Here is a 49720-nt window from a genome sequence, read left to right on the forward strand (position 1 = left end):
TGTTTTTGTCATGTACTAAAAGCATTTTTATATAATTCCGCGCTCTTGCTTTCTTTTTTCAAATTGTATTCTGGAGAATACCACGCATCACTCAATTTTATATCTAATTCTTTTATGGGTTGAATTCTCAAATTATTTTCAGGGTAAGTCGTCGTTATGCCATCATCTGCAACTTCAATCTGTTCGTTTGGGAAATTAAAATATTGTGAGAATTTATGTTCGCCATGGGTTGAAAAGCTATCAAAAACCAACCAAACATTCGGTTTTAAGAACAACAGTCTTCTTTTTATAGCTACAGGATCTTCTAAGCGTTGATAAGCGGTGTTTTCGGCTTCGGCATAATCAAAATCGGTAGTAAGGTTTGTGTAAATCCCTTCTGACCGTGCTTCAAAGGTATTCATCCAAGAATCTTTGTACATCGAATTGGGCAAATCATCAACGCCTAAAGTATTATGACTTTTATTGCCTTTAAATAGTTCTCGCCAGTCATTATCCACATAAGAGTAGCGTCCACTATCCACCAAATAATCTCTGTTATTTGCAAAAATTGAAAAATGCAATAAATTGTCATGGCCGTGTCCCCCTCCTAAACGTTTCATATGAAAGCTTGAGTAAGTGGCATCTTGTTCCCAAGACGTTCTCATATAAACATCTCCTGAACTTTCTTGAAAAACAGATAAAAATTCAGGTGTTTTGCTCTTTAAATTTTTATAGTTTGCAGCATTTTGACTTCCTAACAAAAAGAAAGTTTCATAGTCCAACTCAGGAAAAGCTCGCGATTTTAACGTAGGATCTGAAAACAGATGCGCAGCTAGCGTCAGTATTCCACGTAAATCAGTATCATCACTATCACCTAAAAGTGGCTGATGAAAATTGGGTTTTTGCCACTCGACATTAGCATAAGCCATGTCTTTTGTTTTCTGTACAATGGTTTCAGGCAATTCGATACCCTTTTGTTGCGCTAACAAATTCACGTTCATATAACAATGAAACACCTCATTATGATACATGGGAGACTGCTCCCATTGGGTGCCGTCAGGCAAGATTTGTAAATCAATACAAGTAGTTAAATTAGCTAAAGCATCATCCTGCCATTTCTGAGCATCTTTAAATTCGGTTAAAAACTGAGAGGCATTAAAAACGCCCTGAAACTCTAAAACTCCCCAATTGCTGGTTTTTGAAAAATTATTAAAATCGCTATTGATGTAAGTGGCGTGCTCGTGTAAACTATTTAAATATTTAGCCAAAAACTCTGGTGTCACGTGTTTTGAATGCTTAATAAACTCAAAAGCTTTTATCCAATTTTCAATCCGAATCCCCGCTTCTATGCGTCGCCATGACAATCTTTTAAGCTCCTCTTTTATCGGATTATTATCAATCCAATGGGTGGCCTGATCTACAAAACCTTTGGCATATTTTTCTTTTCCTGTTAGCATGTATGCTTTACCTAAATCGACCCAATAGCGGTGCCTGTTCAGCATATAACACCATTCTTCATCACCGTTTGGGATTGCCTTCCAATCGATTTCGCCCTTAAATTGATGCGGAATATTGGTTTTTTCCATATCCCAATCATATCGAAATAAAAAATACTTATCCAACACTTGATCTGCAACTTCTATGGTGGTGGCGACATCTTTTGGATAGGTACTTTTAATGAATGCCACGTCATCTTTATCCACTTGCAAATAGAGATTTTCTTTGGCTCTATAAATTTTTAATAACTCCTTTAAAGCAGCATTCTTAGAGTTAGATGCCGTTAAGCTTTCAATAGTTTTTAATTCCGATTGTTGATAGTCGAGTTTATCGAAAAGATTGAGCGCGGTATTTTGCGCTGTAATTGTACAGAAGGAAATAAGAAAAAGGAGATAAATTGTGTTCTGTTTTAAGATTCTTGTTGACATAAATTATATTGTTTTATTCACTTTAATTGCTCTGCTACTTATTAAAAAGGCCTGTATCACCTTTATTCAATAAAGGCACTAATTTTTGTACGATTTCTGGATGATCATTAGCAATATTTTGAGTTTCAGGAGCGTCGGAAGTATGATCATACAACTCATACTCCTGTGTTTTGTCTGCCCTAAAATATGTTGTAAGACGATACTTTTCAGTTCGTAAGGACATCCCATCGTTAAAATAACTATAAGCAACCGATTCTGTTAGTGGCATTGGGTCGCCGTGCAATAGTGGTACAAAACTTTTGCCATCTGTTTTATGTGGCATATTCACATTACAAAGCTCCATTAAGGTCGGATAGATATCTACAGTTTCAACAATGGTCGATGATTTCTTATTTTTGATTCTTGTACCAGGGACTTTAATAATCAGCGCACTTTTTAAAGCATTTTCGAATAGTGTATGTTTGCCCCAAACTTTTTGATCACCTAAATGCCAGCCGTGGTCACCCCAAACCACCACAATGGTATTTTCCTCCAAATCCAGTGCTTTTAGTTCGCTTAAAATCATCCCAATTTGATGGTCAATATAGCTTACACTAGCATAATACGCATGTCTTAATTTTTTAGCATATGCATCTGACACCCGATTTTCACGATTAGGTATCTCATCGGTACGTGTGTATTGATTAAATTCATTGCTATCATGTAGACTTTCGCGATTGCTATTTTGTGGAATTTCAGGATATGGAGAGATTGAAATAGCGTCATTTTGGTATAAATCCCAATATTTTTCTGGTGAATTAAAAGGTAAATGCGGTTTAAAAAATCCGACACCGAGAAAAAATGGCTTGTTCTGATTCTTAAGTTCTTTTAATTTAGAAATAGCCAATTGTGTCGTTAAGCCATCTGGATATCCCAAATCATCAACTTTTCCTGCTTCATAAGGTTTTACTTTGTTATGTAAACTCTGTCTGTTTTCTCCATTTGCGTAACCGAAAAAAGCATTCCAGCCCGTACCCCATTTGCCACTATCAAATAATAATTCGCTCCAGCTGTACGGCAGCTCTCTTTTATCAGATGGTTTTTCATTATAGTCAGATAGAAGCCCGTCGGCAGAATGACTTATTTTACCAATACCCACGGTATGGTACCCATTTCGTTTTAAGTGATGAATGAAGGATTCAGGATTGGCACGCTCTGGTTGATTGGAGATTTCGTTGTAAATAACTTCATTACTGAGTTGCGCTTTGGTTTTTGGACGCATTCCAGTCAAAAGATTATATCGTGATGCCCCACAGGTTGGTACTTGAACAAAATGATTTGTAAAGGTAACCCCTTCCGAAGCTAATTTATCTATATGTGGCGATTGTACAATTGTATTGCCATAACACCCTAGATCCGGGCGTAAATCATCAACGGCTATAAACAAAATATTTGGATGTGAAGTGTTTTCCTTTTTTTCCTGACCACATCCACTAAAGTTTAACATGAGAAAGGAATACATGATGGCTATAAATCGCATAAAGATTGAAGAGATTATTTGAAAGACTAAAATGATGTATACTTATTTTGAAAAACAAAAAAGATCGTGGATATTTAAATTAGAGATATAGATTACTCAATTGTAACCCCTTATGATTTTTGTACTCGACTAATGTACAATAGAAATGGAGATTGTTACAACTATTACCTATAAAAAAAAGGCTATCTTCCTATTCTCAATTTATTATATATGAAAATCATGATAGGTCCATAGCATGCGTCGCACACAATTGCAAGCCAACTGATTGTCTGGATTTACTGATTGATACCTTATGTAAAGTTTGTTTTTTTCTGAAAGCACATCATACAAAAGCAAGTATCTTTAATGTAATTCGCAGCACATTGGCCTTTGCTAAATGCTAAGTCGTATGTCAATAATTATTTGCACACACCTAAATCTAAGTATTTAACTTTCAAAACTTGGAGCTAGTTCCAAAATGTTTATAATTTATCTGTTACAGGAATTAGATAAAAAAGAACAGAATACCCCCCTTCTTAAATATTAGACCACCTATAGATGGAGAAAATTTAATTGAAATTGCAGTTTAATTCACATTAAGCCTTAATTAAAATTTTCACAACACTATTAATCTTAAAATATGAAACTATTTAAAATTATTATGCTATTACAAGTATTTACTCTTTTCTATACTTGTTCTCCTGCCCGTCTAAAAAACAAGGAAAACTTTACAGAGCAACAGTTGAGTAATGCCAATAAACAAATTTCACTATTACTGAATGCTGCAATGGAAGCAAACAGAATTCCGAGAACCATTGACGAAAATGGTAATCTGCAATTCACTAATTTGGGTTTCGATTGGACTGAAGGGTTTTTTCCAGGAACATGTTGGTATTTGTATGGAGTTACCAAAGATGAGAAATGGAAGCTTGCAGCTGAAAAATTTCAAGCACAATATGAAAATCATAAGTATAGAACAATATCCCATGATTTAGGTTTTATATTTAACAACTCCTACGGGAATGGATATAAATTAACTAAAAACGAAGACTTCAAGAAAGTTTTGACAACTGCTGGAGATTCATTAATTACTAGGTTTAATCCCATTGTTGGTAGCCTGCTAAGTTGGAATGTTGATAATGGATGGCAGTCTAAAAGAGGCTGGAAATTTCCTGTGATCATTGATAACATGATGAATTTGGAAATGCTTTTTGAACTGTCTGAATTGACAGGTGATGACAAATACAAGAAAGTGGCAATTGCTCATGCAAATACGACATTAAAAAATCATTTTAGAGAAGATAATAGTTCATATCATGTAGTTGATTACGATCCAGAAACGGGAGACGTTAGAAGTAAACAAACAGCACAAGGATTTTCAGATGAAAGCGCATGGGCACGTGGACAAGCTTGGGGGGTTTACGGTTATACAATGTGTTATCGTTTTACTAAAGATGAAAAATATTTAGAGCAAGCTCAAAAAATTGCTGACTATATTATACATTATAAAGGTACTCCAGAAGATGGCATACCATATTGGGATTACAACGATGCCAAAATTCCAAACAGCCATCGCGATGCTTCTGCTGCGGCAATAACAGTTTCAGCTCTAATTGAATTAAATGACTATACTAATGGAAAATATGAAACGGCTGTTGATAAAATTTTAGGCTCATTGGCTTCAAAAGAATACACTGCAAAATTAGGAGAAAATAAAAATTTCATATTAAAGCATAGTGTTGGCAGTATTCCTCATAATAATGAAATTGATGTACCTCTAAACTATGCCGATTATTACTACCTTGAAGCATTAATTAGATATAAAAAATACACATCTAAATAGTTAGTCAGGCTATACTGTAATTAATTAATGGTCCTGTCCTATACATTAACTCTGTATTCTTGGGTAATCCTTATAAAAACGATTTACAGTCCACATCCATTTAAGTTAAGGTCTTTAAAATACGTATCGTTACTATAGGTTAAGTAAGGTTGGTTAGGATTAATTCTAAACACTTTGAAATATGCGAAAAACACCTTAAAATATCTACTTTAAGAGGGTTATAAAAATCAAGAACCTCGGGGCAAGCCCCCGAGGTATGAACAAGAAAATACTTTGAAAAATTTGAGGCAAGCCTCGGGGAATTAAACCCTCAATGAGGGATTTAATTTTAAAAATCCCCTGAAAGTTATTGAATGATTCACAAATTTTCCGCTGTAATTGCATTCAAAGATTTTCCCTAAACAAAACAATGAAAGCCGCAAGATTGACTTCATAAATTAAAGGTCGTGCAGCATAAATTACCTCGGAGTATGTGGCTGTTCTGTTAGATAAAACACAATTATATATTCCTATGGATGGCTCAATTATCCACAAACCATCCATTACCACAACTGTTCTTTTTTCAATAGAATTGCAGAATAAGCGAAAAACGGAATGTCATAACTATTTCACATTGAGAAATAGTTATCTTTGCGCAAAATTTCGACAAATCACCATATGGTGATTGAAAATCACGATTCTTTAGCCTTCAGCAATATGGAACAATTTTTTTATGATACTTTCGGAGTCAGTGAAAACGTTTTGAACTATCTCATCATTCCTTTATTGATATTTTTTGCAAGGATTTGTGACGTGTCAATTTCTACCATCCGAATCATTTTTGTGATGAGCGGCAAAAGAAACATTGCGCCTTTCTTAGGATTTTTTGAAGCCTTAATTTGGTTATTGGCCATTGGTCAAATTATCAGTAATATCGATAACACCTTATCTTATTTTGCCTATGCCAGTGGTTTTGCTGTTGGAACCTATGTGGGCATGTATATAGAAGAAAAACTTGCCATTGGCCGTGTTGTTTTAAGATTGATCACCAAAGAACCCGTGCATGAATTGCTTACTTTTTTAACTGATAATGATTATCGGTATTCCATTTTGGATGCCGAAGGAAAAACAGGTAAAGTGAATGTCGTCTTTTTAGTTTTAAAAAGAGAAAACCTAAATCATTTGACCGATGCTATCAACACCTATCATCCAACTGCATTTTACACCATAGAAGGCGTGAAAATGGTAAAAGAAGCAAATCTTACCGATAAAACTCCTAGACAGATAGGTTTTTGGGGGTTACAATTAAAACGAAAATAAAGAGTGATTAAGGATAATTGCACTATGAAATCTCCTAGATCTATAAAGTTCTATATTTTTCTGACTTCAAAACTCTCGATTTTCATGTGATTGTTTACCGTTCTAAATCCAAAATATCCCTGTGCATAAGGTTCAGCATCTTCAACTTTATAGATGACTTCGCCATCTCTAGAATAACTTGTAAAATTATCTTTTACAATAATTTCGATATGCATTTTTTTATTGGCAGTAATCATAAATTGCTTATCAGACAAATCATGTTCGGGTAATAACGGCCGATCTACATTACCATTATACCGTCTAAATCTTGTTTTTGAATTATGATGCCCACCATAACCTACGTAGTAGCCAGTAAAATGATGGTAATTAGGAAAATGCCCCGCTCTTTCAACTGAGCCTTTGAAAAAATCATCAGGGTGTTTTGGATCATTAGACATCCAAAGACAATTCATATCTGAAACTCTGTCGTAAGCACCACCGTCATCAATAATTGTAATATCGTAAGCTATTTTTACAGGGGCTTCTAACGCATTTTTAAACCAAATGGTACAGCCTTTGGCATCAATTACTTCTATGCCTTGTTCGGTAAAAAGTGTCTGCCCATTTGGCTGCTGTTCTATCACCCAGTTATTTACATCCTTTAGGACGTTTTTATAGAGTAACCCTTGGGTTTTACAACCGCAAAATACTAAAAGAAAAATAATGAAAGTTGCGTTTTTAAACATACACTCTATAAATATGAAGCGTTAATTTGTGACTTGGTTCTTAGGACATTTTCAATCTTTTAAGGCTGCACTGGATCTTAATTCAAATTAACTTCATGCTGATTTGTAAACCCGTCCTTTTTTAGGTTAGCAAGTTTTTCTCTGTAATCTGATACTCTTTCAGGAAATTTTGAAGCCAGATTTTCGGTTTCATTCGGATCATTTTTTAAGTGATATAATTGAGGCTCTTTTTGGAAACCAGTTTCTATTTCTGTGCCCCAAGGCACGAGTTTTGGTCCATCCTTAGGCTCAATATATTTCCATTCGCCTTCAAGATAAGATAATGGCCCCATAAAACTTTCTTGAACTAACGAGGTTCTTCCGGTTGCATTATCCCCTAAAAATACATCCAATCTGTTTTGACTATCAATGACATCGTCTTCAACATTCTCAACACCGGTTAACTGCGCGAAAGAACGCAAAAAATCCACTTGACTCACCAAAGCCTTAGAAACTGTTCCTTTTCCTTTGCCATCTGGCCATCTGATAATTAAGGGTATTTTGCTACCACCCTCATAAGCACTATATTTTCCACCTCGTAAGCCTCCTGTCGGATTATGATTTCCTAACAATTCCTTAGCTTGATCTTGGTAACCATCATCTACAACCGGGCCATTATCACTCGAAAAAACAATAACTGTAGTGTCGTATAAATTCTGCTCTTTTAGTGTTTTTATAATTTCATTAACCGTCCAATCTAATTGCAGAATCACATCACCTCTTGGTCCCATCCCACTTTTACCTTGAAACATGGTATTGGCAATTCTTGGTACATGGATATCATGTGTAGAAAGCAATAAGAAAAATGGTTGATTCTTGTTAGTAGTGATAAACTTTTTAGACTTATCGACCAACTCCATCGGGATGGTTTCATCATCCCACAACGCCGCTTTTCCACCAGTCATATAACCAATTCTGCTCACGCCGTTTACAATGGTATGGTTATGACCTTGCGACGGTTTCATGGTTAATAACTCTGGATTTTCTTTACCTGTTGGCCAATCTCCAACTTTCTCTTTATAGTTGACTGTGATAGGATCATTAGGATCTAAATTAACAATATGATGATTTTCAACAAAAACACACGGCACTCTATCGCCTGTTGCCGGAATTAAATAGGAATAATCAAACCCAATTTCTAACGGTCCTGGACTAATTTTCCCATTCCAATCGGGGCCATTCCCATCGCCCAAACCCAAGTGCCATTTACCAACAATTCCAGTTTTATAACCTGCCGATTGCAAAACGCCTGGCAAGGTTGTTCTGTTGGTATCAATTAGCAGTGATTCATCTCCTGTTGCAACACCTGTCCCCTTTTTACGCCAAGCATAATCGCCCGTTAATAAAGAATATCGTGAAGGTGTGCAGGTTGCAGCCGTAGCGTAGGCATTCTGAAATAAAATTCCTTCGTCCGCTAAGGCATCAATTGCAGGTGTACTGATTTCTGTTGCGCCATAAGCACTAATATCACCATACCCCAAATCGTCGGTATAAATAAAAACAATATTTGGCTTTTGAGATTCTTGAGTTGTGTTGTCTGAACTAATTTCAGTTTCTGCAGTTTTGTTTTTACAACTTACTGCCATAAAGGCGAGTAATATATAGACAAAAAAGGAGTGGTTTTTAAACGTCATAATAATGATTATTTATTTAATAAGGTTTGTCAAACAAAAGGCTTGAAGACATTGTTGTTGTAGATGGTAAAATTGCACGTTTTAAAAATTGTGTGTCATTAGTTTTCTGACACCAAGTTATCAATTTTTGTCGGTATGAGTCCATAAGTTCAAAATGATCTTGAGCATTCGCAAGATTATTCATTTCAAAAGGATCCGCTGCGAGATCAAAAAATTGCTCTCTATGTTTACCCCAAGAGTACAGGACATATTTATACTGTTTATCAATCACTGCTCGTCCTAAAGTGCCGTATCCATTTTTACTGTCAAATTTTGTTTCGGTGACTACAAAATCATGATTTTCACGATCGTTTCCTAAAGAAATCATTGGCCGTATGCTTTTCCCCAACAGGGTATCAGAAGTTGAGATTCCTGCATAATCTAGAACCGTAGAATATAGATCTAGACCCGTGGAAACCAAGTTTTTTTTGGTTGTCTTTTGAGCTATTTGAACAGTTTTATCGCTGATAATAAGCGGCACATTAATACTTTCTTGAAATAAGGCCGTCTTTTGATTCCACCCGTGAGAGGCATTTCCATCGCCATGATCACTGGTAAAAATAATAATTGTGTTATCTCTTAATCCCAAAGCATCAATCGCATCAATGATCTTACCAATTTCATGATCAACCTTTTCTATTAAACGGTAATAGGTATAGCGGTATTGGCGCCAGTCTGCTTCAGTATAATGTTTAGTAGGGTAAGATAAAACATCTGCTGCTTGCTCATATTGAAGCGCTTCCGGGAAAGTTGCAGATTTCTTAAAATTGATAGGTAAGGTTGGCGTTTCTTCCAATGGTACGGGCTTAATATTCCCATATGGTAATGGTTGATTTCTTGCCCATTCGCATATAGTATGCGGATTATCAAAAGAGGCCACTAAAAAGAAAGGTGTTTTACTAGCCGCTTTAGATTTTAGAAAAGCGATGCTATTTTCAGCTAAATTGAGATCTCCAAATTCGGATATTTTATCAAAACCACTATTGTCTTCAATTTCCACTTCTGGTGCGTGCCATTTCCCGCCATAGGCACAGTCATAGCCATTACTTTTTAAAACCTGAGCTAAACTCGTGTTGGCAACGTTTTTTTGCAATGCGGTATCAGCGTTTGAATTGACTCCAAGTTGATGCGGCAGTTGACCTGTAAACATGCTGGATCGCGACGGACTGCATAGTGGAAAGGTGACATAGGCATTTTCAAAACGTACGCCAGAAGTTGCTAATTTATCTAAGTTGGGCGTTTTTAAATTAAGATTTCCCGCAATGCTTAAGGCTTCAGCTTGATGCTGATCAGTCATTATTAAAACAATATTCGGCCGGTCTTGATTGGAAATATCTTCTGGTTCATCGCTGTTCTTATCAACAGTTTCTTTACATGATAGCACAAAAATAGTTGTAAGCGAAAACATCAATAGCCGTACTATCCTAGGATTAGCATATATTCTGTTTGATGACAACGTTTTTTTCATGATGTTTTAAAAATTATTTGCGATGACATGTATTCCTCTCGAAAACCACCCATTCAAAAGTGTTCAATCCGAAGAAAAAAGCATTATATAATGCTAATCGACTTCATTAAGTTCAATTTGATATCCGGTGATAGGGATTTCATTTTCAGAATACTGAGGCAATTTGATATTAAGACCGTCAGTGGTTTGGGTCCAGGTCACTTTCTGCTCCGTACCTAACATTTTTACAGCTTTGATTTTAAATTGTTTTTCAAGTGCAAATGCTTTAATCATCACATTCGGTTCCGTAGCGCTGGCAACATAAGCGTACACATAACCATCTTTAGTAGTAAAACTTACTTCTGGAAAGATAAGTTTTGAGGTAGCATCGTTTTCAGCATCTTTCATGGTATTCTCTTTATCCGACTTTTTATCATCAGAATTCTGAGTCATTTCAGATAACAACTCATTTGAAATTTTCCACGGTGACGCGCCATATATTCCTTCCGAGTTTTTGCTCATCCAATTCCCCATCTGTGCCAATCGATCACTTGCAGGTTGAGTTATTTCACCTTCCGGCGTTGGACCATTATTCAGAAGAAGATTCCCGCCTTTACTCACGATTTCTAGAAGTTGCCTAGTCATTAATTCGCTAGATTTATAAATGGTATCGTATTCAACATAACCCCAATTTCTGCTCATAGTAATACAAGCTTCCCATGGTTTATCTAAGGTTTTCTTTACAATCTCTTGTTCAGTGACCAGGTAATCGCCTTCATTATTTCCGATCCTACTGTTGATTATGCAATTTGGCTGAAAATCGAGAATCAGCGATCGTAATTCTTTACTTTCTGCAACACTTATGAGTTCAGGGGTATCAAACCACATGATATCAATGTCACCGTACTGGGTAAGGAGTTCCTTAATTTGAGGCTTTACTTTTCTTTCGAAATAGTTATTGAAAACTTTGCCATCTTCATCAGGAAAATCCCAGGTATTACTTCGTCCTGCTTTTTCTGGCCAGTTTGTTGGCACGTCAGGATCTTGCCAATCCCGACCCAAAGAATAATAAAAACCGAATTTTATATCGTACTTGCGGCATGCTGCTACAAGTGCTTTCATCGGATCTTTGCCATACGGCGTGCGTTCTACAATATTATAATCGCTTGAAGGCGAGTTAAACATTGCAAAACCCTCGTGATGCTTGGCAGTGATAATAATGTATTTCATTCCAGCATCCTTAGCCGTTAACACCCATTTTTCTGCATCAAAATTTACCGGATTAAAATCGTCCGCAATTTTAGCATATTCTTTCCACGGAATGCGTTCATGAAGCATAAAATGTTCTTTCCCCTTAGCCTTGCGTCCATCCCAATACCCAGCAGTTTGAGAATATAATCCCCAATGCATAAACATACCAAACTTGGCATCTTCCCACCAAGTCATTTTGTCTGGAACCTCTTGTGTTTGCGCATGACCGTTTAATGTTAATAAACAATATGAAATGCTTAGTAGGTGTAAAACTGTCTTTTTGAATTTAGTCATTATTATAAACTTTTAATTTTGACGTTATAGTAACTTTTATCGTTCGTCATTAATTTTTTAAATATTTGTTTTTATGCGGCGTAAATCCGTGGAATCTGCGGGACAAATTTCACATTCGCATATTTTTATTTCCCGCTGATTTGCTTCGCCAGTTCGCTACCGCTCGAGTCGCAGATGTTCGCAGATTTTTTTACTTATTTGACAACAAAAGGATATACAATTTATTCCTTTATCAATTCAATCCGTTCCAATCCCAATCCTTCCGTCCATTTATCAGCACCTACTTTAAAACCTTTCAGTTGCAACGTGTAAGTTCCTGCTTTTAAAAATTCAATCTCACCCACATAACTTCCTATTTCTTTATAGAAAAATAAGGTAGGATTTATCATTTCAGTATCTCTCTTTAAATGTGCCGGAATAATTTTTCCTGCAACCTGAACACTTCCTTTTTGTTCCGATCCTGTCCAAACTGGCTTATGGTGATTTCCTTTTTCGTTAGAAACAATATTAATTTTAAACGTCCCAGGTGTATGCACTTTAAAGGTCCAAGAAGACATGGCTATATCTTTTAGATACGTGCTGGTAATTCTGTCTAAACGGATATTATTCTCCGCGTTTTGGGAGATACCATCATCTATTTTTAATTTGGTATCTTTATATTCCACAACTAATGGTGTTGCAAATTCTTTTCTTTCAACGCCAGTCAAATCGATGGTTAAAAAACGTCCCTCTTGCTTAAATTTGACTTGTTTAGTTGATCCCAACAGATGAATCTTATCCACTTTTGTAAGCAATCCGTTTAAATCAATCTGATTGTTTTTAGGCCATGTAAAGACATTTAAGAAAATTTTATTTGGCTTTTCAGTAACATAACCCCAATCATAATTCCATGGAAATGGCGATGGTGTTGTACCGTAAACGGAAGCCCCGTTTTCTTTTAACCATGCACCGGCAATTTTTAAATTTTTAACAGGTTCCGCGGGCATTAATCCATTAGCCATTGGTCCGATATTCAATAAATAGTTACCATTTCTACTCGCTGATGCAATCAAGGCATTTAACATAAATAACGGTTTACGCCACTCCGTATCATCTTTTCTATACCCCCAAGAACCATTAGTTGTTCCTGCCATTTCAAAAGGAATCGCTAAATCATCGCCTGTAAAATAATTATCAGATGGCGTGAAAAAATCAAAATATAAATCTTTATTAAGACTCGTTGGCCCCACTTCATCTCCAATTCTTGAACTGATGATAATATTTGGTTGTAACTCTCTAGTAATTTTTACAAACTCACGTATTTCCTCATTATCCAATCCTTTACCCATATCAAACCAGATGATATCAATGGTTCCATAATTGGTTAAGATTTCTCTTAGTTGAGGAAAGGATTTCTCCTTTAAGTAAGTGGCACGATCCATTGTGCTAGGATCAAAATCCACCAAATTCATACGGTCTTGCAACTGGCCTTCACCAATATAGGCGTTTGGACTATCCCAGTCAATGGCATGCGAATAGTACAATCCGAATTTAATCCCTTGCTTATCACATGCTTCTTTTAGCTCCTTGATGATATCACGCTTAAAAGGGGTGCTCATCACATCATACTCAGAAACTTTTGAATTGAACAAGGCAAATCCGTCATGATGTTTTGAAGTAATGACCATATACTTCATACCAGCTTCCTTGGCAACACTCACCCATTCATCAGCATCAAATTCGGTAGGATTAAATTGGTCCACAAGTTTTTTATATTCGCTTGCAGGAATTTTTAAGGTGTTCTGTATCCACTCCGCAATTTTCGGAGTGACTTCACCATTATACTCACCACCTAAAATAGAATATAAGCCCCAGTGGATAAACATCCCGTATTTTGCATCCTTCCACCACTGCATCCGTGCTTGATACTCCTCTTCAGTTTCATAAGGGATTTCAACTTTTGAAGGCGTATGGCTTTTAAAATAAGCATCAAAATTGGTTTGGTAACCAGGCTGCTTTAGCTCTTCTATATATGGGTTTTCTTCATTGATTTCTGAAGTGGTGACTTCTACAATTTTTGGCGGTGCTACTGGTGCTTCCTGCTGTTTTACTTTACAGGACATAAAAGAAAGTACCACGCTTAAAATGAAAAGTTTCTGAAGATATTTTGAATTCATATATGCCTTTTTTAGATTCTGTTTTATTTTTTAGTGGACAGCTTTATCATTTTCTTGATACGCCATTTCCATTTCTTTCCAATCAGCCAAGATTTCCGAAAGCCATTCGGGAGTTTTTTTCAATCGGTATTGTAGCTGTGCTTCATATAAAGATCCTGGTAAAACGGCTTTCCCTAAGCTTTCAAGATAACCAACATTTTCTTCATTAAATGTGGTTAATGATCCGTGTAAACCTATAATATTAGGATTAACCACAGAAAACCCCCAATACATGTCATTTTTATATTTCCCTGACATTTTCCAAAAATCATAATTAGTAATGGTATCTCCATTACGTTTATAATTCCATAAGGTCAACCCTTTTAAATGATGTGGTTCGTTTTTGTGAAACCCGCCGTGATTGGTCATTTTAGAACCTTCATAAAGATCTACCAAGTTGTTGATTGGAAATTCCGCGTGCGAATCCCAGCCCTGTTTCGGGTTTTTAACCCTCCAAATTACCGAGCCCGAAGTGCGGTGAGACATAGACGCTCCATGAAATTGTCCTGAACTGGAGACATCATTAATTAAACCCGTTAGGATTCTTGTAGACTGCGCAACGTTAGTTAATTTATGCCCGCTGTTACCTTCAAAAATAAGCATTACAATAGAAGACGCATAGCTATTACCAAGCGAAACACCGCCTGTAACATTGGCGAATTTGCAACGTCTTACCCATGAATTTGCCACTCTAGCCATCGCAACCATAGACCAAGCATTGTCATGTAAAAAATCTTTATGATGCACAAATTCATCAGTGAAATTGGCTTTAAAAAAGATGTCTTCTACTCCTACATTTTCAAGCGGATAAAACGATTTTGCCACCCAGTTATGTGTTGCATTTATAGCATGGGTTAAAGGATCTTTCAAAAAGATGGTGTTACCAGAAATACGTTCTATTTCATGATACCCAACATACGTAACGCCCGTTTCAATGATGCGCTCCCAATGCGGGCGTGTCAGCTTTCCTTGCAGCGCACTATCTACGGCATCCACATTAGGCGCCATTTCTAATTGTATAAATTTTGAATTTTTGAAGGATTCTCCATCTTCAACTTCGATGCTGAAGGCGCCTTCATTGGCATTTTTTGTAATTGAAATCGGTTGTCCTTCCCCCTTTTTAGAAAAGAATTTATACATATAATTCACCTGCCATTCCGGTTGATCAGGGAAGCTTTGCAGCATATGATTTACCATGTTTATGGTGGTGCCGTTTTTACCCCAACCGCTGCCTTTTAAAATGATATTAGAACTTGTAATCTCAATCGGATTTGATTCGGTAGGCTTGACGTTTACCAGAAATTCTCCCGGTGGAAAAAATACGATGCCGCCATTATTTAATTGGGCAGCATTTATCGCGGCTTGTATAGCATTTTGATCCGATAGTGTGTCATTAGGGATAGCGCCAAAGTCCAACACATTAAATGTTTTAAGCGCATCAAATGTTTTAGGAACGCCTACTTCTCCACGTTTATATCCTGCATAAGAATAGTCAAAAAGTTTAGGAATGTCTGGAGTATCTATTTCCCCTATGTACTTTTGCCACACCAATGCCTCGTTGGATTGGTTGTTAGTATTATCTGTTGTCTGAGCTTGTGTTTCAGTCTTTTTAGTAGAAGACGCACAGGCGGTAATCAGCAGCATTAAAAGCAACCATGACCCATAAAATGGGATGTGAGAATTACGTCTATTTGATAAAAGCTGCTTCATTAGTATCATTCATTTATTTATAAAAGCAATTCACATAACAGATTGCTTCTCCCGAAAAATATCGGGATCGCAATGACCGTCGACTATACTCTAAATCTTGTTCAATCTAAATTCGCCTGGCAGGCCATTTACTAAGTTCAACTTAATAATTGTTTTTCCATCAGCGTGAACTGTTGATTTTACAAAGTCTTTAGCATAAGGGCTCCAATTTCCATTTAGGGTAATTTCGAGCGCTACTGGATGGCTATAGTTGATAAATTTACCTCGTTCATTTTTAGAGAAGTTTAAATCAGGTTGCACGGCGCTAATGGTGATATTATTTTCTGAATGCTCTTTCAGCATAATTAATGCTGGCTCGGAAACAGAATTCAAAATTCCGTTATCCAAAGATTTGTTCGCTTCAAAAATAACATAACCTGTCATATTGGTCGGCTTATCATGTACAATGTGCGCAATAGCATCTGCTCTTTTAATGGTATAGGAATCATCTTTCTCGGCCATTTTACCGAAGTTCTTTTGATCTTTAGCATCAAGGAAAGGATAAATCACATATTGGTAAGCACCATTATCTGGAGCCATCCCATGGTCAATCCACGCGGTTGCATAATCTCCTTCGGTCTTTTTCACACCTTTTGCAGCATTATCAATTTGTCCAGTACTTAAGGAATATTTATTATGATAGGAATGCTGATGTTTCTTCTTCACATGCAGGGCATCATTAGACAACACATAATATCCTGATCCATAAGGATCAACAATCCAGTTTTTTTGTTTTCCAGTAGCTTTTAATACTGCATCGCTAGGGAATTTTATGACCTCATCTTCAGAAGTGATTAATGCTTGCTTTGGGTTTTTTAGAAACGATTGGAACAAGTTGGTTTGTGTTGGATTCTTTGTGTCGATACTTGAAATATTAGTGCCAATAGTAATCAATTTTCCATCGAAAGAAAACACCGATTTTTTAGCCTTTAATTTTCCTGCAAATCCTAAATTTACTTGTTTGTCGCCGTCGGCGTTAGAGCCTTTTTCTTCATTAAGAATCATTCCAAAAATACCATTGCCATCCAAAGTGGTCGTGCCTGCAAAACTCTCGTTAGAGCGGAACATGATCAACGGTGTTTTAGGTTCTAATTCTTCAAAAGGCATATTAATAACTGTGGCTCCAGGATATACGTTCCAATCCCAACCTTCTTGTTTAAAGCCACTAGCTTCTTCGCCTTCAGCATTTAATAATTGAATTGTACCGTTGGCTTGATATCTTCCGTATCTATTGGCAGTAACATATATTTCAGAGGCCCAAACATATTTACTGTAGCCTTTTATCAAAGCTGCCCAGTTTTTGCGTCTATGGACAGCAGTAGCAGCATAAGGGAACGTATAATACCCAGATAAATTTTCTTTTGAGATGTCGTTTACTTGGGTAAATAGCGCTGTATTCATCACATCATCTTTACCCCATAATCTTAGATACGCCCCTGCAACATCTTTATCTATTTTACTGGTACCTTCAGGATTTCCCGAATGTGCCATTTCTAAAAATTGACTTTGTAATGACTGTATCCCGTTGCCTTCTAACGGATGACGCCCTGCGTTACCAAAACCCCAGTTGAAGGATTGACTGTATATACGGGTGGCTAAAAAGGCCTTTTTAAAATTATTATGGCCTTCAGTACCAATACGAAAACGGGTTCCTGACAAAGTTTTAATAATTTTAGGTACGGATTGGAAAGCGCCAAGACCGTAAGCTGGATAATGTCCATTATGATGCCATGCTGTACCATCTACTTTAAAGCCCCATTCTTCATTTTGTTGGGCCAAAGTAATGGATATATAGTTGGAATACGCCATTAACATCGCCGCTTGCATTTCTTGATCTTCGAATAAGAAAATCAGCATTAAATGGTAATAAGACTGTGTGTTTAAATAATCAATATTGACATGAAAATTGCTTGGCTCATCTAAAATTATTCCTAAATTAAATAACCAATGCAAACTCGCTCCAACCTCCTTTAAAAGTCCATTATCATATAGTAATTGGCGCTGAATAAAAAAAGCTTCCGCAATCTGTCTTACATTGTATCCGATATGATGTCTGGTGCCACCATTTGAACCCGCTACCCAACCTTGATCAAGAAAATATTTTGTACCAGTTAAGAACATCGCTTTCATTTCCGCTTGTTCTGTTGGGTTTCCTTTATCGTAAAAAGATGCTATTTTTTTTAATACTTTTCCTAGTTCTTGTATGTCATTAAATTTTCTTGGCCCTAATTCTGTATCGTCGTAAAAGTCTTGGTGTTCCTTAAAGGTTAAGGGCGGTCCTAATACAGTCTCACCATTGTCAGTTAAACCTAATTTTTCAAAATCCTCACGTACGGAAGCAATATATAACTTGTACTTTTTCTGAATTTCTAAATTTTGATCTATAAGCGACTCAAATTGTTTCAAATCGGCTCTTATAGCCATAGATACCGGATCAGGATTTAAATTTTTAATTCGGTCATAATTGCTAATTAACGGCAACCAATGATCTTCACTCAAAACTTTATCAGCTTTAATAAAAGGGACAATCTCATCAGGATATTGATGTCTATCATCCTGATATTGGGAATAGATAATATCGTCAAAAAATAGTTTTCCACTTTTTGCGGTGGTGCTTATTCTAAAATAATCATAATCTACCTGCGCTGATTTTTTTGGAGCGTTACCCTTCATTTCATAGAAAGGCACCCATATGGTTCTCCAGCCTGTGAAAGATAATGACACATCAAAATACACCTGTTTAACGCCGTTTTTTTCAAAAGAAATCGTGATTGTTCCATCTTGAGCGGTCTCATTATAAAGAGCCATTTGTAACGTGGGACTCGCTGGAAAAAAATCGCCATAATCCAACGGACTTTCTTCTTGAGATAATATTTTAAACTGTGAGGTTCCTATGGTGCTTTCTCCATTCCATTCCCATTGTAAGGATGACGTACCATATTTTCTATGCGCGTCACTTATCGCTAATGTGCCATTAGTTACTTCATAGGCTTTTGAGCTATTTACAGACTCGAAAGATTCAACGGCAGGTTGGTAAGTATTTTGAGCAAATCCACACATTGACATCACCAATAGTAATAGAAATGTATAAATCTTTTTATTAGTATTTAGGAAAGAAGCATCTGTCATTTTCAGTGTATTTATCGTTTAATTTTGTGTGATTGCACATTTCATTCCCGAAATGAACTATCAGCCTTTTTTATGATGAAGCTTTTCAAATCGCTTCAACCAAGGATCTTTTTTAGATTTTAATTGGCTTAACAGATCTTGGTGCAGTTCTCTTTTAAGCGTTAAAGCTATCTTGGCAATATTTTTTAATTGGTAAGGGTCTTCTTGATTATCATACAAAAATTCGCGCTTCACATCATCAGCATCTAAAGTAATCACATAGGTGTAGCGTTTGGTTCTCAAACCTCTATGCCCTGAAGCCGGTTGACCGCCTTCAATAAAGTAGTACATGACGGATTGTGGCTCTGTACCCTTATTATCAAGGATAAGACTAGAAAGATCTTTACCATCTAAATTATCTGGTATGCCATCAGCTGCGCCTAACATATTTAAAATAGTCGGCATAATATCCGTTGGGCTGATCAATAAATCTGACTTTTGTCCTGCTTTTAAGCGTTCTGGCCATCTGATGATGAACGGCACGTTAATAGATTCTTCATACCATACATTTTTCGACATGAGTCCGTGGCTACCCATCATTTCGCCATGATCAGAAGTGATTACCACAATGGTGTTATCATAAAGTCCTTCTTCCTTCAAGGTGTTTAATACCCGTCCAATTTGTTCATCAACGCCAGTAACCATAGCAAAATACTCCGCTACATGCGCTTTTGCCAAATGCGTTCGGCCTCTTGTGGCGCTTTTATGGAAGGCCAATTCATTCGCATCTGTTTTTAAGTCGACATTAGGACGCAGTAACAATTGGTCTAGAGATTTATTCTTATAATTTTTCAAATATTTTTCTGGAACATATTGATATGGTGGATGCGGTGGATTTACCGACCAAAATAGGGCGAATGGCTTGTCTTTACTGCGTGTTGTTGCTGACGGATTTTTTAAATAATCAATAATCACATCCGCTTCATGTTTTGCAGACCATTCGTTGATATAGGTTAGCTCATCTTCTTTAGCATCATTAACCCAATAATGCGGATTGTTGTGCTGGTCAAAAGTGCCATAAGCATACCAGAAATTAAAACCATGACGTAATTCTTTAGGTTGGTAGGCATCCCAAATAACCGAATCTTTACCTTCAATTGGCGGAGGAGACATGAGATGTAATTTCCCAACATAACCAGCATCATATCCATTTTTTACTAAAACATCAGAAAAACTGATATCATCCTTTTGCCACGAGTTATCATACTGATGCCTTAACGAATTACTGTTGGTAAGCACCTTATTATTATATGGTAACAACCCCGTCATTAACATGCCACGATACGGGCTGCATAACGGATAACTACTAATGGCATTGGACACCACCATGCCCTCACCAGCCAATTGATCAAGATTTGGCGTATGTACAGGATCCTGATCATTGATACCAATTGCTGCATTACGGAATTGATCCGGAAAAATGAAGAGCAAATTTGGTTGTGATTGCTTTTTGTCATCTTTAACTGCTAAAGCACCTTGATCCTTACAATTAAGAAGGAAGAAGGCACTCAGCAGAAGAAGGGGAATAATAGATTTTGGCTTCGTCATAGGATTGATTTACTATTATTTTTGCATTTTTTTTAAACGTGATAAGGCTTCTATATAGTAATAATCAGCATAAATTAAAGCCACATCAATTTCATGTCCTAAAGACTTCGCTCCTGTAGAATGTAATAAAAACGAATCTGCTTTACCTACTGCTGAATACTTAGGAGACGCTAAAGAGTTTAACATTTTAATGGCAGCGTTGTAATAACGCTCTTGATCTTCTTTTGATTCTACCATCGTACTTAAATCCAATAATGCACTAGCAACAATGGCGGCGGCAGAAGCATCTTTTTCTTCCTTTGGATCTTGCTGCACGTCAAAATCCCATGCAGGCACCATATCTTCTGGTAATAACTGCAAATATTTATCGGTAATTTTTTGAGCAAAATCTAAGAATTTTTTATCTTTTGTTTCTTTATACACCATGGTATAGCCATAAACACCCCACGCTAAACCTCTTGACCAACGGCTGTCATCACTAAAACCTTGCTTGGTATGTCTGTTAAGAATATCGCCATTAATAGAGTCATATTCTATAACATGCCATGAGGTTAAATCTGGTCTGAAGTGGTTTTTCATTGTGGTTTCAGCATGTGTTACAGCAATATCATACAATTTTTTGTCGCCACCATTTTTAGCCGCCCAAAACAACAATTCTATGTTGAGCATATTATCAATAATGGTAATATGTTGTTGCCAACGTGGATGCATTTTATTTGACCATGATCTGATGGTTCCCACTTTAGGATTGAAACGTGAGGCCAGTGAGTTGGCAGAGGTCAACAAAATGTCCTTATATTCTTCTTTGCCACCAATTTCGTAACCATTGCCATAGGCAGGAAACATCATAAATCCAATGTCGTGATGCTCTGTAATGGTTTTAAAATCTTCAAAAACCTCCGTACGTTTAATGGCTTCTTCTTTCCATTTATCTTTTCCGGTCACATCATAAGCATACCACAAAATACCAGGATAAAAACCAGAGGTCCAAACTAATCTGCCATTAGGCACTTCTTTCCATTCGGTAGAATCAGTGCCAATAAGTCTTGGATGCTTGGTAAGATCCGTTAGTTTAGGAACAGCAATTTCCAATTGAGAATTACAAGCATCAATTGCGCTTTGCAAATCAAAAGTGAGATCTTGTTTGGATTCTGTAGCTATTGCTATATCTTCTTTTTCTTTCGTTTCATTTTTACAATTGGTGACCAATAGTGAAACGCACAATAATGCGGTTAGAGATGTGCGCTTTGTGAATTGAGAGGAATTGAAAAATTTATGTTCCATTAGTTTAAGTTTAAATTGATGTCTATTTATCAATATGAGATGTTGATCAAAGAAAAGATCTTTTAGGGTAAAAGGAGCGGGATAGGTGGTCATTATGGGGGCATCTTTTGATCAAAAGACCTACTTCTACCGCTCTTCTTATATTTATATGATTGAATTTCAATAGCTTACTAAATAGGCCTTTTGATATTTTCAGGATACAAGCTTTACATTATATAATATTTTTACGAATCGATTACTTCAATCAAAATGCTTGTAGATCTCTTTTTTTAGTGTCTAAATCGGATAAAATACCTGATTGCACGTTGTAGTTCTGGACAATTCTATTGTTTCTAACCTAAGTTCCAAATTGGTTCGTAATCATATAAAAAAATCCCCGAACCAAGTACGTTTAATTGTATAGGTCGGGGATTATAGTGCTAATAATCAAAGGGTTATTTCAACTGATACAGCTAATTTTACTCTGAAACAGTGATTGTGTATTCTTTAATACTTCCTTTTTGCCCATAAATAGTTTCATTACTTCCCACGAACGTTACAGTATACGTACCAGGTTGTGCAAAGGTGTATTGAAACGATTTTAGTCGGTCAGAAAATGTTTTTAAAGGCTCTCCTCTATCAGGATCAACAGCTCCAGCTAAATTTACTGGATTGGTAATTAACCAATCATCATTGGTGTATTCTGCCTGGTCTGCACTCAACTCGTAATAACTTCCTCTATTTCTCCAATAGTCTTTAGTGGAGTTGGTTGGGTGTACACCTTCAACGTTAACGGAGTTAAAGCCAGGATTAGTGAAATTAGTAATGTCTAGTGAATAGTTTTCATTGGCCACCGCTAAAGCGATGTCAAAACTATGTACACGAAACACCCCTTGTCTATTGCCATCTTCCTTTTTCCCTTCAGCATAAGCTCTGATTGCAAAATAGGTAGGTAAATCGCTGGCAAATTCAGTAATATTTACAGAGCCAGAATTTGTTAGATTGTATGATCTGGCCGTAGCAAATGTAAAACGGTCAGAGATATCCGTCCAAGTGGCTACCTTCACATCTTCAATAGTACCAGACCCTGTATAATCAGTAGATACTAAAAAACTCCAGGCTTCATCATTTTTACTTGCACCGTCAAAATAATTTCTGGCGGTATCAAAGTTCAAGAAAAATTCACCATCTGCCTTATAGCGCTCACTGTTTTTAAATTCATGACCATATTCGCCCGAATAAAAGTTTAAAAAATTAGGAGCATCCGTGATTGTAAATTCGACAGGCTCACCCACTTTGGCGGTCGTATTAAAAACGACACTAAAATCTGGTGTATCCACTGCTTCTAAATCCTCACAACTCTGAAACACTAGTGTTACGAGAAGCAACATTGTCCATATATAAACTACTTTTTTCATTTTGTCTATTTTTTTAAAATTATTAGTACTTATTACCACCCTGAGTTTTGTTTTAAATTCGTGTTTACACCCAACTCTTGTGCTGGAATAGGTAGTATGTAATTTTTACTTGGCTCAAAGTCGTCGTAGCCATCATAATAGTTGAAATTACCACTCATCGTATTTCTTCTTGGTGTTGTATTTAATGAATCTCTAGTGATTATTGGAAGATCATTAGAATCTAATGAAAATGTACCAAATGTGACCCAGTCGTCATTCATAAAATTTGGATCAGCCTCTAAGGTTTTCATTCTAGATTCTGTTTCATTTACTTTTTGCTCTAAAATTCCCCATCTTACTAAATCAAATTTACGATGTCCTTCAAAAGCTAATTCTAACAAATACTCTTCTTGTATGACCTCATCATTAACCTCTTCTACAGGTGTAGCATTAGCTCTATTTCTTACCATATTAATGGCATCAATAGCTTCTGTAGAACCTGGAGCTATAGCATTTTGCGCCTCAGCATAAATTAAATACATTTCTGATAAGCGTAATACTGGCCAGTGGTGAGATCCATAACTGGTATTTGTAGGATCAGTTTCTAAATATCTTCTGTATTTTGATGATGCATAGCTAAACTGAGAGCCTTCTAGTTTTAATTGACAATCTTCATTTCTAGCATTAAAGAATGGCAAGGTATTCCATAAACCTCTTTCGTCCGTAGGATCATTTCTATATTTCAAGACTAAGGTAACGGTAGCATAAGTTTGTGCATAAGATTTACCTTTTAAACGCGCCCCTTTTAAAGCACAAGACTCGTCGTCAAATTTCATTCCAAAACCAGAACCTAACTTAGATTGTTGTTGCGCTACATCTTCAGAAAAACCGATTTGAAATAGGGTTTCTTTAGTTTCGTAATTTCCTCTTGCCAATTCATTAAATATGTCTGCATAAATTGGATTTAAAACGTGGTATGGGTCGTCTATAACTTTCTTACTCCATTCTTTTGCTTTTTCATAAGCTCCTGCCTCATTAAAAGGTTTGGTCGCCATAAAAATGTAAGCTCTAGCTAACAAGCCTCTGGCCGCACTTTTGTTACCTCTACCACCTGTTGCCAGCGCAGCACTAGGTAAATGTTGTTCTGCAAATTCTAAATCTGAAATGATTTGTTTATAGACATCAATCCCTTTAGTTCTCGGTAACAATGCCTTATTTAAATAGTCATCTTCTAATGGCATCGGAATACCTTCAATACCTCCAAATGCTTTTTCTAAATCAAAAAATAAGAATGCTCTTAAAAAACGAGCTTCCGCTTCAAATTCCAATTTTACATCTTCCTCTAAAGGAGACCCTTCAAGTCCAATCAATAAAGAGTTTGCGGCGGCAATGCCTGAATAATAATCACTCCATATATTTCCTAATGTAGGATCTGATGCGGTAAAGTTATTTTTAAGGATGTTTTGAAGTCCTTTTCTATTATAGAACCCTTCATCTGTCCAGTCCGTTGGATACTGCGCATTGATGATAGCATCTCTATATACCTGAACTACTCTACTGTAAGCACCGGCCAATCCTGCTAAAGCACCAGCCTTAGTGTTGTACAAGTTTTCTGCCGTAATATTATCCTTTTGTTCTATTTCTAATTGGTCGTCACAGCCCTGCAATAAGAAGGCTGAAAATACGACTGCTAATACGAATTTTATTTTCATGTGATTTTTTTTTTAAAATGAAACATTTAAACCAAAACTGAATGTTCTTGACTTCGGATACGCCGAATAATCAATTCCTGGAGTGATTAATGAGTTTTCTACAGACACCTCTGGATCGAAACCAGAATAGTTGGTCCATGTAATTAAATTTTGTCCAGATAGGTAGATCTCTAAATTGCTTAATTTAAATTTTTCAAGAACATCTTTAGGGAAATTATATGAAAGGTTAACTGTTTTTAGTCTTAAAAAAGAACCATCCTCTACCACTCGAGAAGACACATCTTCAAATCCTTGTCCACCTGCTCTATGCATGATCGTATTTTGGTTTTCTGGTGTCCATCTATTAAGCGTCGTAGCGAGTTGGTTTGAACCTGCACTTTCCATGTTCTCAAACACTAATCGGTTTGCGTTTAAGATATCATTACCGTAAGACCATTGTAAAAATGTGCTTAACTGAACATTTTTATAAGCAAATGTATTCCCAAAACCTCCAAAATGTTTAGGTAAGGCATTCCCGATAATGGTTTTATCTCCACCATTAATTTTGCCATCGCCATTAACATCTCTAAATTTCTCGTCTCCCGCTTGGTGGCTCGCCTTATAACTTGGTTGACCTGGAAGCAACGTATGTGACGCTGATCCAAAATCATAGTTCACAAAATCTTCTGGTTGATAAACCCCATCAGAAATGTAGCCAAACATATTTCCTATAGATTTTCCTTCTTCAACAATAAATTGTTGGGTTCTTAATCTTTGGTAATAATTAGGCTGGCCAAAAATTGGTTTTCCTTCAGGAATGGAGACGACCATATTCTGGTTGAAAGAGATATTAAAATCTGAAGTCCACGAAAAGTTTTTAGATTTGAAATTTACAGTGTTTACACTAAGTTCAAAACCTGTATTTCTAACATGGCCTGTATTTTCCCAAATGGAAGTAAATCCTTGGGATGGTGCAGAATCTGCATTCAGAAGTAAATCCTTGGTATCTTTTTGATACACTTCAACTAACAATGACAAACGATCATCAAAGAAGCCCATATCTAAACCAGCATTATACTGCTCCGTAGTTTCCCAAAACAGATTTGGATTGGCACCTCTTCCTGGAGGACGTTGTCCTAAAGAAGTTCCGCCGCCAAAAAAGTAATTAGATAAATTATCAGTCAATAATTCAAAACGGGCATCACCAGGAATTCTATCATTACCAGTTTTACCATATCCTGCTTTAAACTTTAATTGAGAAAACACATTTAAGTTTTTAATAAAATCTTCTCTATCAGCATTCCAAGACACCGCTGCGGATGGGAAATAACCTATTCTATTCTTTTCTGGGAAAGTTGATGATCCGTCACGTCTTATAGACGCTGTAAATAAATATTTTCCTTTATAACCATAATTAACACGCGCTAATAAAGAGAAAATTCGAGACTCATCTGAACCATATTGATCATTTTCATCTTTTAAAAGCCCACCGTCAATAGAATTGATTCCTAAGTCTTCTAAATATTGTGGAATCTCTTTAGCTGAAACTCTAGAATATTCATTTTTTCTGATATTTAAAGTGACGCCCGCTAATGCATCTAAGGAATGGTCTCCAAATTTCTTTTTATAATCTAAGGTATTTACTGAAGAAAAATTATTCCATTTCTGTTGACTTATAGAACCATTTATACCTTCTATTTTATTTATTAAACGTCCATATACTGTTTGGCTGTTCATAAAACTTCCACTAGTTCTGTTCTGGCGATTGAAACTTACTTTGGTTTCTAAATTTAAATCTGAGTTGATTTTATATTTTAAACCTAAGTTGGCTATAAATTGATCGGTCTCATTTTTTCTATATTCATTTTTCAATGATACTATTGGGTGCCAAACAACAGCATTAACAGCGTCTAATGATTCACTTACCTGATCCAATGGATCAAAACCAGCTGGATAGTCTAAATACTGATTAGCAACATTGTTATACGTTAACAAACTTCTCATAAATGAATATTGTCCTGTTCCATTAACACCAATTCCTTCTTGTGCATATTGTGTATAAATCACATCGATAGTCGTCTCTAGCTTTTCGCTAATTTTATGATTTACGGTCATCCTTCCGTTCAATCTGTTATATTCTGACTTTAATAATGTGCCTTGATCATCAACAGCATTAATGGACGCATTTAACCTTGTTTTTTCACTACCGCTTGCAATATTTAATTTATGCGTTTTTGTATAGGCTGTTCTAAAAGCTTCGTCTTGCCAGTTTTTACCTTTGTAAAATCTATAATCTTCAGCACTTCCCACTATAACATTCCCAGAGGTACCATCAGTAGCCGGAATAGAATAATAGCGAGAAGCCGTGCTGTTATAATTTATTTCTTCAGAAAGCTTGAGAAATTGATAAGGATCTAACACGTCCAATGTTTTTGAAGCATTGGCCACATCCAATCGTGTGGAATAGGTGACTTTTGTTGCGCCTACTTTGGCACGTTTTGTATTAATGATAATGACCCCATTAGCACCACGAACACCATATATGGCGGTTGCTGATGCATCTTTTAAAACGGTCATACTTTCAATATCTGATGGATCTACTAGTCCTGGGTTGAAATTATCAACGATAAACCCATCAACCACATATAAAGGAGAGTTATCACCATTAATTGTGTTTCCACCTCTAATAACAATGGTAGCACTTGCTCCCGGCTCGCCACTATCAGTGCTTACCTGAACCCCAGAAACGCGACCTGCCAAGGCTTGATCAAAATTAACTACTGGTGCTTCGGTTAGTTTGTCCATATTAACTGTGGCCACTGAACCTGTAAGATCTCTTTTCTGTACAGATCCGTAACCTATAATAACAATATCATCCAATTGCTGTAAGTCTGGCTCCATGTTAATGTTAATAGTAGACTGTGACCCTACCGTTAACACTTGGGTTTTGTAACCTATATAGGTTACCGTTATTGTGCCACCTCTATTAACCTGAAGAGAATACACGCCATCAAAATTTGAGGTTACCCCGTTTTTTGTTCCTGTTTCCATGATGTTGGCACCTGGTAGAGGCATTCCTATTTCATCTAAAACTGTTCCCGTTACCATTTGTGTCTGTGAAAATGCAGACATGCTAAATAAGGTACTACATAAAAGAATTAGAAAAATGACTTTACCATTAATCGATGGTCTACTCGAATGGATTTGTAATTGCTTTTTCATTTGCATCTTAGTTTATACTTTAAATAAATATTAAGGTAAAATTAAGACGATGTTAACAATTATAGAGGGGGTGTTTTGTTTTTTGAAACGGGGGCAGCTGTTCTTTACTGGATATTAAAGGTTGATTATCAATAAAATAAGAATTATTTACGAAAATCAGGCAGTATATTGACCTATTTATTCTATTCCTTTTTATTATAAACGAAAGATGTCAAAACATCATTATTATTAGCTACTAGAATTATCTGGCCGCGAGTTGTTGTCATAAGCTTTACATCTCTTACATCTGTGTCTGCAAAAAAGCCATGTTTGGGATTTGGGACATATACAAACATTCCCTTTCCGTTGCCCTTCAAATAAGTTCCGATGCCTGCATCTGCCCTTGTGGTTTCAATTTCCGATTGGTAATTGTTTCCTGCCAGTAATAAATCAGGAACACCATCAGCATCAAAATCTTCAAATAGTATGCTGTTGATTAGCGACTGCTGCACTCTATTTTCAAAAGGCGCAAAATTAAAGGCATCTTGTTCTTGATAAAAAATCCCCGACTTGAATTCCACAGCGGTAAGATGTAAGGCTTTATTTAAATCTTCGCCTACAATCTCAATAAGGCTTTTATTGGCAAAGTCGTTATAAGTTGGCACAATAGCATTTAATGCTGGTATTTGTTGAGAGGTGCATTGTTTACCGCGTACCAACACTTGTTTGTCTTTATAATATTTGGCCAACATAATATCCGCAACGCCATTACTATCAAAATCTGACGTATATACATGTAACGGTTTTTCTGTGGAAGCATGGAATTTATAATTCAATCCTAAGTTTCCAGCTACGATATCCATATCACCATCATTATCAATATCTGCTACCAATAGGGTATTCCACCACCCTTTGGCGTTATCTAGTTTGGCATACTTTTTAGATTTTGCTAATTTTCCGTGGGTGTTTTCAAAAACGGAAATGCCCATCCATTCGCCTGTGACAATTAAATCTAAATCGCCATCAGCATCCAAATCACTCCAAACGGCGGCGGTGACCATCCCAACTTTTTCTAATTCTGGGGCTAACGTGATGGTTTCAATACTAAATTTGCCCTTGTTATTTACTAACAGGTAACTTATTGGTGCGTATGGGTATAATCCCGGAATTACCCGACTGCCCACAAACAAATCTATATCCCCATCACCATCAAAATCGGCTGGCACAACCACAGAGCCTGAAGAATTTATGAGTGGCAAGGCATCTATAGCTTTTGCAAATTGCCCCGACCCGTTATTAATGTACAGCCGGTCCTGTAAATCTGGGCTGTCAATATCAAACTCATAGCTCCCACTGACCACGTACAAATCAAGATCGCCATCAGCATCAGCATCAAAAAAAGCAGCACTCACATCCTCACCTGCCTTATCGGCAGCAAACGCTCTAGTAGCAATTTTTGAAAAGCCACCTGCAGCTTTCCCTATTAGCAATTGCGCTTCAATGCCGTGGGCACCTCCTATAAATACATCATCCAAACCATCACCGTTAATATCTGCCACTGCTATGGCAGGGCCTGTTTGTGATAATTTATGGGGCAATAACAATTGCTTTTGAAAATCGTCAAAAGCGGGGTCAGTATGTGATAACTTAAGATCTTGTTTGGTGAAAATTGGGGTTTCTTTTAGTGTTTTAACTTCCGAAAACTTTGCGTTTTTATAAGCTATTTTAAGTAGCTGATTTGATTTCACATTCAGCATTTCCTGAGTTTTTCCGTCTTGCCAAGCAATAGTCAATTTTGGAATATTCTGATGTGTTCCCAATCCGAAATGTATTTTATTGGATACGGATGATAAGTAACCTCTAGCATTAATTAGCTCGCGACTTAATATTTGACCATCATCAAAAGTTAGAACAATCTTTGCGCCTACGCCCATTTTGTTTTGTTCCGTGCCTTCCAATTCCATTTGAATAAAGTTGCCTTTATTGGTTTCAATGGCATTGTTTTTAAGTAAAGTTGCTGGCTCATTAATATTATTGACAACAATATCTAAATCGCCATCATTATCAAGATCTGCATACACGGCGCCATTAGAAAATGTAGGATTCTCTTCTACCCAAGTAGTGGATTGGTTTGTAAACGTCCGATCTCCGGAATTCTTAAAGAAATAATTAGATAATTTTTGCTGTGGTAACATTTGAGTGTACTGCAAAAATTCTTTGTCGGTCGGTCTTGTGCCTTTATTTCTGATGATGGCTTTTATTTCATTGGTTTTATCTTGATCAATTACGTCTCTAAACACGCCATTAGTTACATAAATATCATTAAAACCATCCAGATCAAAATCGGCTAGCAATACGGACCAACTCCAATCTGTACTTGCAACGCCAGCCATTTGAGAAATATCGCTGTAAGTACCATTACCATTATTGAGTTGCAACATATTGTGCATATACTGATGGTGATAATTATTATTGACCATTTCATCAAACTTAGGGATAGAACTCATGGCCATCGTCGTTTTTGCCCGGATATAGTCTTCAGGACTCATATCTAAGGTCATAATATCCATAAAACCATCATTGTCAATATCAGCAATGTCACTACCCATACTATAAAAAGACATATGTTTTAAGAGTTTGTTTCTACCATCAGAAAACGTCCCATCACCATTGTTTAAAAACACAAAATCAGGCATATCAAAATCATTGCTGACGTAAATATCGAGATAGCCATTATCGTCTAAATCGCTGACTTGTGCATTAAGACCAAACGCTCTATCAGGTAAAATACCGGCGGCGTTGGAAACATCCACAAATGTTCCTATCCCGGTGTTTCTATACAGTTTATCACTTCCTTTTAAAGCTAGTGTTTCAGGTTCACTTTGAAGCGCTATTAAATTTTTTATCTCTCGATAATCTTTGGTGATTACTGGCGTATTTGTAATATAGAGGTCGATAAACCCGTCTTTGTCATAATCAAAAAAAGTTGCAGTTGTAGATCTGTTGGTATCGGCGAGGCCATATTCTGCTGCTCTTTCAGTGAAGGTTAAATCGCCATTATTGATATACAATTCATTTGTTAAGCGTTCATCGTCAAAACTACCAGCTTTACACACATAAATATCGGGAAAACCATCATTATTGACATCGGCAATGGCAACCCCTGAATTAAATCCGACATTAGGTTTAAAACCTGCAGTTGCTGAGCCATCTTCAAATTTAAAATCGCCCTTATTAATGTATAATTTGTTATTGCCCTGATTAGAGGTGAAATATAAATCCACCAATCCATCAGTATTAAAATCGGCAGCGGCAACACCGCCCCCATTGTAAGAATAGATGTATTTGTAGTAATGAAAATCTTCAGATTCTATAAGCTGATTATAAAAATCGACGCCAGAGTGTTCAGGCGTGATCGCTTGAAATAATTTAGGAGCATCAATTTTTTCATCTTTATTGATAGTATTCTTTTTACCATTATCGCAAGAGATACAACCTAATAATACACAAATGATTAGTACCTTAATAATTCTGAAATTGTTCATTGAATAGAAATATTTATAATCAAACACTAAACTTCTTGTTTAAAGATAGCAGTAATTTATAAAAAACCTCTAAGCAGGGCTTAGAGGTTTTTAGGCTAACTCAAAAAAATATATAAAACTCTTGTATTAATTATTCAAACCTGGATAAATATCAAGTTCCGCTTGAGGAATAGGTGTGAAATAAAATTCTTCACCTCCACTTGTTATAGGGGTAGTATTATTTACAACATCAACCCATTCTTTTGGAGATCTATTCGCTAAGGCTGCTGAGAGTGTTTCAGTTCTTACCAAATCATGCATTCTTAAAAACTCACCAGCAAACTCCCATTTTCTTTCCATAAATGCAAGATCAGTTAAGGTACCGTCAGCACTAGTTAAGGTTGAAGTTGCTCCTGCACGGGTTCTCACTCTGTTAAGAGCATCCCAAGCAGCAGGATCATTGCCTCCAGATCTTCCAACAGCTTCAGCATAGTTTAATAAAACTTCAGCATAACGCATAAAATAAATATTAAAGTTACCCAAGGTATTATTTGCACCAGGCTCAGTTAAATCGCCACCGGCAATTTTTCGTAAAACAGGATGTGGATCTACCCAAGTTCTCCAATCTGCACCAAGTGGACGTTTTGATCTAGGGATGACCTCTAACACATAGGTGTCATTAAATCGTTTTTCTGTACCATTGGCACTAGCATCAGCTTCCATATCTTCAAAAAATGCAACTTCACCAAAAGTTTCATTCCAACCTCCAGCTTCAGCAGGCAAGCCTAAACGGCCCATTGTTCTATTATGAACACCGCAAGTCACACAGCTTACCAATGCAAATACACTTTCATTTTGGTTAAATCTGTTAGCTTCTGTCCATAGCGCTCTAAAATCATTTGTTAATCCGAATCCGTATGTACCTTCGTTATCAATAACTTCTTTAGCTTTACTAGCAGCCAAAGCATATTTACTTGCATCCTTAATTGGATACCCGCCCCACATCAAATATAATCTTGATAAAAAAGCTTTTGCAGTTCCTTTATTTGGTCGTGCTCCTACTACAGGAATACCAGGAAATACATTAGGAAGTAATTCTTCAGCTTTCACTAAGTCAGCTTCTATCTGAGTATAAATATCTACAAAGGACGCTCTTGACAATTCTTCATTAGAATTAGGCACTAATTGTAGTGGCACTCTCCCGTAGGATTTGGTTAAATGCATGTATGAAAAAGCACGCATAAAATAAGCTTCTCCAATTAATCGATCAACCTTTGCTTTATCAGTGCTAATAATTTTTGATTGTGCTTCTATCGCAATATTGGCAAGCGTAATAACATTATAACTTGTGTTATATGCGGTTTCTATTCGCGAAGAACTAGAAGTTAAACGTCTCCAATCAGATTCTCTAAAGGCAATTTTATTACTTGCACTATGTGTAGTAAGATCATCTCCACCAAAAGCTGCAATTCTAAATTGCGTATCCTTTGCACCATCAATAAGATTTCTATACATACCCGTTAAGGTTGCCGCCAAAGCATCGTCGGATGTTAAGTTTGCTGGGTTTAATTGTACCTCATCCGGATTTTCATCAAGATTTGAACACGAGGTGATGATGAATACCGAAAACACCATGGTACTTATTCTGGTCCAAAACTGTGTTTTAAATTTATTTCGTTTCATAATTATATTTTTTTATTAATTAAAAGCCTATGTTCACTCCAAAGGTTACCGTTCTTGGATTTGGCAAAGCTCCGGCGTCAAAAGAAGCCGTGACATCTGAACTTGTTACTCCTACAGAAGATACTTCTGGGTCATAGCCTTTGTAATCCGTGATGGTGAATAAATTTTGTCCACTAACATAAATTTTTACAGAATCAGAAAAACCTTTGATACTTGGTAGCGTGTAACCTAAAGATAAATTGCTTAATCTTATAAAACTACCATCTTCAATATTTCTAGTAGAGTTTATAAAATTGTTCCCAGATGTTGGACTATTAGGATCTAAAACCTCAGCACTTGTTGGCACTGTAATATTACCCGTAGCCAATCTGATAATTCCTAAAGTAGAATTTAAAACTTCATAGCCATGTACGCCTCTCAATAAGAAATTCAAATCCCATTTTTTATAATTCAAGGTATTGTTTAAACCCCATGTAAACGTTGGTGTCCCGTTACCTATGATGCCTTGGTCTTCACTATACTGTGCCGCTCCATTTTCATCAGCACCTAAATATTGGTAGCCATAAAAATTACCTAACGGTTCTCCTACTTTAAGTAAAAACCAGTTTGATGAACCTCCAGCAGGATTGAATGGCGCAGGTGTTACAATTTGGTCAGGACCTCCAAGATCTACAATCTTATTATCAACAAAAGACATAGTTAAATTTGAATCCCAACTAAAATTTTCAGAATCTACAACGGCTGCTGAAAAAGTTACGTCAACACCAGTGTTTTCTACTTCACCAATGTTAGTCAAGATGGTTCCGCCACCATTAGAAGCCAATACAGGTTTTTCTAACAATAAGTCCACCGTGTTTTTCTTATACCAATCAATACTTAAATTTAAGCGATTTTTTACTAAATTAAAATCCACACCAACATTAATTTGTTTGGTAGTTTCCCAAGTAAGGTTTTCATCTACTAAGCCACCAAAGCCTACACCAACATCAAGAGAACTTCCATCAAAAGGAAAATTAAGACCTGTATTCAATTCTTGAAAGGTAGAATATGGAGCCACATTTTGATTTCCTGTCTCACCGTAACCAGCTCTTAACTTCAAGCTGTTAACAAATGAATCATCAGTCAAAAATAAATTTCCTAGATTATAAGCTGCAGATACAGATGGAAAATATCCTGTTCTGTTGCCTTCGCGGAATCTTGAAGATTCATCAACACGCATGGTAGCCGTTAAAAATAGATTTTGGTTAAAGTTAACTTCTGCTCTAGCAACATAGGAGTCAATAGCACTTGTTGATTTATTGGCATTGATTCTTTGATTTTCAGCTAATTCAGCTAAGTAAAACGAATAAGCATCAGGATTTCCTGATAAAGAATATTGTGAAGCACTAAATCCTGCAGATTTAGAAGTTGACGATTGCAACTCATAAATACCAGTTAACTTCAAATTGGTAGTACCAAAATCATTATTCCAGGTTAAAATATTACTTAATTGATAATCTTCTCCTCTTCTAGAACCATAAGAAGCGTTTGGAGGAAAATTAGCAGAACCATCAGGAATACCATTATAAACTTCACTATTAAGACTTTTTTGAGATGAACCCGCCAAAATTGTAAAGTTTAATTGATCAGTAAAGTCATAAGACAAGTTTAAATTAGCATTTAAACTATTGACAACATCATTACCATCGCGCTCTCTTTGTACTGCAATAGGATTACGTAAAATAGAACCAAGATTTGATTCAATATTATAAGAACCATCAGGGTTGATAAAATTGACCGCTGGATTCCATCCTAAAACGGCTTGTACACCACCTCTAACATCTTGCGCACCTCGTGTACCACCTGCAATTAGATTATGTGAATCTTCTTTACTACCATAAACGTTTAAACCTACAGTAAGTTTATCCGTTAGATCTACACTGATATTACTACGTAAAGAGTAGCGTTGGTAATCAGTATTAATGATGATACCATCTTGGCTCACCAAATTACCTGATAGGTAATAATTAACACGTCCTTCTCTACCACTGGCAGTTACTTGTACATTATTAGTAATGGCTGTTCTAAAATATTCATCTTGATAATCAGCTCCTCCATTAATAATCTCGGCACCAGCACCAGCAAAATCTACAAATTGTTGAGGTGATAACAAATCATATTTTTTAGGAACTACTGAAGACGAAAGAAAATAATTTACGTGAATTTGAGGTACACCTGCTTTACCTCTTTTAGTAGCCACCAATATAACACCATTGGAACCTCTTGAACCGTAAATGGCCGTAGCAGATGCATCTTTTAATACATCAATGCTTTGAATGTCATTAGTATTTAAACTTGACAAATCGCCACCGATAATACCATCAATAACCACTAAAGGCTGATTGTTACCTGTAATGGAGTTAGATCCACGTATACGAATTTTAATATCTCCACCCGGCGCGCCTGAATTTTTAGAAACATTTACCCCCGCAGTACGTGATTGTAATGCATCTTCTGCTCTTGTAAGTGGTTGGTTTTCAAAATCTTTAGCACCAACACTGGAAATAGCACCAGTAAGATCGCTCTTTTTTGCAGTACCATAACCTACTAATACAATTTCGTCTAAGCTATTATCACCTTTTAAAGTTACATTAATAGTTGTTTGTGAACCGACAGCAACTTCTGTAGCTACATAGCCTACATAAGAGAACACTAAGATTGCACCTTGAGAAACTGTGATGGCATAATTACCATCAAAATCTGATACAGCCCCGTTTGAGGTTCCCTTTTCTAGAACACTTGCACCTGGCAAAAGTTCTCCTTGGTCATCTTTTATAGTCCCCGTGATTTCTTTAGTCTGCGCCAGTGCAGACATGCTGAATATGGAAAAACATAAAAGAATAAGAAATACGAATTTCCCACTGGTCCGCGGTGCGTTCGAATTGGTTTTTAATTGATTTTTCATTTGCGTGTTAGTTTTATGACTTTATTTATGTAAATAATAGTTAGGTAAATTTAAGATCTTGTTAACATCTAGGCGGGGGTAAATCAGACAATTTGGAAGGGGCTAGCTGTTCATTTAGGTTAAAAACCACTGATTACTAGGTGTTCTATCCTTGACTATAAAAAAAAAGAGGCTATAGTGCTTTAGGGTTGATCTTCAGTAGTATCGCTAAAATCTGGTGTGTTTTTAGTGCGGTAATCTGATGGTAACTCATCAAATAATTTTTGGAAAGATTTTCTAAAATGTTTTAAGTCATTAAACCCAAGATCATAGGCAATTTCTGAGATATTGAGCTGGGTCTGTAGTATGAGTTGCCCTGCTCGTTTCAATTTTATAGTTCTGATAAATTCAGTTATGGATTGATCCGTCAATGCTTTTAATTTGCGATATAACGCAGAGCGACTCATGCCCATTTCATCTACAAAATCAGTAATGGCATAATCTGAATCGTTAATATGGGCTTCAATTAATCCGATCGCTTTTTGCAAAAAGACCTCATCTTGAGAGACAACATCAGGCACAGAAGGTTGAAGAATGAGATCCTTTTTAAATTTCTCTATCAGTCTTTTTCTGGTTTGTAATAAATTATTAACCCTCATCTCTAACACGTTGGCATTAAAGGGTTTGGTAATGTAGGCATCCGCACCGGTTTGAAAACCTTGTTTCTGGGCAGCTTCTGATGTTTTAGCAGTTAATAACAACACCGGAATATGACTGGTTAAAATATTCGTTTTGATATGCTGACATAACTCAATACCGTCCATCTTTGGCATCATCACATCACTGATAATAAGGTCTACTTTATGATTGTTTGCAATTTCGATGGCCATTTCGCCGTGTTCGGCTTCAAAAATTTCGTAATCAGTTTCAAAAATCGATTTGATGAATAAGCGTACTTCAATATTATCCTCAACGATTAAAATTGTGACATCTGAGGTGTTTTCAGGGCGTTCTTCCACATCTTCATCATGCTCTTCAGCAGTCATTTCCTTAATCATGTAATTTGGACTGCTAAAGTAGAATGCCCCAGAAGTGGCATCAGTTTCCTGAATGATGTCCATGTCTGATAAATGCTGATCTCCCAATGGTAATAAGGCAATAAATGTAGTGCCATCGCCTTTGTTACGCTTCGCTTTAATTTGGCCCTTATGCAATTCAACAATACTCTTAGTTAAGGCCAAACCAATACCCGTTCCTGACCGGGTGGTATCATCTTGTCCTAATTGGTAGAATCTGTCAAAGATAAATTTAAGATCTTCTTTAGGAACACCCCTCCCACTATCTTTAACTTCTAGCCTCAAGAATTCCGTAAACATGAGTTTACGCTTGTTTTTAGTCACTTTAGAAAGATGAATGGATATTTTCCCGCCCTCCGGTGTGAATTTAAATGCATTGGACAAGAGATTGTAAATGACCTTTTTTAAATTGATTTTATCAAACCAAAGTTCAATGGTATCATCTTCAGAATGAAATTGAAAATCAATGTTTCTAAGTCGTGCCACTTCATCAAAGGACACCTTAGTATGTTCAATAAACGGCACAATATTACTTTTGGATGCTGCCAACTTAAGATGACCAGATTCGCTCTTTCTAAAATCTAAGAGTTGGTTGATCAGTTGTAGCAACACACTTGCATTTCTATGCATAATTTCATGTTGCCTTTGAATGTAGTCCGTCCCAATATTTTTATGTAACATGCGCTCCAATGGCCCAATAATTAAAGTCAATGGTGTACGGAAATCGTGAGAAACGTTGGTAAACAAACGCAATTTCATCTGATTGATCTCTTCTAAACGTTCTTTCTCTAAACGCTCCTGCTTAAGTTCATTTTTCTCATGGATTCTTAACAGACTATATTTTCGGAACAAGTAAAGAGCAGTTGCAATCAGCAGGCCATATATAACATACGCCCACCAGGTTACCCACGGTGCTGCCTCTATGGTCAAATTCATTGAAGCGCCTTCCTCATTCCAAATGCCATCACTGTTGGAAGCTTTAACTCTAAAGGTGTAATCTCCAGAATTTAAGTTAGTATACGTGGCTGATTTATTATTACCAATAGTAATCCAATCGTCATCAAAGCCTTCAAGTTTATAGGCATATTGATTTTTATTAGATTGCGAATAGCTCAACGCTACAAAATTAAAACTCACTATATTTTGATCATGACTAAGGGTTACGGGGCCTTCCTCATTCCCATTAATTAAATATGGTTTGTTATTCACCCAAAACGAGGTTATAGATACAGGCGGAATAAAGGCATTCTCAATAATATCATTGGGGTTGAAATATGTAATACCATTTGCGCCACCAAATATCAAATCGCCATTTTTAAGTTTTTTAAACGCACCATAATTGAATTCGTTTCCCACTAAGCCATCAGAGACATCATAATTGGTAAAGGTTTTAAAAGCCAAATCAAAACGACTCAATCCGTTGTTGGTACTGAGCCAAACCGTATTAAAGTCGTCAGGAAGAATGCCATAAATGACCTCATTAGGCAGGCCGTCAGACATCCCATATTTTGTGCTTTGCTGACTTTGATTATTATAATGGTATAAACCGTCACCTTCAGTGGCTATCCATAAATTCTCACGTGGATCTTCATAAGCATATAATGTGGCATGGCTATGCCCAGACTGATCAGCATTTATTTTATAAGGTATCCGTGTTAATTGATGCGTGATAATATTTACTTTTGCCAAGCCGCTATTACTGGAAATAAGCAAACTATTTTTATTAGCCATGGGCGTAATGGCGTAAATAATTGAACCTATCTGATGTAATGAATCTGTAATTCTGACCATAGATTGAATATCGTGCCGCCATTTATTCAATCCGCCACCTGAGGTTCCAATCCAAATATCCTGACGTGCATCTTCAAATAATGAAATGATGCGATTGCTACTTATGGTAGTGTTGTCCGATGGATCGTGATTAAATTTCTTAAAACTGAAAGGTTTTGATGAAGAATTTAAAACATTAAGTCCACCATCATGGGTGCCTATCCAATATTTCCCATCACTCGCCCTAATCATGGCTTTTACGTTATCTGTACTTAAACTTTTTGAATCGTCGTTACTGTGTGTATAGTATGAAAATCGGCCTTCAGCATTGTTATAGATATTGATTCCGCCACCTTCCGTAGCAATCCATAAATTTTGTTTAGAATCTTCTATAATAGCACTGACTACTTTATAATTCAACTTGGAGTTATTTGTACCGGCTGTAAAACTTTTAAACACATCATAACTTCTATCATAGTAATTGACACCACCCGCATAGGTACCAATCCAGAAATCGCCTTTAATATCTTCGATGAATGTGTAAATAGAATTTTGACTTAAACTGGTTCTGTCATTTTCATCGTGGAGATAATGGACCACCTTGTTACTATCCTTATAGATTACAAATAATCCATTATACGTTCCAACCCATAGATTCTGGTCTTTATCCTGATATATGATCCTCACTTCGTCAGTAATTGGCGGAGTGCTTTGACCTTCTAAGGTGTGGATTTTAAACGTGTCTGAGGAATTATCGAAGCGGTATAACCCATTCTTATACCCTAACCAAACTTGTTTTTGCTCATTTTCATAGATGACGGGTGCATAATTCCTGTTGCCTTCTGTAATATCTCCTTGTGGGTATTTGTACGCTTTATATGTTTGGGATGTAGGATTGTAAACCATAATCGCGGTGGCGGTGCAAATCCACAAATTTCCATCTGTAGTTTTAAGTAATGAGCGCACTTGATAATTAGGGTAATCCCTTTGATTGTCTCCTATTAATACGGCTACGCTTTTTAAAGTTTGCGGATTAAATTGCTTCAGTCCCACATTTGTGCCCAGCCATAATGAGCCATCTGCCGTGGCTTCCATATCCCAAATTTCAGTAGTAGAACTATTGCCTTGGTTGTCCGATGGCAAAAAACGCATAAATCTATTCTCATTAGGAATAAATTTATTCAGTCCGTTCATTGTACCAATCCATAAATTGCCATGCTGATCTTCAATGAGCGATTTAATATAACTATTACTAATTGACGTACTATCTTGGGAATTGTGTCTATAAGTGACAAATTTTTGACCATCAAATTTATTGAGACCATCTCGAGTACCAAACCACATAAAGCCTTTACTATCTTGAAGAATGCAAAGTACTGAACTTTGTGACAGCCCTTCAGTAAGCGAATATTGCTTAAACTTTAATTTTTGATTGTCATTTAAAATGCTTTGACCAAAACTTAAACAGTTAGTTATTAAAAAAATAAAAATCAGCAGTTTTTTGTGGATGAGCATCATACTAGGTCTCAGTTATTTTTAAAATATGAAGATAATAATTAATCTTTTGGTTGTTTTCCTTTTTGAGAAGAGTTTCGCTCTATCAAATTCGCATGGATTATAATATGTTCATTGGTTGTATGTTTAGTGCCATTTTTAATTTGCGACACCAGCAATTCTGTAGCACTTCTACCGATGTCGAATCCAGGTTGGTTGATGGTTGTCAACGAAGGCTCAATAATAGCAGAAATTGTTTCATTACTAAAACCGACCACCGCAATATCTTTAGGCACCGTAATACCCTCCCTCTTTAACTGTTGCATGGCACTAATGGCCGCCACATCATTAGCAGAAAAAATACCATCCACCCTAAAAGATAAGGCAAGCATTTTGTTGACATTATCTATCCCATCCTGTTCCATCAATCGCGAACTAAATAGCAGCGCATCATTAAAATCAAGATTATGTTTTGACAATGCTGCTTTATAACCTTCAAATCTATTTTTGTAAATCTCCAAATGAAGAGGTCCCGAAAAATGTGCAATACTTTGACATCCTTTAATAATTAAATGCTCAGTAGCATCAAATCCTGCTTTAAAATCATCAATAAGCACACTACTTGTCTCCGGAATATTACAATGACGGTCAAAAAATACAAAAGGAATTTTTCGCTGTTTTAAGCCTTCAAAATGATCGTAATTTTCAGTCTCCATTGAGATCGATACCAACACACCATCTACTCTATTGGCTAATAAGGTATTAATATTACTTTGCTCCCGCTCTAATAGCTCTAGCGATTGACAGATGATAACATTAAAACCTAATTTATAGGCTGTTTCCTCAATGCCTGCAATGGCCGAAGAAAAGAAATGTCTGGAAATTCGAGGTACAATAACCCCTAAGGTATTGGTTTTATTCAGCCTTAAGTTTGAGGCCAAGTGATTGCGTTGATATCCCAATTCATTGGCCTTGGCAATAATTCTATTCTTTGTCTTCTCTGTAACACGTGGACTGTTATTAAGCGCCCTAGAAACAGTAGAACTATCAATATTCAATAGTTTAGCGATGTCGTGAATCGTAATTTTATCAGAGTCCATACCTTATTTTTAAACACTCAACATGTTAGAGTGCTGTTACTGCGCCTTGTAGACACTTGCTGAATACTGCCGAAAATTTTTACAAATGATCCTATCATTTCATATTGAATTATAGAGATTTAAATAGCTTTAACAAATATATACATAAAAATACAATCGATTGTATTTTTATTTTATTACTTTTACATCTCTAATAGATAGAGTTATAAATATTATTCATCAAAAACGCTACACCATGAAAACGACCTATGACGTGAGATATGCATCTTCTCCGAACGATGTAAAAACATATGATACTGAAAAACTACGTAATGAATTTTTGATAGATTCACTAATGAAACCGGACGCCATCCATTTTGTTTACACCCATTATGACCGCTATATGGCAGGAAGCGCGGTACCCACCACTACGTCTTTAAAGTTAGAAACGGTGGATGCTTTAAAATCTGAGTTCTTTTTAGAACGCCGAGAATTGGGGATAATTAATGTTGGAGATCAAGGCACCGTCACTGTAGATGGAACTGATTATGTATTAGACCACAAAGAAGCACTTTATGTTGGACAAGGCAACAAAGACGTTGTTTTTAAAAGTACGTCTAAAGACAAACCAGCAAAATTTTATTTGAATTCTGCACCGGCACACAAAGCATTCCCAACCAAGAAAATTGGCGCTGATGATGTGGAGGTGATTGAATTAGGCGCTCCTGAGACTGCAAACGCCAGAACCTTAAGAAAATATATTGTAAACAGCGTTGTTGATGTCTGCCAATTACAAATGGGAATGACAACGCTTAAACCAGGGAGTTCTTGGAATACGATGCCGGCTCACGTACATGACCGCCGTATGGAAGTCTATTTCTATTTTGAAATTCCCGAAGATCAAGCGGTGTGTCATTTTATGGGACAACCACAGGAAACAAGACATATTTGGATGGCTAATAACCAAGCTGTCATTTCACCACCATGGTCTATCCATTCAGGTTCAGGTACCAGTAGCTATACATTTATCTGGGGAATGTCAGGTGAAAATTTAGATTATGGCGATATGGACCATTGTAAAATAAACGAATTAAGATAAACTTAAAACAACATAACTATGTCAACTAAATTGTTTGATTTAACAGGAAAAGTAGCTTTGGTAACTGGTGCCGTTCACGGTCTTGGAATGGCCATGGCTAAAGGATTAGGTAATGCGGGTGCCACTATTGTGGTAAACAACCATTCTGAAGATTCTTTGGAAAGCGCGGTGAAAGAATACAAAGACTCGGGTTTAAACGCCTATGGTTACGTGTTTGACGTGACTGATACTGATGCCGTAGAAGCTGCCATCAAAAAAATTGAAGCTGAAGTTGGCCCAATTGATATCTTGGTAAATAATGCCGGAATTATTAAAAGAACCCCCATTATTGAAATGGAAACGGCCGATTTTGAGCAGGTCATTAAAGTGGACCTTGTAGGCCCTTTTATTGTCTCAAAATTTGTTGCTAAGAGTATGATTAACAGAGGTGGCGGAAAAATTATCAACATCTGCTCTATGATGAGCGAATTAGGAAGAGATTCTGTAAGTGCTTATGCTGCTGCTAAAGGCGGACTAAAAATGCTTACAAAAAGTATGGCTACAGAATGGGCGCGCTATAATATTCAAACTAACGGCATTGGTCCTGGTTATTTTGCAACCACGCAAACAGAACCTATCCGTGTAGATGGACATCCATTTAACGACTTTATTATCGGCAGAACACCAGCAGGACGTTGGGGAAATCCAGAAGATTTGCAAGGTACTGCTGTCTTTTTAGCATCAAAGGCTAGTGATTTTGTTAATGGTCACGTGGTTTATGTGGATGGCGGAATTTTAGCGACTATAGGTAAACCTTCTAACGAAAATTAATTTATAATGATGATACACCTTCGTAATTTTGCAGTGTGCCTTGCAGTCTTTGGCATGTTGTCTGCTTGCACTGAGCAAGAGAAAGCTAAATCCATTACCGTAAAAAATGATTTGGACACACCACGTTCATTTGAAACGGTTGAACTGACCAAAGACTTTTTAAAAGTTGATGATCTTTCAAATATCGGAATTAAAAATAGCGAGACACAAGAACTTTTGGTCACGCAATCCATTGATACGGACGGTGACGGTAATTTAGATCTAATCATATTTCAACCTGAAATTGCAGCCAATAGTTCTCAAACTTTTGAAATTGTAAGCGTCACTGATGCTGAACGACCTGAAGCTAAAGCGCTGTGTTATTCTCGCTTTGTACCAGAACGTACCGATGATTACACTTGGGAAAACGATAAAGTAGCCTTTAGAGTATATGGACCTGTTGCCCAAAAAATGATTGAAGACAGCATTCCCGGAGGCACACTCTCTAGCGGCGTTGATGCTTGGTTAAAGCGTGTAGATTACCCCATTATTGATAAATGGTACAAAAAAACTACGGATGGTACAGGAAGCTACCACGAAGATACTGGCGAGGGTCTTGACAACTTTCATGTAGGTCCAAGTCGTGGCGTTGGTGGTATTGCTGTTAAAGTTGATTCGGCATACTATCTTTCTAGAAATTATACGCAATGGCGTACCATCACTACAGGCCCACTAAGAACCAGTTTTTATTTAGAATATGCCAATTGGGATGCCGCCGGAAACACTATTAAGGAATCTAAGGTTGTGAGTTTAGATTTGGGTCAGAATTTTTCGAAATTTGACACCCATATAGAAGGCACGGAGACCATTTCAGCAGGCTTGACGTTACACGAAAAAGATGGTGATGTTAGTGGCAGTAAGGATAATGGCTGGGTAAGTTATTGGCAGCCAATTGCAGATACTGAAATAGGAACCGCTATTGTAGCACCGTCAAAGTATTTTATTGATTACGAAACTTATGACACTGAGGTGACGGATTTAAGTAATGCTTATGCACACCTTAAAGTTATTGACAATAAGGTGATTTATTATGCTGGCTTTGCTTGGAAAAAATCAGAACAATTTCCAACAAGAGCGTTATGGGAAGCACATTTGAATAGCTTTGCACAAAAAATAAATACGCCTTTAACAGTAACTTTAGACTAAAATTATAATAATTAATGTAATAGTTCTTTCGAGGTATAAAAACATAGGATACAGTACCAAATGATAAAATGGCATTCCTATCGAGCAGACGCTATTCAGATTTCGCTCGATAATGCAGTGTGCGTCCCAACATAGTGGGAAAGGATCAATGCAATGAACCTTTATCTAAAATAATAGAAGAAAAAATATAACCTATCTCCACTGGATTGTGTAGATGTTTGTTTTAGAACCACGTCCAAAAAGTTACTAGGCTTCGAGATATAACATAGACAGTAGGTTATCGATTTCTAATGAATAGCTCCTCTACGGGAGGAATTTCTGTCGCCTTCAATTCATAAATTAAGTAAAAAAAATTTATTGAACCTAAGAAAACAAACTTTTGAATACTTCTTTGATTAACCTAACTTTTCTTTATGATCCACTTAACCTTCTTCTTTTAATCTCTTTATTAATTAAAGAAAGTTCCCTAGAGGTCTGATTACCTATAGAGGTGTTTTCTTCGGCCCTTCTTAACAAATATGGAATGACTTCTCTTATTTCACCAAATGGCACATATTTAGAGGTATTGTAACCGTTAACCGCTAAATTGAAACTGATATGATCACTCATTCCATACAACTGTCCAAACCAAATTCGATCGTCATTATTCCTTATTTGTTTCCTTCTCATTTCATTCATAAGAATTTGACAGCTTATTTCATTATGAGATCCTATAAATAACTCAAAAACTTCTAAATGATTTAAAGAATAAGAAACAGCATGATTAAAATTCAAATCTGTACTGGATTTATCAGGACAGATAGGACTTTTATAATTTTTCGACTCTGCGCGTTCCCGTTCCTTTTCCATATATGCACCTCTGACAAATTTGATACCAATCTGGATTCCGTATTGAGCTCCAAGGTCTAATAAGTGTTCTAAGTATGTGATTCTATCCCATCTATACATTTGTAGTGTGGTAAAAACAACTGTTCTATGTCTATTATGTTTTATCATTATCTTTTCAACAATTTGATCAACTGCCTCTTGTAACCATGACTCTTCTGCATCAATCATGATTTTCAAATTATCAGTTTCTGCCGCTGAACCGCATATGAAATCGAATCTTTCTATTATTCTTGACCATTCTTTCTGTTCATTTTCATTTAGTGTAATGCTTAATGAAACCTTTTCATAGATTTCAGACCGTCCTAATCCTGTCGGTTTAAAAACCAAAAAAGGTATTGCGGGTGAATGCTTCGCGTAATCACAAATCTTTAGCATTGCCTGTACCGTATTCTCAAAAAAGAGCTCATCTTTCTTGCCTTCAATTGAGTAATCCAAAATAGAGTGAACGCCTCCCGCAACAAATAAGTTATCAATTGTAGATTTACACTCTTCTATAGTTTCACCTCCACAAAATTGATCAAAAACAGTGCTTTTTAGGATTGGTTCAATTGGAAAATAAACACGAAATAAAAAACTTGTTATGGGCTTTGAAAACTTCACAAGCAAGGCATTATTAATTACAGAAAACAAAATTTTTGTTTTCTGTAATTGTTTGTTTGATTTATTAAAAAAAGCAATTTGTGTATCATCCAAATTAATTACCTCTTTCATAACAATAAATTTTATAATTGATAATTACCACAAATTAGAAAATTACGATAGAAACTATTTCACGGAAAACAATATCATGAGTTTCTATTTTTTTGGTATACCCGGCTGAGTTAATTTATATCCTATCCTATCCTTTTCTTTCTTTACCATTTCTTTCACATCAGATAAGAGTTTTTTAGCATCATAGATAATTCCATCTTTTATGGTAAACTTTACACCACCAACGCGAACAACCTCGTTATTTTCAGTAAGCTTTATTGCTCCTGTTCCATAAAGGGTTTGAAGATTATTTAAAGGGTTTTCTTCTACAATTACAAAGTCAGCCAATTTACCTACTTCAATGGAACCAATGTCTTTTTCCATGCCCAAAGCTTCTGCACCATTTAAGGTAGCCGCTTTAATCACCTCCAAGGGATGAAACCCTGCCTCCCTTAGGAGCTCCATTTCACGTGGGTAGGAAAAACCATAGAGTTCGTAAATAAATCCTGCATCAGTGCCTACAGTTACTCTTCCCCCTTTATTTTTATAATCATTAATAAATTGCATCCAAAGTTGATAATTCGCTTTCCATTCAATTTCCTGTTCAGTTCCCCAGTTGTGCCAATATGAACCATGAGACTCTCTGCTAGGTGCATAAAAATCCCATAAACTTGGCAAGGTATACTCTTGGTGCCATTCCACGAGGCGTGCTCGAGTTAAATCTCTATTAGCCTCATAAATAACAAACGTTGGGGTGAGCGTAAAATCAAGAGATAAAAGCTCATCCATAACATCGTTCCATTTTTGGCTGTTTGGTGCTGCGGCTTGTTTCCACAATTGTCCAGCTTCCCCAAAACGATCCTGCTCATTTTGATAGTTGTAATCTAATGAATAATCTTGAACTGTCCTATCATCAAACAAGGCCTCAGGAAGCCCATACCAATGTTCCATAGAAGTGAGTCCAGCTCTGGCACTATTCAAAACATTCCAACTTCCTACATAGGTTTGCGAATGATGCATTTTTGAGCGCAAACCTAATTTTTTATTTTCATCCAACGCCGCGGCCATAACCACTGGAGAAGCTCCAAAAAATTTAATTCCGTCCGCACCGAGTTTCGCATTGTTACGCACCCATTCCCTGGCCTGCTCATCAGTAGCTATAGGGATTTTACTATTCTGGCCAAAGGCCGTATAGGCTCTGATTCGAGGTGCCGTTATTTCATTTTTTGCACTTCTTTTTTTCTCGTTGAGAGTCCAGTCGAGACCATTGCCGCTACTTGGATCTACAATCGTGGTAATGCCATGTCCCATCCAAAGTTTATACACATACTCTGCCGAAGTTCCTTGGGATGTACCACCAATATGTGCATGACTATCAATAAAACCAGGCAGAATGTACATTCCTTCAGCATTTAATTCTTTTCCTCCAGGTATTAATTTCGGTCGTCTATTCTCTTTAATTGGAACCCCCGGATATCCGACAACCTGTATTTGTGTGATACGATTGTTTTCTACTACAATATCCACCGGACCTGCAGGAGGCGCCAAGGTTCCGTTGATCAATGTTGCCCCCCGTATTATTAATTGTGACCAAGGACCTTCACCTTCTTGTCGGTCAGGTGCCTTGAGAATTTGAGATTGCACATTGACTATGACGACCATAAGTGTTAATGCAAATAGTTGGTATTTTAAATTTTTCATAAGAACTGCATTTATAGTAAGCTATGTGATTGGATGTTTGTGATTAAAAAATCTTTTTGTCATTTTTTAATCGATCTTAGGTATTGTGCGGGCTGACCTTCAGTTGGAGTTGATTCACGAATGAATTCTCTTATATGTTCATTGGAAGTAGCCAAGTCTTCACTTCGCAAATACATCATATGCCCACTACGATAGCCCTTCCAACTCATCCTATCGCGTAACTTTCCACTGGTATCCATTTGCCACATATTGTATTTTGAATTGAAATAATCTGTGCCACCGTCGAAATAACCAGCCTGAACCAATACATGTAAATATGGATTTTGTGCCATAGCCTGACGTAGATTATCTCCGGTATTATTATCACTGTTGTCCCAGGGACGAACAGGTCCGAACATATTATACTTTAAATCAGTTTCATATTTTAAGTGGTTTTTTATGTAGTAGTTAATCGCTGGAGTAAATGAGTGCAACCATGACGTAAGTTCTGCAGAATAATCCGGTCTTTCTCCCGCTTCCATTTTGTCTATGCCCAAATATCTGGAGTCTAATCGACCAATATTAAACCCTTCATCCCGCAATAATTCTTTCCAAAAGAAGCCTTTTGGAATCCTTAAATCATGTTCTAAAATAACTTTTTCAGATAATCCAGAATATCGTGAGATACGGGCTGCAGCGTTCTTCTTTTCAGCCTCAGATAAAAATCCTCCTTTAGCCATGATTGCTATTAATTCATTCACAGTATATTCTTCCACCTCGGTTAACATATCGGTAAGATCTTTAGACTGTAAGTCGGCAGGTAGTTTTTTATGATACCATGCCGCTGCGGCGTAATAAGGAAGAAGATTAGCTGCATCAACAGCAGTACCGCGTTCGATACCCAATCCTGTAGGCGATACCAAAATGACACCATTCAAATACATCCAATGCGAATTCTGCAGTTCTAATGACAAACCTGAGACACGAGGTGTACCATAGCTTTCCCCAATAAGATATTTTGGTGATTCCCAACGATTTTGTCGTGTCACAAAAGTATTGATCCAACTTGCCAAATATTTTATATCTGCATTAACTCCAAAAAACGTTTTACTCTTCTCTGTATCTTCCATACCATCAATTGCTCTCGAATAGCCTGTATTTACAGGATTGACATACACAATATCAGCAACATCAAGTATAGAATGCGCATTATCTTTAATACCATAAGGTTGAACAGGGTATCCCTCATCATCTATTTTAAGTATTTTTGGTCCTGTATATGCTATATGCATCCATACCGATGCAGAACCAGGACCCCCGTTAAATGAGATTATTAGTGGTCTTTTGGCTCTATCGCTTATACCCGATCTTTCATAATATGTAAAATATAGACCTGCAATTATTTTTCCTTTATCATCCCACACTGGTTGCTTTCCGGTAGTGGCAGAATATTTAACCTGAGCGCCTTTTATGGTAACTTCACCTTTGGTGGTTACTGTAGAGTCCATTTTAGTGTTAAGCTGCTGTGCTCTTGTATGTAAGGCGCACATCATTAAAACCATCATAATGGTATAAATTTTATTACTTCTCATTTTATGTAAGTTTAATTATTGAAATTTTGTAACTATTCAGCC

At 36.6% G+C, this 49720-nt stretch carries 27 protein-coding genes; 5 read left to right on the forward strand and 22 right to left on the reverse strand.

Features of this window, described 5'->3' with window-relative positions; all coding sequences use genetic code 11:
* Positions 1-8: 8 nt before the first annotated feature.
* Both JEM65_RS20330 and JEM65_RS20335 read right to left on the reverse strand, forming a co-directional pair.
* Positions 9-1904, reverse strand: a complete 1896-nt coding sequence (locus tag JEM65_RS20330) for an alginate lyase family protein (protein WP_199603468.1) — start codon at positions 1902-1904, stop codon at positions 9-11.
* Positions 1905-1938: 34 nt separating this feature from the next.
* Positions 1939-3423 (reverse strand): sulfatase, encoded by a 1485-nt coding sequence (locus JEM65_RS20335; RefSeq protein ID WP_199603471.1) that lies wholly within the window; start codon positions 3421-3423, stop codon positions 1939-1941.
* Between the two features lie 619 nt (positions 3424-4042).
* Here JEM65_RS20335 and JEM65_RS20340 point away from each other — a divergent pair.
* Together JEM65_RS20340 and JEM65_RS20345 are read left to right on the forward strand one after the other, a co-directional pair.
* Complete coding sequence (locus JEM65_RS20340) at positions 4043-5245, forward strand: glycoside hydrolase family 88 protein (protein ID WP_199603473.1); 1203 nt, start codon at positions 4043-4045, stop codon at positions 5243-5245.
* Positions 5246-5875: 630 nt separating this feature from the next.
* Positions 5876-6544 carry a DUF2179 domain-containing protein gene (locus tag JEM65_RS20345; RefSeq protein WP_199603475.1) on the forward strand — a complete coding sequence of 223 codons (669 nt, stop codon included), beginning with the start codon at positions 5876-5878 and terminating at the stop codon, positions 6542-6544.
* A 50-nt stretch (positions 6545-6594) separates the two neighbouring features.
* On the opposite strand, the gene JEM65_RS20350 is transcribed toward JEM65_RS20345, so the two are convergent.
* The 17 genes from JEM65_RS20350 to JEM65_RS20430 form a co-directional block, all read right to left on the reverse strand.
* Positions 6595-7269 (reverse strand): DUF6250 domain-containing protein, encoded by a 675-nt coding sequence (locus JEM65_RS20350; protein WP_199603476.1) that lies wholly within the window; start codon positions 7267-7269, stop codon positions 6595-6597.
* 77 nt (positions 7270-7346) lie between these two features.
* Positions 7347-8942 (reverse strand): sulfatase family protein, encoded by a 1596-nt coding sequence (locus JEM65_RS20355; protein WP_233530759.1) that lies wholly within the window; start codon positions 8940-8942, stop codon positions 7347-7349.
* A 16-nt stretch (positions 8943-8958) separates the two neighbouring features.
* The gene (locus JEM65_RS20360; RefSeq protein ID WP_199603479.1) at positions 8959-10449 is read right to left on the reverse strand and encodes a sulfatase family protein; all 1491 of its coding nucleotides are present in this window, start codon (positions 10447-10449) and stop codon (positions 8959-8961) included.
* A gap of 93 nt (positions 10450-10542) precedes the next feature.
* Positions 10543-11973, reverse strand: a complete 1431-nt coding sequence (locus JEM65_RS20365; protein WP_199603481.1) for an alpha-L-fucosidase — start codon at positions 11971-11973, stop codon at positions 10543-10545.
* Between the two features lie 221 nt (positions 11974-12194).
* A complete protein-coding gene (locus JEM65_RS20370) occupies positions 12195-14129 on the reverse strand; it encodes an alpha-L-fucosidase (protein ID WP_199603483.1) in 1935 nt (644 codons plus the stop codon).
* A gap of 30 nt (positions 14130-14159) precedes the next feature.
* Positions 14160-15878 carry a DUF4955 domain-containing protein gene (locus tag JEM65_RS20375; RefSeq protein ID WP_199603484.1) on the reverse strand — a complete coding sequence of 573 codons (1719 nt, stop codon included), beginning with the start codon at positions 15876-15878 and terminating at the stop codon, positions 14160-14162.
* A 90-nt stretch (positions 15879-15968) separates the two neighbouring features.
* A complete protein-coding gene (locus JEM65_RS20380) occupies positions 15969-19046 on the reverse strand; it encodes a chondroitinase family polysaccharide lyase (RefSeq protein ID WP_199603485.1) in 3078 nt (1025 codons plus the stop codon).
* Positions 19047-19106: 60 nt separating this feature from the next.
* A complete protein-coding gene (locus JEM65_RS20385; protein WP_199603486.1) occupies positions 19107-20633 on the reverse strand; it encodes a sulfatase family protein in 1527 nt (508 codons plus the stop codon).
* A 15-nt stretch (positions 20634-20648) separates the two neighbouring features.
* On the reverse strand, positions 20649-21917 hold the full coding sequence (locus JEM65_RS20390; RefSeq protein ID WP_199603487.1) for a glycoside hydrolase family 88 protein: 1269 nt from the start codon (positions 21915-21917) through the stop codon (positions 20649-20651).
* 458 nt (positions 21918-22375) lie between these two features.
* Entirely contained in the window at positions 22376-23314 is a 939-nt protein-coding gene (locus JEM65_RS20395; protein WP_199603488.1) for a DUF5017 domain-containing protein, read from the reverse strand.
* A 32-nt stretch (positions 23315-23346) separates the two neighbouring features.
* The gene (locus JEM65_RS20400) at positions 23347-25005 is read right to left on the reverse strand and encodes a RagB/SusD family nutrient uptake outer membrane protein (RefSeq protein ID WP_199603489.1); all 1659 of its coding nucleotides are present in this window, start codon (positions 25003-25005) and stop codon (positions 23347-23349) included.
* A gap of 12 nt (positions 25006-25017) precedes the next feature.
* Entirely contained in the window at positions 25018-28206 is a 3189-nt protein-coding gene (locus JEM65_RS20405; RefSeq protein WP_199603490.1) for a SusC/RagA family TonB-linked outer membrane protein, read from the reverse strand.
* Positions 28207-28388: 182 nt separating this feature from the next.
* The gene (locus JEM65_RS20410; protein WP_199603492.1) at positions 28389-31730 is read right to left on the reverse strand and encodes a VCBS repeat-containing protein; all 3342 of its coding nucleotides are present in this window, start codon (positions 31728-31730) and stop codon (positions 28389-28391) included.
* Positions 31731-31856: 126 nt separating this feature from the next.
* Positions 31857-33392 (reverse strand): RagB/SusD family nutrient uptake outer membrane protein, encoded by a 1536-nt coding sequence (locus tag JEM65_RS20415; protein ID WP_199603494.1) that lies wholly within the window; start codon positions 33390-33392, stop codon positions 31857-31859.
* Positions 33393-33411: 19 nt separating this feature from the next.
* On the reverse strand, positions 33412-36336 hold the full coding sequence (locus JEM65_RS20420) for a SusC/RagA family TonB-linked outer membrane protein (protein WP_199603496.1): 2925 nt from the start codon (positions 36334-36336) through the stop codon (positions 33412-33414).
* A 182-nt stretch (positions 36337-36518) separates the two neighbouring features.
* Positions 36519-40679 (reverse strand): hybrid sensor histidine kinase/response regulator transcription factor, encoded by a 4161-nt coding sequence (locus JEM65_RS20425; RefSeq protein ID WP_199603498.1) that lies wholly within the window; start codon positions 40677-40679, stop codon positions 36519-36521.
* Positions 40680-40717: 38 nt separating this feature from the next.
* Entirely contained in the window at positions 40718-41755 is a 1038-nt protein-coding gene (locus JEM65_RS20430; protein ID WP_199603500.1) for a LacI family DNA-binding transcriptional regulator, read from the reverse strand.
* Between the two features lie 235 nt (positions 41756-41990).
* On the opposite strand from JEM65_RS20430, the gene kduI reads away from it, so the two are divergent.
* From kduI to JEM65_RS20445, 3 genes are read left to right on the forward strand one after another with little or no spacing between them, the layout of a single operon-like run.
* Positions 41991-42833, forward strand: coding sequence for a 5-dehydro-4-deoxy-D-glucuronate isomerase (gene kduI / locus JEM65_RS20435; RefSeq protein WP_199603502.1), 843 nt, complete (start codon positions 41991-41993; stop codon positions 42831-42833).
* An 18-nt stretch (positions 42834-42851) separates the two neighbouring features.
* The gene (locus tag JEM65_RS20440; RefSeq protein WP_199603504.1) at positions 42852-43643 is read left to right on the forward strand and encodes a gluconate 5-dehydrogenase; all 792 of its coding nucleotides are present in this window, start codon (positions 42852-42854) and stop codon (positions 43641-43643) included.
* Between the two features lie 6 nt (positions 43644-43649).
* Positions 43650-44828, forward strand: a complete 1179-nt coding sequence (locus tag JEM65_RS20445; protein WP_233530760.1) for a DUF4861 domain-containing protein — start codon at positions 43650-43652, stop codon at positions 44826-44828.
* 411 nt (positions 44829-45239) lie between these two features.
* Here the strand turns inward: JEM65_RS20445 and JEM65_RS20450 are convergent, their stop codons facing one another.
* From JEM65_RS20450 to JEM65_RS20460, 3 genes are all read right to left on the reverse strand, one after another.
* The gene (locus tag JEM65_RS20450; RefSeq protein WP_199603506.1) at positions 45240-46427 is read right to left on the reverse strand and encodes a proline dehydrogenase family protein; all 1188 of its coding nucleotides are present in this window, start codon (positions 46425-46427) and stop codon (positions 45240-45242) included.
* An 84-nt stretch (positions 46428-46511) separates the two neighbouring features.
* Positions 46512-48068 carry an amidohydrolase family protein gene (locus JEM65_RS20455; protein WP_233530761.1) on the reverse strand — a complete coding sequence of 519 codons (1557 nt, stop codon included), beginning with the start codon at positions 48066-48068 and terminating at the stop codon, positions 46512-46514.
* Positions 48069-48166: 98 nt separating this feature from the next.
* On the reverse strand, positions 48167-49678 hold the full coding sequence (locus tag JEM65_RS20460) for a S10 family serine carboxypeptidase-like protein (protein ID WP_199603517.1): 1512 nt from the start codon (positions 49676-49678) through the stop codon (positions 48167-48169).
* Between the last annotated feature and the right edge of the window lie 42 nt (positions 49679-49720).

It is taken from the genome of Gelidibacter salicanalis, assembly GCF_016469035.1.
In the GTDB taxonomy this organism is placed as follows: domain Bacteria; phylum Bacteroidota; class Bacteroidia; order Flavobacteriales; family Flavobacteriaceae; genus Gelidibacter; species Gelidibacter salicanalis_A.

What these genes read in the sequence shown, in the direction of transcription:
- JEM65_RS20330 (WP_199603468.1), bottom strand. Translation starts at nt 1,904, where the DNA reads ATGTCAACAAGAATCTTAAAACAGAACACAATTTATCTCCTTTTTCTT.
- JEM65_RS20335 (WP_199603471.1), bottom strand. Translation starts at nt 3,423, where the DNA reads ATGCGATTTATAGCCATCATGTATTCCTTTCTCATGTTAAACTTTAGT.
- JEM65_RS20340 (WP_199603473.1), top strand. Translation starts at nt 4,043, where the DNA reads ATGAAACTATTTAAAATTATTATGCTATTACAAGTATTTACTCTTTTC.
- JEM65_RS20350 (WP_199603476.1), bottom strand. Translation starts at nt 7,269, where the DNA reads ATGTTTAAAAACGCAACTTTCATTATTTTTCTTTTAGTATTTTGCGGT.
- JEM65_RS20355 (WP_233530759.1), bottom strand. Translation starts at nt 8,942, where the DNA reads ATGACGTTTAAAAACCACTCCTTTTTTGTCTATATATTACTCGCCTTT.
- JEM65_RS20360 (WP_199603479.1), bottom strand. Translation starts at nt 10,449, where the DNA reads ATGAAAAAAACGTTGTCATCAAACAGAATATATGCTAATCCTAGGATA.
- JEM65_RS20365 (WP_199603481.1), bottom strand. Translation starts at nt 11,973, where the DNA reads ATGACTAAATTCAAAAAGACAGTTTTACACCTACTAAGCATTTCATAT.
- JEM65_RS20370 (WP_199603483.1), bottom strand. Translation starts at nt 14,129, where the DNA reads ATGAATTCAAAATATCTTCAGAAACTTTTCATTTTAAGCGTGGTACTT.
- JEM65_RS20375 (WP_199603484.1), bottom strand. Translation starts at nt 15,878, where the DNA reads ATGAAGCAGCTTTTATCAAATAGACGTAATTCTCACATCCCATTTTAT.
- JEM65_RS20380 (WP_199603485.1), bottom strand. Translation starts at nt 19,046, where the DNA reads ATGACAGATGCTTCTTTCCTAAATACTAATAAAAAGATTTATACATTT.
- JEM65_RS20385 (WP_199603486.1), bottom strand. Translation starts at nt 20,633, where the DNA reads ATGACGAAGCCAAAATCTATTATTCCCCTTCTTCTGCTGAGTGCCTTC.
- JEM65_RS20390 (WP_199603487.1), bottom strand. Translation starts at nt 21,917, where the DNA reads ATGGAACATAAATTTTTCAATTCCTCTCAATTCACAAAGCGCACATCT.
- JEM65_RS20395 (WP_199603488.1), bottom strand. Translation starts at nt 23,314, where the DNA reads ATGAAAAAAGTAGTTTATATATGGACAATGTTGCTTCTCGTAACACTA.
- JEM65_RS20400 (WP_199603489.1), bottom strand. Translation starts at nt 25,005, where the DNA reads ATGAAAATAAAATTCGTATTAGCAGTCGTATTTTCAGCCTTCTTATTG.
- JEM65_RS20405 (WP_199603490.1), bottom strand. Translation starts at nt 28,206, where the DNA reads ATGAAAAAGCAATTACAAATCCATTCGAGTAGACCATCGATTAATGGT.
- JEM65_RS20410 (WP_199603492.1), bottom strand. Translation starts at nt 31,730, where the DNA reads ATGAACAATTTCAGAATTATTAAGGTACTAATCATTTGTGTATTATTA.
- JEM65_RS20415 (WP_199603494.1), bottom strand. Translation starts at nt 33,392, where the DNA reads ATGAAACGAAATAAATTTAAAACACAGTTTTGGACCAGAATAAGTACC.
- JEM65_RS20420 (WP_199603496.1), bottom strand. Translation starts at nt 36,336, where the DNA reads ATGAAAAATCAATTAAAAACCAATTCGAACGCACCGCGGACCAGTGGG.
- JEM65_RS20425 (WP_199603498.1), bottom strand. Translation starts at nt 40,679, where the DNA reads ATGATGCTCATCCACAAAAAACTGCTGATTTTTATTTTTTTAATAACT.
- JEM65_RS20430 (WP_199603500.1), bottom strand. Translation starts at nt 41,755, where the DNA reads ATGGACTCTGATAAAATTACGATTCACGACATCGCTAAACTATTGAAT.
- kduI (WP_199603502.1), top strand. Translation starts at nt 41,991, where the DNA reads ATGAAAACGACCTATGACGTGAGATATGCATCTTCTCCGAACGATGTA.
- JEM65_RS20440 (WP_199603504.1), top strand. Translation starts at nt 42,852, where the DNA reads ATGTCAACTAAATTGTTTGATTTAACAGGAAAAGTAGCTTTGGTAACT.
- JEM65_RS20445 (WP_233530760.1), top strand. Translation starts at nt 43,650, where the DNA reads ATGATGATACACCTTCGTAATTTTGCAGTGTGCCTTGCAGTCTTTGGC.
- JEM65_RS20450 (WP_199603506.1), bottom strand. Translation starts at nt 46,427, where the DNA reads ATGAAAGAGGTAATTAATTTGGATGATACACAAATTGCTTTTTTTAAT.
- JEM65_RS20455 (WP_233530761.1), bottom strand. Translation starts at nt 48,068, where the DNA reads ATGGTCGTCATAGTCAATGTGCAATCTCAAATTCTCAAGGCACCTGAC.
- JEM65_RS20460 (WP_199603517.1), bottom strand. Translation starts at nt 49,678, where the DNA reads ATGAGAAGTAATAAAATTTATACCATTATGATGGTTTTAATGATGTGC.